The organism is Streptomyces sp. NRRL B-1347, from assembly GCF_000720325.1.
GTDB lineage: Bacteria > Actinomycetota > Actinomycetes > Streptomycetales > Streptomycetaceae > Streptomyces.
This window is the reverse complement of the sequence record NZ_JOJM01000002.1, coordinates 57672-115342: the sequence shown is the minus strand read 5'-3', so window position 1 is coordinate 115342 and position 57671 is coordinate 57672. Positions and strand designations below refer to the sequence as shown.

Annotated in this window: 43 protein-coding genes (1 of these 43 only partly in view); 22 read left to right on the top strand and 21 right to left on the bottom strand. The window is 71.5% G+C overall.

Going from position 1 to position 57671, the window contains the following annotated elements:
- Positions 1 to 1191, top strand: partial view of a S8 family serine peptidase gene (locus IG74_RS0102035; RefSeq protein ID WP_030668502.1) — the end only. It extends 2160 nt beyond the left edge of the window; 1191 of the gene's 3351 nt are visible here — the last part of the coding sequence; the start codon falls outside the window, past its left edge; its stop codon occupies positions 1189 to 1191.
- Between the two features lie 50 nt (positions 1192 to 1241).
- On the opposite strand, the gene IG74_RS0102030 is transcribed toward IG74_RS0102035, so the two are convergent.
- Entirely contained in the window at positions 1242 to 1646 is a 405-nt protein-coding gene (locus tag IG74_RS0102030; protein ID WP_030668499.1) for a YybH family protein, read from the bottom strand.
- A gap of 25 nt (positions 1647 to 1671) precedes the next feature.
- Between IG74_RS0102030 and IG74_RS0102025 the strand changes: the two genes are divergently transcribed.
- Both IG74_RS0102025 and IG74_RS0102020 read left to right on the top strand, forming a co-directional pair.
- Entirely contained in the window at positions 1672 to 2097 is a 426-nt protein-coding gene (locus IG74_RS0102025; protein WP_078868525.1) for a winged helix-turn-helix transcriptional regulator, read from the top strand.
- The gene (locus IG74_RS0102020) at positions 2094 to 2900 is read left to right on the top strand and encodes a group II truncated hemoglobin (RefSeq protein WP_030668493.1); all 807 of its coding nucleotides are present in this window, start codon (positions 2094 to 2096) and stop codon (positions 2898 to 2900) included. Before IG74_RS0102025 ends, IG74_RS0102020 begins: the two co-directional genes overlap by 4 nt.
- 117 nt (positions 2901 to 3017) lie before the next feature.
- On the opposite strand, the gene IG74_RS0102015 is transcribed toward IG74_RS0102020, so the two are convergent.
- A complete protein-coding gene (locus tag IG74_RS0102015; RefSeq protein WP_030668490.1) occupies positions 3018 to 3905 on the bottom strand; it encodes a helix-turn-helix domain-containing protein in 888 nt (295 codons plus the stop codon).
- A gap of 128 nt (positions 3906 to 4033) precedes the next feature.
- Here IG74_RS0102015 and IG74_RS0102010 point away from each other — a divergent pair, with 128 nt between their 5' ends.
- Together IG74_RS0102010 and IG74_RS0102005 are read left to right on the top strand one after the other, a co-directional pair.
- A complete protein-coding gene (locus IG74_RS0102010) occupies positions 4034 to 5119 on the top strand; it encodes an NAD(P)-dependent alcohol dehydrogenase (protein WP_051854465.1) in 1086 nt (361 codons plus the stop codon).
- 147 nt (positions 5120 to 5266) lie between these two features.
- Positions 5267 to 5656, top strand: a complete 390-nt coding sequence (locus IG74_RS0102005) for a VOC family protein (RefSeq protein WP_030668483.1) — start codon at positions 5267 to 5269, stop codon at positions 5654 to 5656.
- Positions 5657 to 5677: 21 nt separating this feature from the next.
- On the opposite strand, the gene IG74_RS0102000 is transcribed toward IG74_RS0102005, so the two are convergent.
- The 3 genes from IG74_RS0102000 to IG74_RS0101990 form a co-directional block, all read right to left on the bottom strand.
- Positions 5678 to 6472 (bottom strand): alpha/beta fold hydrolase, encoded by a 795-nt coding sequence (locus IG74_RS0102000; RefSeq protein ID WP_030668480.1) that lies wholly within the window; start codon positions 6470 to 6472, stop codon positions 5678 to 5680.
- A 2-nt stretch (positions 6473 to 6474) separates the two neighbouring features.
- Positions 6475 to 7182, bottom strand: coding sequence for a peptide-methionine (S)-S-oxide reductase MsrA (gene msrA, locus IG74_RS0101995; protein WP_030668477.1), 708 nt, complete (start codon positions 7180 to 7182; stop codon positions 6475 to 6477).
- Between the two features lie 178 nt (positions 7183 to 7360).
- On the bottom strand, positions 7361 to 8479 hold the full coding sequence (locus IG74_RS0101990; protein ID WP_030668473.1) for a hypothetical protein: 1119 nt from the start codon (positions 8477 to 8479) through the stop codon (positions 7361 to 7363).
- A gap of 120 nt (positions 8480 to 8599) precedes the next feature.
- Between IG74_RS0101990 and IG74_RS0101985 the strand changes: the two genes are divergently transcribed.
- Complete coding sequence (locus IG74_RS0101985; protein WP_030668471.1) at positions 8600 to 9754, top strand: cystathionine gamma-synthase; 1155 nt, start codon at positions 8600 to 8602, stop codon at positions 9752 to 9754.
- Between the two features lie 37 nt (positions 9755 to 9791).
- Here the strand turns inward: IG74_RS0101985 and IG74_RS53125 are convergent, their stop codons facing one another.
- The 3 genes from IG74_RS53125 to IG74_RS0101970 form a co-directional block, all read right to left on the bottom strand.
- A complete protein-coding gene (locus IG74_RS53125; protein WP_030668468.1) occupies positions 9792 to 10046 on the bottom strand; it encodes a hypothetical protein in 255 nt (84 codons plus the stop codon).
- Positions 10043 to 10531 (bottom strand): sigma factor-like helix-turn-helix DNA-binding protein, encoded by a 489-nt coding sequence (locus tag IG74_RS53120; RefSeq protein WP_030668465.1) that lies wholly within the window; start codon positions 10529 to 10531, stop codon positions 10043 to 10045. The genes IG74_RS53125 and IG74_RS53120 overlap by 4 nt, the downstream gene beginning before the upstream one ends.
- A gap of 238 nt (positions 10532 to 10769) precedes the next feature.
- Positions 10770 to 11282: a MarR family winged helix-turn-helix transcriptional regulator gene (locus tag IG74_RS0101970; RefSeq protein ID WP_030668462.1), complete on the bottom strand. Its 513-nt coding sequence runs from the start codon at positions 11280 to 11282 to the stop codon at positions 10770 to 10772.
- 145 nt (positions 11283 to 11427) lie between these two features.
- Between IG74_RS0101970 and ilvA the strand changes: the two genes are divergently transcribed.
- The 3 genes from ilvA to IG74_RS0101955 all read left to right on the top strand — a co-directional run bounded on the left by ilvA (position 11428) and on the right by IG74_RS0101955 (position 14717).
- The gene (gene ilvA, locus IG74_RS0101965; RefSeq protein ID WP_030668460.1) at positions 11428 to 12657 is read left to right on the top strand and encodes a threonine ammonia-lyase; all 1230 of its coding nucleotides are present in this window, start codon (positions 11428 to 11430) and stop codon (positions 12655 to 12657) included.
- A 183-nt stretch (positions 12658 to 12840) separates the two neighbouring features.
- On the top strand, positions 12841 to 13866 hold the full coding sequence (locus tag IG74_RS0101960) for a daunorubicin resistance protein DrrA family ABC transporter ATP-binding protein (protein WP_030668455.1): 1026 nt from the start codon (positions 12841 to 12843) through the stop codon (positions 13864 to 13866).
- Positions 13863 to 14717 (top strand): ABC transporter permease, encoded by an 855-nt coding sequence (locus tag IG74_RS0101955; protein ID WP_030668452.1) that lies wholly within the window; start codon positions 13863 to 13865, stop codon positions 14715 to 14717. The genes IG74_RS0101960 and IG74_RS0101955 overlap by 4 nt, the downstream gene beginning before the upstream one ends.
- A gap of 75 nt (positions 14718 to 14792) precedes the next feature.
- Here IG74_RS0101955 and greA read toward each other — a convergent pair whose 3' ends face one another.
- Together greA and IG74_RS0101945 are read right to left on the bottom strand one after the other, a co-directional pair.
- Positions 14793 to 15290, bottom strand: a complete 498-nt coding sequence (gene greA, locus IG74_RS0101950) for a transcription elongation factor GreA (protein WP_030668449.1) — start codon at positions 15288 to 15290, stop codon at positions 14793 to 14795.
- Positions 15291 to 15522: 232 nt separating this feature from the next.
- Entirely contained in the window at positions 15523 to 15954 is a 432-nt protein-coding gene (locus tag IG74_RS0101945) for a DUF4307 domain-containing protein (RefSeq protein ID WP_030668446.1), read from the bottom strand.
- Positions 15955 to 16076: 122 nt separating this feature from the next.
- On the opposite strand from IG74_RS0101945, the gene mca reads away from it, so the two are divergent.
- Positions 16077 to 16958, top strand: coding sequence for a mycothiol conjugate amidase Mca (gene mca, locus IG74_RS0101940; RefSeq protein WP_078868504.1), 882 nt, complete (start codon positions 16077 to 16079; stop codon positions 16956 to 16958).
- On the top strand, positions 16959 to 17210 hold the full coding sequence (locus tag IG74_RS0101935; RefSeq protein WP_030668441.1) for a hypothetical protein: 252 nt from the start codon (positions 16959 to 16961) through the stop codon (positions 17208 to 17210). It begins immediately after the preceding gene.
- A 23-nt stretch (positions 17211 to 17233) separates the two neighbouring features.
- On the opposite strand, the gene IG74_RS0101930 is transcribed toward IG74_RS0101935, so the two are convergent.
- From IG74_RS0101930 to IG74_RS0101915, 4 genes are read right to left on the bottom strand one after another with little or no spacing between them, the layout of a single operon-like run.
- Entirely contained in the window at positions 17234 to 18319 is a 1086-nt protein-coding gene (locus IG74_RS0101930; protein ID WP_078868502.1) for a hypothetical protein, read from the bottom strand.
- Positions 18316 to 19611, bottom strand: coding sequence for a CHAT domain-containing protein (locus tag IG74_RS0101925; RefSeq protein ID WP_051854443.1), 1296 nt, complete (start codon positions 19609 to 19611; stop codon positions 18316 to 18318). The genes IG74_RS0101930 and IG74_RS0101925 overlap by 4 nt, the downstream gene beginning before the upstream one ends.
- Positions 19612 to 19617: 6 nt before the next feature.
- Positions 19618 to 22080: a tetratricopeptide repeat protein gene (locus IG74_RS0101920; protein ID WP_158857376.1), complete on the bottom strand. Its 2463-nt coding sequence runs from the start codon at positions 22078 to 22080 to the stop codon at positions 19618 to 19620.
- Between the two features lie 53 nt (positions 22081 to 22133).
- Positions 22134 to 25361 (bottom strand): tetratricopeptide repeat protein, encoded by a 3228-nt coding sequence (locus tag IG74_RS0101915; protein WP_030668428.1) that lies wholly within the window; start codon positions 25359 to 25361, stop codon positions 22134 to 22136.
- Between the two features lie 227 nt (positions 25362 to 25588).
- On the opposite strand from IG74_RS0101915, the gene IG74_RS0101910 reads away from it, so the two are divergent.
- Entirely contained in the window at positions 25589 to 27613 is a 2025-nt protein-coding gene (locus IG74_RS0101910) for a thioredoxin domain-containing protein (RefSeq protein ID WP_030668425.1), read from the top strand.
- A gap of 234 nt (positions 27614 to 27847) precedes the next feature.
- Positions 27848 to 28369, top strand: a complete 522-nt coding sequence (locus IG74_RS0101905) for a hypothetical protein (protein ID WP_234334178.1) — start codon at positions 27848 to 27850, stop codon at positions 28367 to 28369.
- Positions 28370 to 28512: 143 nt separating this feature from the next.
- Here the strand turns inward: IG74_RS0101905 and trhA are convergent, their stop codons facing one another.
- The gene (trhA, locus tag IG74_RS0101900; protein WP_030668418.1) at positions 28513 to 29265 is read right to left on the bottom strand and encodes a PAQR family membrane homeostasis protein TrhA; all 753 of its coding nucleotides are present in this window, start codon (positions 29263 to 29265) and stop codon (positions 28513 to 28515) included.
- 240 nt (positions 29266 to 29505) lie between these two features.
- On the opposite strand from trhA, the gene IG74_RS0101895 reads away from it, so the two are divergent.
- The gene (locus IG74_RS0101895) at positions 29506 to 31356 is read left to right on the top strand and encodes a phosphoenolpyruvate carboxykinase (GTP) (RefSeq protein ID WP_030668416.1); all 1851 of its coding nucleotides are present in this window, start codon (positions 29506 to 29508) and stop codon (positions 31354 to 31356) included.
- Positions 31357 to 31423: 67 nt separating this feature from the next.
- On the opposite strand, the gene IG74_RS0101890 is transcribed toward IG74_RS0101895, so the two are convergent.
- Together IG74_RS0101890 and IG74_RS0101885 are read right to left on the bottom strand one after the other, a co-directional pair.
- Complete coding sequence (locus IG74_RS0101890) at positions 31424 to 31831, bottom strand: hypothetical protein (RefSeq protein WP_030668413.1); 408 nt, start codon at positions 31829 to 31831, stop codon at positions 31424 to 31426.
- Between the two features lie 110 nt (positions 31832 to 31941).
- Positions 31942 to 33153: a pyridoxal phosphate-dependent aminotransferase gene (locus tag IG74_RS0101885; RefSeq protein ID WP_030668411.1), complete on the bottom strand. Its 1212-nt coding sequence runs from the start codon at positions 33151 to 33153 to the stop codon at positions 31942 to 31944.
- A gap of 259 nt (positions 33154 to 33412) precedes the next feature.
- Here IG74_RS0101885 and IG74_RS0101875 point away from each other — a divergent pair, with 259 nt between their 5' ends.
- The gene (locus IG74_RS0101875) at positions 33413 to 34330 is read left to right on the top strand and encodes a S1 family peptidase (protein ID WP_030668408.1); all 918 of its coding nucleotides are present in this window, start codon (positions 33413 to 33415) and stop codon (positions 34328 to 34330) included.
- Positions 34331 to 34353: 23 nt separating this feature from the next.
- Here the strand turns inward: IG74_RS0101875 and IG74_RS0101870 are convergent, their stop codons facing one another.
- Positions 34354 to 35967 (bottom strand): N-acyl-D-amino-acid deacylase family protein, encoded by a 1614-nt coding sequence (locus tag IG74_RS0101870; RefSeq protein ID WP_030668405.1) that lies wholly within the window; start codon positions 35965 to 35967, stop codon positions 34354 to 34356.
- A gap of 150 nt (positions 35968 to 36117) precedes the next feature.
- Positions 36118 to 37443 (bottom strand): alanine racemase, encoded by a 1326-nt coding sequence (locus IG74_RS0101865; RefSeq protein WP_051854442.1) that lies wholly within the window; start codon positions 37441 to 37443, stop codon positions 36118 to 36120.
- A gap of 217 nt (positions 37444 to 37660) precedes the next feature.
- Between IG74_RS0101865 and IG74_RS0101860 the strand changes: the two genes are divergently transcribed.
- From IG74_RS0101860 to IG74_RS0101845, 4 genes are all read left to right on the top strand, one after another.
- Positions 37661 to 38830 carry a sugar kinase gene (locus IG74_RS0101860; RefSeq protein ID WP_078868501.1) on the top strand — a complete coding sequence of 390 codons (1170 nt, stop codon included), beginning with the start codon at positions 37661 to 37663 and terminating at the stop codon, positions 38828 to 38830.
- Positions 38827 to 39591, top strand: coding sequence for an IclR family transcriptional regulator (locus IG74_RS0101855; RefSeq protein ID WP_030668398.1), 765 nt, complete (start codon positions 38827 to 38829; stop codon positions 39589 to 39591). Before IG74_RS0101860 ends, IG74_RS0101855 begins: the two co-directional genes overlap by 4 nt.
- The gene (locus tag IG74_RS0101850; protein WP_030668394.1) at positions 39588 to 40007 is read left to right on the top strand and encodes a RidA family protein; all 420 of its coding nucleotides are present in this window, start codon (positions 39588 to 39590) and stop codon (positions 40005 to 40007) included. Before IG74_RS0101855 ends, IG74_RS0101850 begins: the two co-directional genes overlap by 4 nt.
- Before the next feature lie 209 nt (positions 40008 to 40216).
- On the top strand, positions 40217 to 41725 hold the full coding sequence (locus tag IG74_RS0101845; protein ID WP_030668391.1) for a gluconate:H+ symporter: 1509 nt from the start codon (positions 40217 to 40219) through the stop codon (positions 41723 to 41725).
- Between the two features lie 520 nt (positions 41726 to 42245).
- Here IG74_RS0101845 and IG74_RS0101840 read toward each other — a convergent pair.
- Positions 42246 to 43589, bottom strand: coding sequence for a M14 family metallopeptidase (locus IG74_RS0101840; RefSeq protein WP_030668388.1), 1344 nt, complete (start codon positions 43587 to 43589; stop codon positions 42246 to 42248).
- Positions 43590 to 43878: 289 nt separating this feature from the next.
- Between IG74_RS0101840 and IG74_RS0101835 the strand changes: the two genes are divergently transcribed.
- On the top strand, positions 43879 to 45210 hold the full coding sequence (locus tag IG74_RS0101835; protein ID WP_030668385.1) for an Nramp family divalent metal transporter: 1332 nt from the start codon (positions 43879 to 43881) through the stop codon (positions 45208 to 45210).
- A gap of 48 nt (positions 45211 to 45258) precedes the next feature.
- Here the strand turns inward: IG74_RS0101835 and IG74_RS0101830 are convergent, their stop codons facing one another.
- The gene (locus tag IG74_RS0101830) at positions 45259 to 46305 is read right to left on the bottom strand and encodes a chitinase (RefSeq protein WP_030668382.1); all 1047 of its coding nucleotides are present in this window, start codon (positions 46303 to 46305) and stop codon (positions 45259 to 45261) included.
- A gap of 1599 nt (positions 46306 to 47904) precedes the next feature.
- Here IG74_RS0101830 and IG74_RS0101825 point away from each other — a divergent pair.
- On the top strand, positions 47905 to 50610 hold the full coding sequence (locus IG74_RS0101825; RefSeq protein ID WP_234334186.1) for a LamG domain-containing protein: 2706 nt from the start codon (positions 47905 to 47907) through the stop codon (positions 50608 to 50610).
- Positions 50611 to 50725: 115 nt separating this feature from the next.
- Entirely contained in the window at positions 50726 to 57253 is a 6528-nt protein-coding gene (locus IG74_RS0101820; protein WP_234334177.1) for an RHS repeat-associated core domain-containing protein, read from the top strand.
- Positions 57254 to 57671: the final 418 nt, after the last annotated feature.

Here is a 57671-nt window from a genome sequence, read left to right as displayed (position 1 = left end):
GTGCCCGCGGCCGACGCCAAGTCCGAGCTGGCGCTGCCGCTCTACGGCATCCAGAACGACGCCGTCGACTTCGCGTCGGGCTGGTTCCTCGACTCCTACGCGGCCTTCCGCACCGCGCACCTCGGCCCGGCCGTCAGCGACGGCTCGCTGCGGCAGAGCTGGGACGCGCGCTGGTCCAAGGGCGACAAGAGCGAGTACGACGTCGTGTCGGGCGGCAAGGTCAAGGAGTTCGCCACCGGCTACACCAAGCACTACAAGGAGTCCGAGCTCGCCACCGTGAAGGTCGGCCTCGGCGCCTCGTCGAGCGGGAAGACGGCTGCGGTCGCCGCGTTCGGCTATCTGCCCGGCAGCGGCCTGAGCCTCGGCGTCAGCCTGCCGCAGAAGGCGCCGAGCACGCGCACCCTGTACGTGTCCACGGGCGACAAGGTCAAGTGGGGCCTTGAGTTCGAGCAGCGCGGGGGCGTGGGCGACGACGGCTGGCCCGTCGTCGACGCCGGGTACACGCTCGGCGCCCCGCAGACCTTCACCGCGGGCAAGACGTACGACAAGAAGTTCAACACGGCCGTCTTCGGCCCGCGGATCGGCGGCGACTACGGCGTCTTCCGCAAGGGCAACGAGATCGCGGGCTCCCTGCCGCTGTTCGCCGACGGCCAGACGCACGCGGGCGGCTCCGTGTACACGTCGGCCAAGACCACCCTGAAGCACAACGGCACGCAGATCGGTGAGAACACCGACCCGCTGACCGGCAAGGCCTTCAAGGTGCCCGCGGGCGACGCCCAGTACCAGCTGTCGACGTCCGTCAAGCGGAGCGTGGCCGTGGCCGCGGCCTCCACGCGGATCGACGCGAGCTACTCCTTCCGCTCGAAGAAGACCACGGCCGTCACGAAGCTGCCCGTCTCCGGCGTGCGCTTCAACGCGGCGGTCGGCCTCGACAGCCGGGCGCCCGCCGACAAGAAGCAGTCCGTGCCGGTGACGGTGCAGGGTGCGGCGGCCGGGGCCAACCTCAAGTCGCTCGCCGTCTGGGTCAGTTACGACTACGGCCGCAACTGGAAGCCCGTCGAGGTCAAGAACGGCAAGATCTCGGTGAAGAACCCGGCCGCGGGCAAGGGCATCTCCTTCCACGCCAAGGTCAGCGACAAGAAGGGCAACAAGTCGACGGTGTCGATCTACAACGCGTACTACGGCAAGTGAGCCGCCCGCACGGACACGTGGGCCGGTCGCTTGAGTACGTGAGCTAGTCGCTAGTCGCTTTGAGGCGCGGCGCCGAACGGACTGTCGATCACATATCGCCAGTGTCCGTCGGCGCCGCGTCGTGCTACGTCCGTGGCCGTCGAGCGCACCTCGCCGCCGATCTCCCAGTCCACGACGAGCAGCGCGATGTCGCCGTCACCAGCGACGTGCACCTGCCGGGTGCGTACGGAGATGGGCAGGCCGAGGGCCAGGAACGGGGCGTTCTGCGCGGCGATCGCGGCGTCGCCGTGCACCGGCACGCCGGACTCGGGCACGAACGCGGCGTGCGGTTCGTACAGCTCGCGGACCGCGTCCGGGTCGCCGCTGTTGAAGCGCGCGGCGAACGCGGCGGGGACGTCCTCGGCGCGCGTCGGCAGGGCGGCCGGGGGCAGGATGGGGGTGCTCGACTCAGTCATGTACGGAACGGTAGGAGGCGTCCTCGTGGCTCACCGAACGGTAAGTCAGGCAGGTCAGGGCGTCCGCGCGGGACGGCCCGGGCTTCCCGACGACCCGCGCGCCCGGGTCGCGGCGCCCAGCCCCTGCTGCCCCGTGGAGGTCACGCTCGCGGCGCTGCGGGGCCGCTGGACCACGCTCGTGGTGCGCGAGTTGCTCGCGGGTGACGTGTACGCGTACAGCGAACTGGCCGCCGCGCTCCCGGAGTTGTCCGACAAAGTACTTGCGGAGCGGCTGGCACAGCTCACCGCCGCCGGGGTGGTCCGGCGCACGCGGACGCCCGGCTGGCCGCCCACTGTCACCTATCGACTCACCCCGCACGGCAGGGAGCTGGGTCCGGTGCTCCAGGCCCTCTGGGACTGGGGCGCGGCCGCCGCCCTTGACGTCCCGGAAGAGGAAGCCGACACGCCATGAGCGCGAGCCCCGCCCACACCGTCGAGTACGTCCGCTACCGCGTGCCCGCCGAGCGCGCCGCCGAGTTCCTGTCCGCGTACACCCACGCGGCCGTGCCGCTGGCCGCCGCGCCGCAGTGCGTGGACTACGAACTCGCCCGCTGTGAGGAGACCACCGAGGAGTTCTGGCACTTCGTCCTGCGCATCACCTGGACCTCCACGAAGGACCACCTGGAGGGCTTCCGGTCGTCGCAGCACTTCCGGGACTTCTTCGCGCACGTCCGCCCGTATGTCGAGAACATCGAGGAGATGCGGCACTACACGCCGACCTCGGTGCGCGGCTCCGGCGCCTCGACGCCGACGCTGTACGCGTGGGCGGGCGGCGCGGAGCGCTTCGAGCGGCTCACGGAGGTCTTCTACGAGAAGGTCCTCGCGGACGATCTGCTCGCCCCGGTCTTCGCGGGGCTCGCGCCCGAGCACGCGGCGCACGTCGCGCAGTGGCTCGGCGAGGTCTTCGGCGGCCCGACGGCCTACTCCCGCGCCCACGGCGGGCCCGACGGCTCGGGCGCGCACGCCCACATGGTCTCCAAACACCTCGGCAAGGGCATCACCGAGCCGCAGCGGCGCCGCTGGGTGAACCTCATGCAGGACGCGGCGGACGAGGCGGGCCTGCCGACCGACGCGGAGTTCCGCTCGGCCTTCGTGGCGTACGTGGAGTGGGGCACGCGCCTCGCCGTCTACTTCTCGGGCCCCGAAGCCACCCGCCCCGCCGACCAGCCCGTCCCGGTCTGGAACTGGGGCGCGGCCCCGCCGTACCAGCCGTGACGACGGCGCGCGGGCCACGGGGTTTCAGCCCGTCCGGCGTTTGAGGACGAGCGCGTCAGCGCGATGGATCGAGCCGGTCCGGCGCCTGAGGACGAGGCGCGCAGCGCCGGGAAGCCGCTAGCGAACCCCCGTCGGGGACTCCGCGTTCCAGCTGGCCAGGAGGCGGAGTGCCTCGGCGGACGGGGAGCCGGGCTCGGCGTGGTACGTGACCAGGTACTGCTCCGCGTCGTCGTCGAGCCGCATCGTCTCGAACGAGAGGGTGAGCTCGCCGACCAGCGGGTGCCGCAGCTGCTTGACGCCGTGCCCCTTCTCCCGCACGTCGTGCGCGGCCCACAGCTTCCGGAACGTCTCGCTCTTCACGGAGAGCTCCCCGACGAGCGCCGAGAGCTGCGGGTCGTTCGGATAGCGGCCCGCGTCCATCCGCAGGAAGCTGACCATGTCCGAGGCCTTGCGGTCCCAGGTGTCCGCGAACAGCTCGCGGATCCGCGGGTCGAGGAAGACGAGCCGGGCCCAGTTCCGCCGCTCGCGCGGCAGGGCGCCCCAGTCGCCGAACACGGCGGTCGCCATGCGGTTCCAGCCGAGGATGTCGGAGCGGCGCCCGCCGACGTACGCGGGGACGGTGTCCATCGCGTCGAGGAGGTGCTGGAGCGCGGGCCGCAGCGGCTGCGTCGGCGCGACCCGCTTCTTCTTGTGGGCCGTGGGCTTCGCGAGGTGCGTGAGGTGCGCGTGCTCCGCGCTGTTCAGCCGCAGGGCCCGCGCGATGGAGTCGAGGACCTCCGCCGAGACGTTGCGTCCGTTGCCCTGCTCCAGGCGCGTGTAGTACGCCACCGAGACGCCCGCGAGCTGCGCCAGCTCCTCGCGGCGGAGGCCGGGTACCCGCCGCTGCCTGCCGTAACCCGTGAGCCCGACGTCCTGCGGCTGGAGCCGGGCCCTGCGGGTGCGCAGGAACTCGCTCAGCTCGGCCCGGCGGTCGAGGCCCTCGGGGGCGGCGGCGTTCGCGTCCATGCCTTCCAGTATTCCGGCGTTCCGCCGTGCGTACGCTCCCGAGCCTGATACCGCCAGTGGTACGCACACCGTGCGTAGGCACAACGGAGGCCTGGGTGACCGCCCGCGCCGCTGCCAGGCTCGATGGCATGACCGCACAGACGACCTCCCAGACCACCACCCCGGGCGCCCCGGCCGGACACGTCCCGGCCTACGCCGCGCCCGCGGCCAACGCACCGCTGGAGCGCACCACCGTGCCGCGCCGCCCCGTCGGCGAGCACGACGTACTGATCGACATCAAGTACGCCGGAATCTGTCACTCCGACATCCACCAGGCCCGTGACGGCTGGGGCGAGGGCATCTTCCCGATGGTCCCGGGACACGAGATCGCGGGCGTCGTCGCCGAGGTCGGCCCCGGCGTCACCAAGTTCCGGGTCGGCGACCGCGTCGGCGTGGGCTGCATGGTCGACTCCTGCCGCGAGTGCGACGCCTGCCGCGCGGGCCTCGAGCAGTACTGCGTCCAGGGCAACATCCAGACGTACAACGCGCTCGACAAGCGCGGCGAGCCCACCTACGGCGGCTACTCCCGGCAGATCGTCGTCGACGAGGCCTTCACCCTGCGCATCCCCGACGGCCTCTCCCTGGACGTGGCCGCGCCGCTGCTGTGCGCGGGCATCACCACGTACTCCCCGCTCGCGCACTGGAACGCGGGCCCCGGCAAGAAGGTCGCGGTCGTCGGGCTCGGCGGCCTCGGCCACATGGCCGTCAAGATCGCGCACGCGATGGGCGCGGAGGTCACCGTCCTGTCGCAGACCCTGCGCAAGAAGGACGACGGGCTCCGGCTCGGCGCCGAGCACTACTACGCGACCGGCGACGACGCCACGTTCGAGCAGCTCGCGGGCGCCTTCGACCTGATCGTCTCCACGGTGTCGGCGCCGCTGCCCTTCGACAAGTACCTGGGCCTGCTGAAGACGGACGGCGCCCTGGTGAACGTGGGCGCCCCCGAGGAGCCCGTGTCCCTCAACGTCTTCTCGCTGATGCTCCAGCGCAAGACCCTCGCGGGCTCCGCCATCGGCGGCATCCCCGAGACCCAGGAGATGCTGGACTTCTGCGCCGAGCACAGCCTGGGCGCGGAGATCGAGCTGATCGGCGCCGACCGGATCAACGAGGCCTACGAGCGGGTCCTCGCGAGCGACGTCCGCTACCGCTTCGTCATCGACGCGACGACGATCTGACGGGGCCGCGGCCGGAAAGTGCCTGGTCCCGGGGGCCTAGGGCGCATGGCGCAGCGACGGTGGGGCCGGTGACGGATGCCGGGGGCGGCGGCCCGGCCGTAGCGTTCCGGGTGTCAGCACGACACGGCACCGGAGGAGGTCCGCACGATGAGCATCCAGCTGAACCACACCATCGTCCAAGCCGAGGACAAGGCGGAGTCCGCGCGGTTCCTCGCGGACATCCTGGGGCTCGAAGTCGGCCCCCAGTACGGCCCGTTCGTCCCCGTGGAGATCCCCAACGGCGTCACGCTCGACTACTACGAGGGCGACGGCGACCCGCTCGTGTCGCAGCACTACGCGTTCATGGTCTCCGACGGGGAGTTCGACGCGATCTTCGGCCGGATCAAGGAGCGGGGCCTCACCTACTGGGCGGACCCGTACCACACGCGGAAGAACGAGATCAACACGAACGACGGCGGCCGCGGGCTCTACTGGGACGACCCCAACGGCCACAAGCTGGAGATCATCACCAAGCCGTACGGGGCCGGGGACGCGTGACCCGGGGTGCCCGCGCGCGGGTCACTCCCCGCGCAGGAACCCCAGGACCAGGGGCGTGGCCACGTCCGCGAACTCCTCGAAGTACGCGTGCCGGGCGCCCCGCACCCAGCGCAGCCGGGCGTCCGCGATGCGCTCCGCGAGCAGCGGGGCGTTGGCCGCGGGGTTGAAGGCGTCGTCGCTCCCGTGCACCACGAGGGTCGGCGCCTTGATCCGGAGCAGCGCGTCCCACGCGTCGTGCCGGGCGCTGGCCCGCAGATGACGCCGCCGGGCGTGCGCGGGCATCGACGGGTCCCCCAGGGTGGGGAACCGCGTCCGCCCCGCCGCCCGCTGGGCGGCCAGCCACGCGGGCGTGTACATCAGCTCCCGCAGCACGCGCGCCGCCGCCTGCTGGTCCGGCTGCGCCAGCGCGCGCCGGACCTCGGGCCCGCGCTCCACGCCGTGCGGCGCCCCCGGTGACGTGCAGCCCAGGACGAGCCGGTCCACGCGATCCGGCCGGTCGGCGGCGAGCCACTGCGCGACCCGCCCGCCCATCGACGTCCCGTACACGTGCGCCCGCTCGATGCCGGCGTCCGCGAGGACGGCCGCGACGTCGTCGGCGAACCCGCGCGTGCTGTACGAGTCCGTGTCCGGCCGGTCGCTCTCGCCGGTGCCGCGCCAGTCGAGGGTCACCACGGTGAACGCGGCGGCGAAGTCCGCCACCACGGGGTCCCACCACCGCCGGCTGTTGGACTGACCGCTCAACAGGACCAGCGGCTCACCGGACCCCCGCAGCTCGTACGCCAGCTGGGTGCCGTCGTCGGCGTACGCGAAGGGCATGCCTACTGGGCGGCTTCCGGTGCGGGGGCGATGCCGGTGGGGCAGGCCCGGCCCCAGTTCGTCTCGGAGGGGCTGCTCAGCTCGACGCCGGTGCCGCCGATGCCGCAGTACCCGTCGGGGTTCTTGTCCAGGTACTGCTGGTGGTAGCCCTCGGCGGGCCAGAAGGCGCGGTCTTCGGCGGGCAGCACCGTCGTGGTGATCGTGCCGAGGCCCGCGGCCGTGAGGACCTGCTGGTAGGCGTCGCGGGACGCGGCGGCCGTCTCCTCCTGGACGGGGGAGTGGGTGTAGATCGCGGAGCGGTACTGCGTGCCCACGTCATTGCCCTGGCGGAAGCCCTGCGTCGGGTTGTGCGACTCCCAGAAGACCTTCAGGAGCTCGGCGTACGTGACCTTGGAGGGGTCGAAGACGACGCGGACCACTTCGGTGTGGCCGGTCAGGCCGGAGCACACCTCTTCGTAGGACGGGTTCTTCGTGTATCCGCCCTGGTAGCCGACCAGGGTCGTCCAGACGCCGTCCGTCTGCCAGAACTTGCGCTCCGCGCCCCAGAAGCAGCCGAGCGCGAAGTCCGCCACCTCCAGGCCCTCGGGGTACGGGCCCTGGAGCGCGGTGCCGAGGACGGTGTGACGGGAGGGGACCTCGAACTCGGGGGTCTCGCGGCCCTTCAGGGCCTCCTCGGGAGTCGGGAGCACGGGGGTGCGGCCGAAGATCATCGGGGTCCTCCTGGAGCAGGTGTCGGCATGGAGGTCAACGTCTGGTGGCGCCGGGGAATTCCTGGACCGGTACGGCAGCGCCCCCGAAGGGGCGCGGGGAACTGCGCGACCAGCCACGACGGGCTAGCAGACGATCGACGGCTCTCCACGGCTCTCCACGGCACTCCCAGCGAAGCGATCAGCGCGGCAGCGTCGCGGGGCTGCCGCCGTTTGCCTCATAGCCCGCGACAGCGAGGGCCCGGTAGACCGCGTAGTCCGCCGCGGGGTCCCCCGAGAGCGTCCAGGGCAGCGCCCCCACGTGGCCGTCGACGCGCACCAGCTGGTCCATCGCCTCGCCCCAGCGCTCGCCGCGGACCAGGAAGAAGACCAGGAGATGGCGGACGTGGGCCAGCATCGGGTCGTCCGGACGGGCCGAGTGCACCGCGAACTGGGCGCCCTCGACGGCCTTGGTCACGACCTCGCTCTGGTAGAAACCCCGCACCATGTTGACCTCGGGGAGGTGCTCGTACACCGCGAAGAGGGGGAGCGCGGAGAGCAGCGAGCCGCGGGGGGCGCGGGCCGCCGCGGCCTCGGCGAAGGAGAAGGCCTCCTCGCGCGTGCCGTGCCACTTCTCGCACCAGTAGTGCAGCGCCGCCAGATGCGCGCCCATGTGCGCGGGCGCGCGGTCCAGGATCTTCAGCCACAGCTGCTCGAACTCCGCGCGCTCGTAGCCGAGTCCGCGGGCGATGGACAGCTCGATGACGTACGGAACCGGGTCGCCGGGGGAGAGCAGCGCCGCCTGGCCGCAGGCCGCCCTGGCCTCCTCCAGGATGATCCGGAACTCGTCCGTCCCCGGCGTCGACGTGCGCCAGGCCTGCTGCACCAGGAACTCCGCCTGCACCGCAGCGCCGCCCGCGTCCTTCTCGGCCTCCGCGCGCCACACCCGCAGCCACTGGCCGCCCGGGGTGTCGCTGACCCCGCCGGGCCGCTGCCGCAGCTCCAGGGACGCGGCGCCCGCGAAGGCCTGCACGCGCTGCCAGCGCTGCTCCCCGTGCACGTCCGTCCCGGCGAGCAGCTGGGACGCGCCGCGCCAGTCCTGGGTGCGCTGCACCAGGTCGAGCACCTCGACCAGGTCGGCGTCCGGGCCCGGCATGCGGATGTCCAGGTCCTCCTGGCGCGCGAAGCCGTAGTTCGCCGGGTCGGCCGCGTCCGGGGCGCCCGGGTGCACCTGGCGGATCCCGGCGCGCCTGCGCAGCAGGATCGGCCCGAGGACCGCCCCGATCATGACCACTGCCATCAGGACCCAGAGAATCTCCATGACTCAAGCGAACCAGACGCCTGTGACAATTGGCCAACCTGACCGTCCGCGCAGGCCAAACCGCTCGTGGTGACCTCCCCGCACGGCCCCCGCCGCCGTCCCGCACTACGCTCAGGCCGCATGAGTGACTCGCACAGCAGCCAGAGCTTCGAAACCGTAGCCATCCACGCGGGCAACACCGCCGACCCGCTGACCGGCGCGGTCGTCCCGCCCATCTACCAGGTGTCCACGTACAAGCAGGACGGAGTCGGCGGACTGCGCGGCGGCTACGAGTACAGCCGCAGCGCCAACCCCACCCGCACCGCGCTCGAGGAGAACCTCGCGGCCCTGGAGAACGGCCGCCGCGGCCTCGCCTTCGCCTCCGGCCTCGCCGCCGAGGACTGCCTGCTGCGTACGCTGCTCGCCCCCGGTGACCACGTGGTCATCCCCAACGACGCGTACGGCGGTACGTTCCGCCTCTTCGCGAAGGTCGTCGCCCGGTGGGGCGTGGAGTGGTCCGTCGCGGACACCTCGGACCCCGCGTCCGTACGAGCGGCCCTCACGCCCAAGACGAAGGCCGTCTGGGTCGAGACCCCGTCCAACCCGCTGCTCGGCATCACGGACATCGCCGCGGTCGCGCAGATCGCCCACGAGGCGGGCGCCCGCCTGGTCGTGGACAACACCTTCGCCAGCCCCTACCTCCAGCAGCCGCTCGCCCTCGGCGCCGACGTCGTCGTCCACTCGATGACCAAGTACATGGGCGGCCACTCGGACGTCGTGGGCGGCGCCCTGATCGTCAACGACGACGCCTTGGGCGAGGAGCTCGCCTACCACCAGAACGCGATGGGCGCGGTCGCCGGGCCCTTCGACTCCTGGCTGGTGCTGCGCGGCGTCAAGACGCTCGCCGTCCGCATGGACCGGCACAGCGAGAACGCGACCCGCGTCGCGGAGATGCTGACCAGCCACGCGCGCGTGACCAACGTCTTCTACCCGGGCCTGGACTCGCACCCCGGCCACGAGATCGCCGCCAAGCAGATGAAGGCCTTCGGCGGCATGGTGTCGTTCCAGGTCGAGGGCGGCGAGGAAGCGGCCGTGGAGGTCTGCAACCGGGCCCGTCTGTTCACGCTCGGCGAGTCCCTGGGCGGCGTGGAGTCCCTCATCGAGCACCCCGGCCGCATGACGCACGCCTCCGTGGCGGGCTCGGCCCTGGAGGTCCCCGCCGACCTGGTGCGCCTGTCGGTGGGCATCGAGGCGGTCGACGACCTCCTGGCGGACCTCAAGCAGGCCCTGGGCTAGTCCGGTCGGCCGGACACGCCGTGCCGCCGCTCGCGGGCTACCAGCGCGTGAGCGGCGGCGTCGTCCGCGACGGCGGCTCCACCCACGGCTGCGCCGTCGCGGCCCACACAGAGAACGCCACGGCGGCCGCGAGCAGCAGCAGCCACAGCAGGCGCCGCCCGGCCGTGCGGCGCCTGAGCGCGCGCGAGCCGCGCCGCACCGCGTCCGCGTGCAGGTCCGGCGGCACGGAAGCGGGCGCCCCCGCGTCCAGGAGCTGGCGTACGGCCGCTTCGCGGCGCTCCTGCTGGCTCATGACCAGGTCGCCTCCCCCAGGGCGGGCGGTACCGCGGGAGCGGGCCCCCGCGGCGGGTGCAGGACCGTCGCCACGGCGCGGGCGCACACGGCGCGCACGCGCTCCGGCGGCAGCCCGAGGAGCGCCGCGGTCTGCTCCTCGGCGACGCCTTCGTAGAGGCGCAGTACGACAACGAGCCGCTCCAGGGGCGACAGCCGGGTGAGCAGCCCTCCCTGGCCGCGGTAGCGCCACCAGGCACCGCGCGCGTAGTGCACGGCCACGTGCGTACGGGTGCGGTCGTAGGGATCCTCGCCGCGCATGCGGTCCCAGGAGGCGTACGTCGCGGCGAGAGCGCGGGTGAGCAGCGTCCGCGCGCGGGGGTTGGCGTCCGGCGGTTCGCCGGTGAGCAGCGTGGCGGCATGCAGGAGACGCCCTGCCGCGCCCGCGACGAAAGCCTTGAACTCCCGGGCGCGACGAGCCTGTTGGGCGGCCTGCCGCTCTCGCACCGTACCTCCCGCCGATGGGCATAGAGGGACCGGTTTCATCTGAGGCCAGGCACGGCGCCCAGGTCAAGAGCCCGGCACGAGCGGAACCGCGCGCCCGGGCAGCTGGAGGTGGAACGTGTCGTCATGAGCCACGCCCTCGTACGGGCGGTGCCGGGCGAGCGCTGTCCCGCGCGCGCTCGTCCGCGCACTCCCGTACGAGGGCCGGGGCCGCGGCAGTCGGCGAACCGCGGCCCCGGGCTCAGGAGTCGGCCGGCGTCACCGCGTCGGGCACCGCCTGGGAGCTCTGCCGCGCGGAGAGCGCGGTGTTGAAGCGGGTGAGCAGCGCGGTGAAGCCTGAGCGCTCCTCGGGCGTCCAGTCCTGCGTGAGCTCGGCCATGAGCTCACGGCGCGAGGACCGCACCTCGTCCAGGCGCGACTGGCCGCGCGGCGACAGCTGCAGCACGACCGCCCGCCCGTCCTCGGGGTGCGAGGTGCGCTTGACCAGGCCGGTGTCGACGAGCGGCGCGACCTGGCGGGTCACCGTCGAGGAGTCGATGCCCATGCTCGCCGCGAGCGCCTTGACGCCCATCGGGCCTTCCTTGTCGAGACGGTTGAGCAGGAGGTACGCGGCTCGGTCCATGGAGTTGCGGACCTGTCCGACGCCGCCCAGACGGGTCTGCTCGGCACGCCGCGCGAACACCGCTACCTGGTGCTGGAGCGTGTCGAGGAGGCCGGGATCGCTGGCGGTCGTCATGTCCGGAGTTGTGGGCATGGCCGTGGGCTCACTTCATGGGAAGGGTGGTGGGTTGGGGGACAGGGTACGGGGTCCGGGCGCTACCCGTACCGGCGCTGCGCAAACCCGTCTCGCGGCGTGGGCAGGCCGGGAGGAGACTGGCGTGAACTGCGAGACTGCAGTCATGAGCTACCGCACGAGACGCTCCTTGCCCGCCGTGACCTTGGACGACGTGCGCGGCGCCCAGAAAATGCTGGGCGGCGTCGCACGGGTCACGCCCATGGAAGGCAGCAGGTACCTGTCCGGGCTCGTCGGCGCCCCCGTCCACCTGAAGTGCGAGAACCTCCAGCGGACCGGCTCCTTCAAGCTGCGCGGCGCCTATGTGCGCATCGCCGGACTGCTGCCCGAGGAGCGCGCGGCGGGCGTCGTCGCGGCCAGCGCGGGCAACCACGCCCAGGGCGTGGCGCTCGCCTCCTCGCTGCTCGGGGTGCGCTCGACGGTGTTCATGCCGGTCGGCGCCCCGCTGCCGAAGGTCGCGGCGACCCGCGACTACGGCGCGGAGGTGCGCATGGAGGGCCAGGTCGTCGACGAGACGCTGGCCGCCGCGCAGGAGTACGCGGACGCCACCGGTGCCGTCTTCATCCACCCCTTCGACCACCCGGACATCGTCGCCGGACAGGGCACCGTCGGCCTGGAGGTCCTGGAGCAGTGCCCCGAACTGCGCACGCTGCTCATCGGCGTGGGCGGCGGCGGGCTCGCCGCGGGCATCGCCGTGGCCGTCAAGGCGCTGCGCCCCGACGTACGGCTCGTCGGCGTGCAGGCGGCGGGGGCCGCCGCGTACCCGCCCTCGCTCGCCGCGGGCCGGCCGGTGTCCATCCGCAACCCGATCACGATGGCGGACGGCATCAAGGTGGGCCGCCCCGGCGACGTGCCGTTCCAGCTCGTCGAGGAGCTCGTCGACGACATCGTCACCGTCTCCGAGGACGCCCTCTCCAGCGCCCTGCTGCTGTGCCTGGAGCGGGCCAAGATGGTCGTCGAACCGGCGGGCGCCAGCACGGTCGCGGCGCTCCTGAGCGACCCGCACGCCTTCCAGGGGCCCGTCGTCGCCCTGCTGTCCGGCGGCAACGTGGACCCGCTCCTGATGCAGCGCATCCTGCGCCACGGCATGGCGGCCGCGGGCCGCTACCTGTCGCTGCGGCTGCGCCTGCCGGACCGCCCCGGGGCGCTGGCCTCGCTGCTCGGCGCGCTGTCCGTGGTGGACGCCAACGTCCTCGACGTGAGCCACGTCCGCACCGATCCCCGGCTCGGCCTCACCGAGGTCGAGGTGGAGCTGCACCTGGAGACGAAGGGGCCGGAACACTGCGCAGAGGTGGGCGCGGTGCTGCGGGACGCGGGCTACACGGTCCTGGACTGAGGACCGCGAACTGATCGCCGCCCCGGCCGGGTGCCGGGGTTTTCCACAGGCTTGCCCAGAACCGGTTGAGGAGACGCGATGTATCGCGTTAGGGTGTGACCCACTCCACTGGCCGCCGGGCGAGCGAGGTCCGGCGAATCTAGGCTTTTCGCTAGGTACCGACCCAAACTATGGGAGACCCCTATGCCAGGCGCCATCTATGCCGAAGGCCTGGTCAAGACCTTCGGCGACGTAAAGGCTCTGGACGGCGTCGATCTGGATGTCCCGGAAGGCACCGTGCTCGGCCTCCTCGGGCCGAACGGCGCGGGAAAGACGACAGCGGTCCGCTGTCTCACCACCCTGCTGACCCCCGACAGCGGCAGAGCGGTCGTCGCCGGAATCGACGTACTGAAGCATCCGAACGAGGTGCGGCGCTCGATCGGACTCTCCGGTCAATTCGCCGCCGTCGACGAGTACTTGACGGGCCGTGAGAATCTCCAGATGGTCGGCCAGCTCTATCAGATGCCGACCAAGCAGGCCAAGGCCCGGGCGGGCGAACTGCTCGAGCGCTTCAATCTGAGCGACGCCGCCGACCGCCCCTCCAAGACGTACTCGGGCGGCATGCGCCGCCGCCTCGACCTCGCCGCGGCGCTCGTCGTCTCGCCGCCGGTGATGTTCATGGACGAGCCGACGACCGGCCTCGACCCGCGCAACCGCCAGGCCCTGTGGGAAGTCATCCAGGAGCTCGTCGCGGGCGGCACGACCCTGCTCCTGACCACGCAGTATCTGGAAGAGGCCGACCACCTCGCGCACGACATCTGCGTCATCGACCACGGCCGGGTCATCGCCCGCGGCACCGCCGACCAGCTCAAGGCCCAGACCGGCGGTGAGCGCGTCGAGGTCGTCGTGCACGAGCGCGAGCACATCGCCGTCGCCAGCGACGTCCTCACCGGCTTCGGCAAGGGCGAGACCACCGTCGACCAGCACACCCGCAAGCTGACCGTGCCCGTCACCGGCGGCGCCAAGCTGCTCGCCGAGGTCATCCGCGACCTCGACGCCCGCGGCATCGAGATCGACGACATCGGCCTGCGCCGCCCCACCCTCGACGACGTCTTCATCTCCCTGACCGGCCACATCGCCGAGGCCGAAGCGGAGAACGGCACGGACGCCGCCCCCGGGAAGTCCAGGGCCGGCGCCAAGGACAAGCGCAAGAAGGAGGCCGACAAGTGAGCGCCCTCAGCGACACCGCACCCGCCGCCAGGCCCGCGGGCGGCGTGAGCGCCTCCGTCCGCGACTCCCTCGTCGTCGCCAAGCGGAACCTGATCCGCATGAGCCGGATCCCCGAGATCATTCTGTTCGGCCTGATCCAGCCGGTGATGTTCGTCGTCCTGTTCAGCTACGTCTTCGGCGGATCGATCAACGTCCCGGGCGCGGGCCTGAGCCCCGCCGGGTACCGCGAGTTCCTGATGGCGGGCATCTTCGCCCAGACCGTCACCTTCGCCACCGCCGGAGCGGGCGCGGGCATCGCCGAGGACATGCACAAGGGGCTGATCGACCGGTTCCGCTCGCTGCCCATGGCGCGCGGTGCCGTGCTCACCGGCCGCACCATCGCGGACCTGGTGCAGACCGCCCTGACCCTGCTCGTCCTCGCCGTGGTCGCCGTCCTCGTCGGCTGGCGGATCCACGAGGGCTTCCCCAAGGCGCTCGCCGCCTTCGGCCTGCTGCTTCTGACGGGGTACGCCTTCACCTGGATCGGCGCCCTGATCGGCCTGTCGGTCCGCACCCCGGAGGCGGCCACGTCCGGCGGCCTGATCTGGCTGTTCCCTCTGACGTTCATCTCGAACGCGTTCGTTCCGGCAGAGAACATGCCGACGTTCTTGCGGCACATTGCCGAGTGGAACCCGTTCAGCGCGACTGTCCAGGCCTGCCGCGAACTCTTCGGGAACCTCCCGGCGGGCTATCCCGTGCCGGAGGCCTGGCCCATGCAGCACCCGGTGCTGGCATCGGTGCTGTGGTCCGTGCTGATCATCCTGATCTTCCGTACGCTCGCGGTCCGCAAGTACCGCACGGCGACGTCCTGACGCCCCGGTCCGCACACAGCGCGAAGCCCCCGGCGCGAGGCGCGTGCCGGGGGCTTCCAGGGCGTCGGGGCGGGCTCAGCCCTGGTAGGGCTTGGCCTCCAGGATCTTGACCGAGGCGAGCTTGCCGTTCGGCAGCTCGTACTGGGCGTCCTCGCCGATCTTCTTGCCGCTCACGCCGGAGCCGAGCGGGGACTGCGGCGAGTACGTCTCGATGTCGTCGCTCGCGTACTCCCGCGAGGCGAGGAGGAAGGTCACGGTGTCGTCCTCGTCGCCGTCGAAGGCGATCGTGACCACCATGCCGGGGGCGACGACGCCGGACTCGGCGGGCGCCTCGCCGACCTTGGCGTGCTCCAGGAGCTGCGTCAGCTGGCGGACGCGGAGCTCCTGCTTGCCCTGCTCCTCCTTGGCCGCGTGGTACCCGCCGTTCTCGCGCAGGTCGCCCTCCTCGCGCGCCGCCGCGATCTTGGCTGCGATCTCGGTGCGCGCGGGACCAGACAGGTGCTCAAGCTCTTCCTTGAGCTTGTCGTACGCCTCCTGGGTCAGCCAGGTGACGTTCTCGCTGGTCTGGGTCACAGGTGCTCCTCGTAGGTGCTGGAATACAAAGCAACGCCCTACCCAGAAGGATGTTCCCTTATGGGTGGGCGAAACCACGAGCCTAACAATTTCGGTGCCGTAGGGGGAGGACATACGCCATCAGAACTGCGTTAGCCCAGGCCACCGCGTTCTTTTCGCACCCGCCCGTCCGTGCTGCCTTGGCGGCCCGGCCCAGCGGCATCGTGAGCGGCGGGAAGAGCGAGCGCCCGGGTCAGTCCGTGTGGCAGGAGACCACGGACGGGGCCGTGGCGCGTTCCGTGGTGCGGAGGGTGACCGTCTTGTCGATGCGGCCGCTGTCCTGGTCGAAGCGGAAGTCCCCGCGGCCCACCTCGCCGCCGTCCTCGGCCTGCGCGCGCAGCGTGCAGTAGCCGTTGGCGTCCGCGTCCTTGCGCACTTCCAGGTGGACTTCGACGGCCTTGTCCGAGACGGCGTCCCACTTGATGATCTCGGCGTTGATCTTCGAGCCCGCGACGGAGTCGTAGCCGAACCAGCCGACGACGGCGAGCGTCAGGACGCCGAGGACGGCGCCCACGACCTTGAGCTTGCGGTCGGCGCGCTGGTCGGCGGTGAGGGCGGAGCCGTAGCGGCCCTCCGGGGGCCGGGGGGCGGTGCCGCTGGTGTCACGGCCGCTGACCGCGGTCATGCTCGTCCTCCACTGGACACTGGACAGGGGTGCCGGAATTTTCCACCCCCCGATTCCGTCACTATAGAAGCCGCCCATTGCAGTGGATGACCGAGGGCGCCCAATTCACCGAGGATCGAGTCTTGACTGAGCAGCTGCGACTGATGGCCGTTCACGCCCACCCCGACGACGAGTCGAGCAAGGGCGCGGCCACCATGGCGAAGTACGTGTCCGAAGGGGTGGACGTGCTCGTGGTGACGTGCACGGGCGGGGAGCGCGGCGACATCCTCAACCCCAAGCTCCAGGGCGACACGTACATCCAGGAGCACATCCACGAGGTCCGCAAGAAGGAGATGGACGAGGCCCGCGAGATCCTCGGCGTCAAGCAGGAGTGGCTGGGCTTCGTGGACTCGGGCCTGCCCGAGGGCGACCCGCTGCCACCGCTGCCGGAGGGCTGCTTCGCCCTGGAGGACGTGGACAAGGCGGCGGGCGAGCTGGTGAAGCAGATCCGCTCGTTCCGGCCGCAGGTCATCACCACGTACGACGAGAACGGCGGGTATCCGCACCCGGACCACATCATGACCCACAAGATCTCGATGGTGGCCTTCGAGGGCGCGGCGGACGCCGAGAAATACCCGGAGGGCGAGTTCGGCCCGGCCTTCCAGCCGCAGAAGCTCTACTACAACCAGGGCTTCAACCGCCCCCGCACCGAGGCCCTGCACCAGGCGATGCTGGACCGCGGCCTGGAGTCCCCGTACGGCGAGTGGCTCAAGCGCTGGGACGAGTTCGAGCGGGTCGAGCGCACGCTCACCACGCACGTGCCGTGCGCGGAGTTCTATGAGATCCGCGACAAGGCGCTGATCGCGCACGCCACGCAGATCGACCCCGACGGCGGCTGGTTCCGGGTTCCGATGGACGTCCAGAAGGAGGTCTGGCCCACCGAGGAGTACGAGCTGGCGAAGTCCCTCGTCGATACCTCCCTCCCCGAGGACGACCTCTTCGCGGGCATCCGCGACAATGCCTAAATGAGCGCAAGCCTGGCAATGACGCATCTCGTCCCCCTCGCCAAGGAGGTGGACGAGAACAAGGTGACCCCCGGTGTCCTCGGTTTCATCGTCTTCGCGGTGATGGCCCTTGCCGTGTGGCGGCTGATGAAGTCGATGAACCGGCACATGAGCAAGGTCGACTTCAAGGAGTCCCCGGACTCGGCCGCCGACGCGGGTGCCGGTTCCGGCGAGCCGGTCGACGCCGGCGAGGCCAAGGCCAAGCGGGGCTGACCCCGCCCGGCCGGCCGGCGGGCTCAGCGCGAGTGGTCCGCCAGTGACAGCAGCAGGTGCGCGGACTCCGGCCGCAGATGGTCGGAGTGCGCGCCCGCCGGGCCGCGCCCGCGCACGAACACGTGGCTCGCGTCGACGCTGACGAACCGGTGGTCGAGGGCGGCGTGCGGATAGGCCTCGCCCGTGCCCCGCATCCGGATGCCGGAGACGGGCGCGGGCGCCGTGCCGATGCCCGCGTGCCCGATGCCCGTCCGCTTCTCGGCCCGCAGGTGCCAGAAGCCGGTGGCCCGGTCGCCCTGCGCGTACGTCGCCACGACCGGGCCGCGCAGCGGCGCCCCGGCGAGTTCCGTGAACGTCGTGGCGAAGGCGTCGCGCGGCGCGGCCATCTGGAACAGCAGCATCGAGTCCACGGTGAACGGCCGCCCCGGCGGCGCGGGCGTGCTCCAGCCGAGCGTGCCGCCCGGTGGCGCGGCCGCCCACTGCACCGCCTCGCACAGCAGGCGGCAGCCGAAGGAGTGCCCGACGAGGTGCAGGTACTGGCCGCCCCGGCCGGCCAGGACCGGCGCGTGGCGCGGGTCCCCGCGCCGGGCGTCCAGATAGCCGAGCAGCTGCCCGATGACGTGGGCCGCGTGCCCTTCCGCGCTCATGGCGTGCGCGCGGTCCCGGATGCGGCGGTAGCCGCCGAGCGAGGGCAGCGAGCGGGAGGGCCAGCGGATCAGCACCGGCCAGGGCGCGAAGCCCCGGCCCGCCGCCCCGCCGGGCCGGGCGTCGGCCGCCGCGCCGGGCCGCGCGTCCGCCGCCCCGCCTAGGCGTGGGTAAAGGCCCGGCCGCCGCGCCAGCTGTCGCTCCACCAGGCACAGGAGCTCGGCCACGGCCTGCCGGGACGACGTGGGCGACGTCTGCCACCCGTGCACGTACACGACGACGTCCGTCGCCCACGGCGGCGGGGTGAGCCGGGCCGCGAAGTGGTCGAGGAGGCCGGCCGGCGGCACGGGCCGCGGCCCGTCGCGCGTGGCCCGCAGCGGCCAGCCGCGCTCGTCGAGGTCGACGACGGCGGCCGCCTCGCCCGGGCCGTCACCGTCCACGTCCCCGTCCCCTGCCGCCGTCACGCGGTCCGCTCCAGCCTGCTGTCCATGCCGCTGTGCAGCGCGTACGCGAGTCCCAGCGGGTTGTGCCAGGTGTCGGCGAAGTACCGGGTCAGGGCATGGGCGATCGCGCCCGCGGTCTCCTCGCCGGTCAGATAGCGGGTGACGAACGCGAGCGCGTACTCGGCGGCGAACCGCTGCGGCATCTCGATCTGCGGCCCGAGCACCCCGCACGCGCCCGCGTCGAACAGGGCCCGGCCGAGGTAGGCGAGGTCGGCGTTGCCCGGCAGGCCCGCGTAGCAGGCGTTGAGCAGTACGAAGGGGCGGAAGGGCACGCAGGCGTGCGGGGGCGGGCGGTGGGCGCGCAGCGTGTAGCCGTCGATGGCGAGCTGGTCGGTCAGCTTCAGGACGAGGTACGGGGCCTCGTCGCCGGGCGCGGTGAAGTGGCCGTGGCACCAGAAGTACATCAGCTGCTCGTCCAGGAGCCGGTCGCCCAGGGCGCGCTCCAGCTCGCCCCGGGTGGTGCGCTCCACCAGGTCGCCGCCCGCGGCCAGGGCGGCCGCGACGTCGGCGGCCCTGGTCAGGCCCGCCGCGTCCACGGCGGTGTCGTGGTTGAGGCTCACGGCGGGGGCCGCGCGGGGCGGCGGGTCGCGGTCGTCGGCCACGCGTGCGTAGGCGTCGCCGCCGGTCTGCTCGATCTGGTGCCGGTAGCCGAGGAACCGGCCGAACACGCCCGCCAGGGAGGGGCTCTCCGGCTCCCCGGAGGCGGTGGCGGGCAGGCACAGCATGGGCCACGGCAGGAACAGGTCGGAGTGGAAGCGGACGCGCAGCGGCTCCTCGTGGCCCAGCGCGTCCGCGAGGAAGCCGCGGAACAGCTTCAGGGCCTCGTCCTCGCCGCCGAGGAGCACGTCGAACAGCAGCTGCGCCCCGTACCGAGCGAGCCGGTCCACGGCGGCGCGCAGCTCGGCCCCGTCCTCGCCGGTGAGGTCGACGCGGCTGGCGTACGGGAAGGGCGCGCCGCGCGGCAGCCCGTCCGCGTCCACCGGCCGCAGGGCCACGAACTCGTCCTTCCACACCTGCCGGAGGCGCGCCGCCACGGCCCGTACCTCGCCGGGCCGCGCCCGCAGCGTCACCGTGTGCTCGGAGCCGCTGAGCGACGGCACGGCGGGTCCGTACATCCAGGCGCGCATGGGTTCGTCCGCGCGCCGTCCGTCGAAGCCGACGACGAGGTCGGGGCGGCGGATGACGTTCCGGGGCAGCCGGGTGTAGCCGCGGCTGGGGTCCTGGACGACGCGGGCGGGGAGGTCGTGGGCCATGGGGACTCAGGACCTCCGCAGGGCTTCGGGCGCGTGGCCGGAGCGGGGGCCTTCGCCGTCGCCCTCGACGACGTCGATGTACGTCTCGACCTCCTGGAGCACGGTCGCCGTCGCCAGGTGCTCGACGGTGAACAGCAGCCGGTGCCGGCCCGCGCGGCGGGGCGTGAACAGGAACTCGGCGGCGTCCGCCTCGCGGGGCGAGGGCCGCAGCGTCACCGCGTGCGCGGGCTCGACGTCGGCGCCGGTGAGCGGCGTGACGCGGACGGTGAGCCAGGGGAGCGCGGCGGCCCGGTCCGACCACGGGTGCTCGGGGCCCGGCTGGATCCGCAGCGCGATCCGGGACGCCGTGCCCGCGGTGGAGCGGTCGTCGAGGAGACGGAGGCGGACGCACGCGTGTGTGGCGGGGGACAGGGCGGCGTGGTCGAACTCCGTGCCGGGGTCGGGGATGGTGAGGCGGGCGGTGAGGGGGACGGAGCCCACGGCGCGGCCCGGCGCCCAGCCGCCGCTCCAGCGCACCCCGGAGGGGTCGTCGATGGTCTCGAAGATCCGCAGTGCCTGGTCGAGGGGCCCGTAGGCGACGTGTCCTTCGTGCCGCCAGGGGGCGGCCTGTTCCAGGAGCGTCCACGCCACCCCGTGGGGGCACTCGACCTGGCGGAACCTCCTGAGCGCCGCGTCCAGTTCCGCCTCCGCGGCCGCCCGGTCCTCGCTGACGTAGGCGGGCAGGGTCCCGAGACAGTGGTCGGCCCACGCCCGCCCCAGCACGTCGCCTGCGTCGGAGAAGCCGCGGCGTGCCTGATCGAGCGTCGGCACGGCTTCCTCGAGGCGGCCCGAGACCGCGTGCGCCACGCCCAGGTACAGAGCCGTCCAGGACTCGCCCCGCACGTCCCCGTTCGTGACGTGCTGCCCCCTGGCCTCTGTGAGGATCTCGACGGCCTCCTCGGCGTCCCCCCGTAAGAGGGCCGCCCTGCCCAGCTCGGTCCCGGTCCAGGCCTCGCCCTGGAGGTCGCCGAGGCCGGTGAACCTGTTCCGGGCGTCCTCCAGGACCTTGCGGGCCTCCTCCACGTCACCGCGCAGGAGCCGCAGTCGGCCGTAGTGGTGCACGGCCCAGGCCTCGCCGCGCACGTCCCCGTGCACCTGGTGGGCCTCCACGGCCCGGCGCAGGAGCCGCTCCGTGCCCTTGAGGCGGCCCTGGTCGCACTGGATGGCGGCCCGCGTGTGCAGGACCCAGCCGTCCGGAGCGGTGCGGGGGCCCGGACTCGACGCCTCAAGGGCGTCGAGTGCCCCCACGGCGAAGGGCAGCTCGCCCAAGTAGCGCAGGGTGACGGCGATTTCCCGGCCGGCGCGCGGTCCGCCGAGCCGCTCCAGGGCCTCCATGGCCTGCCGGGGCCGCCCCGTCTCCCGGACGGCGACGGCAGCCGTGACGCGCAGGGGCTTCCAGCCACCGGTCGCGCGCCACAGGGTCTGCTTGGCCCTGTGGAACTGGAACAGCCCCTGTTGGGTGATCAGTCGGGGCTCCAGGCGTTCGAGGAGTGCCGCGCCCTCAGGTGCGCCCCGGCGCAGCAGCCGTACCAACAGGTCGGTGTACGCGTCGGCTCCCGGGAGCGGGTCCACCGTGTCCGCGAGCACGGCCTGGGCCAGGGGCCGGTCCAGGCCCGACGTGCCGGGCGCGGTCCGGGAGCCGGTTCGCCGGTACCAGCCGGGCCGCGTCTGCTGGATCCATCCGTGGGAGGTCAGCTCCCGAAGCTCCTCGTGGCGTCGCCGGTCCGAGAGCGGCGGTACGAGCGCGCCGGTCACCGACGCGTCGAACTCTTCGCCTTCCCAGCGCCTGAGGGCGGACAACAGGACGCTCGTGGAGCGGCCGACCGGCCTGTCCGGCGCTTCGGGCTCGGCGGCCGCCACCTCACAGCGGGCCCAGGACTCCCCGAGCCCGGCGTGCGGTTGGTGCGAGACGGCGACGACGTGTGATTCGGTGTCCTGGACGAGTCGTTCGGCGAGCCGCAGCAGGTCGGCGCCCGGCTCCCCGTCGGGCACGCCGTCGAGCACCACCGTCAGCCTCTTCCGCGCGAGGCGCGCGCGGAAGAGACCGGGCAGCTCGTCGGTCAGCCGCTCGGGCTCGGCCGTCCGCAGGCGGGAAAGCACCAGCGGAACGTCGTACAGCGAACCGCTGACGGGCGGCTCCTCCTTCAACGTCTGTTCCAGCAGCCGCAGCAGCAGCCGGTCCGGCGCCGCCGCGTCCGTCGGGCCCACCGCCAGCCACACGGGGTCGGACCGCCACCGTGACGCCGCGTCCCGGGAGAACCGGGCGAGCCGGGCCGCGAACGCCGACGTGCGCAGCGGCTGAGGGCCGTACAGCTCGAGGAGCGCGGACCCCGGGCGCCGCCGCAGGAAGGCGCGCACCTGTCCGGGCAGGCCCTCCTCGCGCCGCGGCCCGCGGAACGGGCCGAGCGCGTCCGGTACCCAGCCGCCCATCACGCCCACCCCCTCAGACGGCCCCGGCCGCTCAACGCCCCACTATCGCGCGCTCACTGAGGGGGCGTCACGGAAACCCCCATGATCTCTCTGGCGTGCCGGTCGGGCGTCATGCCGAGCCGCCACCCCTGCCAGCCGGTCTCCAGCTCCGCCTTCCGCTCCAGGAACAGCTGGTACGCCTCCGTGTAGCCGTCGAGCTTGGCGTCCCGCAGCGGATGCGCGGTGCGGGTGAGCTGGGCGAGCTCCTCCTGGGCGACAGCGACGCCGATGTCCCAGCCGCCGGGGGACGCGTACGGCAGCAGCGTGGCGCGCAGGAAGTGGGCCCAGTCCTCGCCGCGCCGGTCGCCGTACGAGGCGAACAGCGAGATGGCGTCGTCGCACAGGGCGAGGGCCGCCTGCGTCCGGGCGTTGCCCGCGTCGATGACGGCGAGTTCGAGGCAGGTCCAGCCCTCGCCGTGGGCGACGCCGATGCGCTGGAAGTCGGCCCGCGCGTCGACCAGGAGCTGCCGGGCGAAGCCGGAGTTGCGCAGCGAGCCGGTCTGGGCGGCGCGCTGGTCGCGGGTGACGCGGGCCGAGTGGTGGCGGGCGCAGGCCAGGCCGTAGACGTCGCGCATGCGGGAGAACATGGTGCGGGCCCGCTCCAGGTCCCGTACCGCCTGGTCGAGGACGCCGGTCTCCTCCAGGGCCTGGCCCAGGTAGTAGAGGGACCAGGCCTCGCCGCGCGCGTCCTCGTTGTCGCGGTGCCGGGAGACCGCCTGGCGCAGGCCGTCGACCGCGGGGGAGGGGTCGCCCGCGACGAGCCGGGCGCGGGCCAGCTGGGTGAGCGCCCAGGCCTCGCCGCGCGCGTCCCGCGTGCGCCGGTACAGATCGAGCGCCCGGCGCAGTTCGGTCTCCGCGCGCGGTACGTCGCCCATGCGCAGGCACACCTGGCCCAGCTGGAAGTGCGCCCAGGCCTCGCCGTGCACGGACTCGCTGCCGCGGTGCAGTTCGAGGGCCGTGAGCAGCATCTCCTGCGCCTCGGAGAGCCGGGAGCGGTCGCGTTCCACGGCGGCGAGCGCGTGCAGGGTCCAGCCGCGGTCGCCCGCCAGTTCGTCCGCGACCTGGAGGTCCAGGGCCTCGCGGAGCCGGGCCGCGGCCTCGGAGAGGTTGCCCTGGTGGTGCAGGGTGATGCCGAGCGAGCCGAGGGCGCGGGCGGCCCCCGCGTCCTGGTGGGCCTCGAAGTAGAGGTCCACGACCGAGGCGAGGGTGGACCGGGCCTGGTCGAGCTCGCCCAGGTGGCGGGCCGCGATGCCGGTGCGCCACTTCACGTTCCGGCCGAGCAGGCCCTGGTCGACCGCCTGCGCGAGCTCGCTGATCTCGCCCAGGCGGTAGAGGTCGCCGCGCAGCAGGCAGTAGTCGCACAGCGCGCCGAGCAGCCCGAGCACGGCCCGGGGCTCGACGCCCTCGGCGTGCCGCAGGGCGGCCGTGATGAAGCTCGACTCGTCGTCGAGCCAGCGAAGGGCCGCGTCCAGGGAGGTGAAGCCGTGCTGCCCGAAGTGGTCCGCGCGCGTGGACGTCTTGCCGTCGACGAGGCGGATCACGGAGTCGGCGAGCTCGCCGTAGCTGACGATGAGACGTTCCTGCGCGGCGCTGCGCTCGGCCGGCTCCTCCTCGTCGGCGAGCCGGGCCTGGGCGAAGGAGCGGACGATGTCGTGCAGCCGGTAGCGGCTGGCGCGCACGTGGTCGACGAGGCCCGCGCGGGACAGCGCGGTGAGCTGCCGGGCCGCCTCCTGTTCGTCGGCGCCGAGCAGCGCGGCCGCCGCGGCGGTGCCGAGCGAGGCCCGCCCGGCGAGGGCGAGGCGCCGAAGCAGGCGGCGCGCGGCCTCGGGCTGGTCGCTGTAGCGCAGCCACAGGGTGCGCTCGACCGGTTCGACGGGTCCGTACGCGGCGAGGTCGGCGATGAGCGCCTCGGGGGTGCGCGGCCCGAGCGCGGAGCCCGCGACGCGCAGCGCGAGCGGAAGCCCGGCGCACAGCTCCCGCAGCCGGTCCAGGGACTGGGCGTCGTACGGCTCCGGCAGGTCCTGCGCCACCTGCCGGATGAGCTGCTCGGCCCCGGCGTCGTCCAGCGCGTCCACCGCCAGCTGGTGCACCCACGCGGGCAGGTCGGCGGGCAGGTCGAGGGGCTTGCGGGCGGTGACGAGGACGAGGCTGTCGGAGCGCTCGGGCACCAGGGTGCGCACCTGCTCGGGGTCGCTCGCGTCGTCCAGGACGATGACGACCTCCAGGCCGGTGAGGTGCTGGTGGTAGAGCTCGCTGAGCCGCTTGACCTGCTGCTCCTGCGTCGAGCGCTCCCGGAAGAGGAGCTGTTCGCGCGGGGCGCCCAGGCGGTTCAGGAGGTGCAGGAGGGCGTCGCGCGTGGACAGCGGCGGCGTGTCGGGGCTCTCGCCGCGCAGGTCCACCACGCAGGCCCCGCGGAACTGGTCCTTCAGGTCGTGCGCGGACCGCACCGCGAGCGAGGACCGGCCCGCGCCCGGCGCGCCGTGCAGGACCACCACCGTCGGCTTGGTCTGGGTGCTGGCCCGGGCCGCGTGCACCCACTGGGCGATCCGCCCGAGCTCGGCCCGTCGGCCCGCGAACTCGCCGTCCGGCTGCGGGAGTTGCGCGAAGGACTGCTCCAGGACGGTGCGCCGCTTGGCGGCCGCGCTCTTGTCGGCGCCGCGCAGCTGCGGCGCCCGCTTCTGCTGCGCGGCGCGCGTGCCGCCGACGCCGCCCGCCGTCGCCGCCGTAAGCACCCGCTGCTGGTCGAGGAACGGCCTGATGCCCCGCACCTCCAGGGCCGTCAGCCACTGGAGCCGGAGCTGCTCGGGGCCGCCGGGCTGGTGGACCGTGCCCGCGTGCCGCTGGGCGGCCGGGACGTGGGCCGCCGTCACCTTCACCACGGTCGCGGCGAACCCGGCGACCGCGACGGCGCCGCCCGCGCCGAGCGCGGTGCCGCCGCCGGTGCCGAGCACGAGGTCGGCCACGCACGCGGCGACGGCGGCGACGGCCACGACGAGCAGCGGCGTCCCGGCCGCCTCTTTCGCATACCGCTGACCGAACGTCAGCTGCCCGGCCGCCGACTCATCCAGGGCCCGGGTGTACGCCTCGTACTCCTCGGCCGCCGTCTGCTCCATGGCGTCCAGGGAGGCCCGCGCCCGGGAGAGCAGCACGTTGCCGTCGGTGCGGCCGCCGGTGCGCCGGACCTCTTCCTCGACCGCCCGTGCCAACAGGCGCTCGGCTTCGGCCCGGTGGCTGTCCCGCATCTGGTCCCCCTCGAAGAGGAGCACGTGACACCGCCGTCGCGCGTGCCCGTGCCCGTGTGCCTTCGCGGGGCACGTGTCCACGCGCCCCGCCCTGCACGGGTGCACGTACCCCGTCACCTCTACATGTACGTGTCAGTGTGCTGCGAACGCGCGGTGTACGCGAGGCCGGGCCCCGGGGCGCGCCGGGGAACCCCGCCGTCAGGCGCGACGTGCGCGAGGATGGACCCATGCCGAACCGACTGGCCCACGAGACGTCCCCCTACCTCCTCCAGCACGCCGAGAACCCCGTCGACTGGTGGCCGTGGTCGGCCGACGCGTTCGCCGCCGCCCGCGAACGCGGCGTCCCCGTCCTGCTGTCCGTCGGGTACGCGAGCTGTCACTGGTGCCACGTCATGGCGCACGAGTCCTTCGAGGACGAGGCGACGGCCGCGCTGATGAACGAGAACTTCGTCAACGTCAAGGTGGACCGCGAGGAGCGCCCCGACGTCGACGCCGTCTACATGGAGGCCGTGCAGGCCGCCACCGGGCAGGGCGGCTGGCCCATGACCGTCTTCCTCACCCCCGACGCCGAGCCCTTCTACTTCGGCACGTACTTCCCGCCGGGACCGCGCCACGGCATGCCGTCCTTCCCACAGGTCCTGGACGGCGTGCGGCGGGCGTGGGCGGACCGGCGCGCCGAGGTCACCGAGGTCGCCGCGAAGGTCGTCAAGGACCTGGCGGAGCGTCAACTGGCCCTCGGCGACGACCGGCGGCCCGGCGAGGAGGACCTGGCCAAGGCGCTGCTCGGCCTGACCCGCGACTACGACGAGCGGTACGGCGGCTTCGGCGGCGCGCCCAAGTTCCCGCCGTCCATGGTCATCGAGTTCCTGCTGCGCCACTACGCCCGCACCGGCGCGGAAGGCGCCCTCCAGATGGCCGCCGACACCTGCGAGCGCATGGCGCGCGGCGGCATCTACGACCAGCTCGGCGGCGGCTTCGCCCGCTACTCGGTGGACCGCGAGTGGGTCGTGCCGCACTTCGAGAAGATGCTGTACGACAACGCCCTGCTGTGCCGCGCCTACGCCCACCTGTGGCGGGCCACCGGCTCCGAACTGGCCCGCAGGGTCGCCCTGGAGACGGCCGACTTCATGGTCCGGGAGCTGCGCACGAACGAGGGCGGCTTCGCCTCCGCGCTCGACGCCGACAGCGCCGACGCCACCGGCCGCTCCGTGGAGGGCGCGTACTACGTCTGGACCCCCGAGCAGCTGCGCGAGGTCCTCGGCGACGCGGACGCCGAGCTCGCGGCCGCGTACTTCGGCGTCACCGAAGAGGGCACCTTCGAGGAGGGCGCGTCCGTCCTCCAACTGCCCCAGCGCGACGGCGTGGTCGCCGACGCCGACCGGGTGGCCTCCGTGCGCGAGCGCCTCCTCGCGGCCCGCGCCCTGCGCCCCGCCCCGGGCAGGGACGACAAGGTCGTCGCCGCCTGGAACGGCCTGGCCGTCGCCGCGCTCGCCGAGACCGGCGCCTACTTCGACCGGCCCGACCTGGTGGCGGCCGCGGTCGGCGCGGGCGATCTGCTCGTCCGCCTCCACATGGACGACCGCGCCCGGCTCGCCCGCACCTCCAAGGACGGCCGCGCCGGCGCCAACGCCGGTGTCCTGGAGGACTACGCCGACGTCGCCGAGGGCTTCCTCGCGCTCGCCGCGGTGACCGGCGAAGGCGTGTGGCTGGACTTCGCGGGCCTGCTCCTCGACCACGTCCTGGTGCAGTTCACCGACGACGAGACGGGCGCCCTGTACGACACGGCGGCCGACGCCGAACGCCTCATTCGGCGGCCGCAGGACCCCACCGACAACGCGGCGCCCTCCGGCTGGACCGCCGCCGCCGGGGCGCTGCTCACCTACGCCGCGCACACCGGCGCCGCACCGCACCGGCGCGCCGCCGAACGGGCCCTCGGCGTGGTCAGGGCGCTCGCGCCGCGCGCGCCGCGGTTCATCGGGCACGGGCTCGCCGTCGCCGAGGCCGCGCTCGACGGGCCGCGCGAGGTCGCTGTGGTGGGCGCGGTGGACGGCCCGATGCACCGGGTGGCGCTGCTCGGCACGGCGCCCGGCGCCGCGGTGGCCGTCGGCCCCGCGGACGGCGAACTGCCGCTGCTCGCGGACCGGTCCCCGGTGACGGACCGGGAGACGGCGTACGTGTGCCGGGACTTCGTGTGCGACCGGCCGACGACGGACCCGGCCGAGCTCGCGGCGGCCCTCGGCGCGCTGCGCTGAGCGGCCGGGCGACCCCGGACGGTGAATCAGCTCCCGGGGCTGCCCGCCGATTGTCCTGCTTCTGTCACGGCAGGGGCGGGGCGGCCACCTTGTGCTCCTTGTGTGACCATCGGCGTGATACCAATACGGGCGTCGCAGTGGCGTAAGGAGCCGCTGTGAATGTTTGGCATCGTTCTGTCAGTTGGCCCCAGCACATGGGGCACCGGGGGAGAGGTACTCACCGCAGTGAACCGCATGACGCGTACGACCGCCGCAGCCCTGGGCACGGCCGGGCTCATCACCGCCGCCCAGCTCGGCCTCGCCGGCACCGCCTCCGCGGCGGGTGACGCCACCCAGCGCACCGCGTCCGCCGACAAGCCGAGCAGCGCCGCGCCGTTCGCCAAGGCGACCAGCTCCGGCTGCCCGATCGACATCGTCTACACGTCCCGCTTCTACATCGGCCAGGGCGGCTGGGTGACGGGCAACGGCCTGTACTTCGGCATCAAGAACAAGAGCAACAAGAAGTTCTCGAACGTCAAGTTCACCGTCACCAACGTCAAGAACATCCGCTTCGGCCGGGCGACCGCCAAGGGCGGCAAGATCACCCACAAGACGTCGCGGTCCATCACCGTCTACGACAAGTCCTTCAGCGGCAAGGCCAAGCTGGGCGTCCAGGTCCGCACCCGCCTGCTGAACAAGAACAGCTACAAGGTGAAGTTCCAGGTCCGGGGCAACGGCTGGAACTGCGCCGTGAACCAGGGCACCTGGGGCAACTAGCCCGTAAGCGACACCGGGGTTCGAAAGGCGGCGGCCTTTCGAACCCCGGTTTTCGCGTTTCAGGGGAGGCGCAGAAAAGAGGGCCGCGACATCAGTCGCGGCCCTGTGGCGTCGAGGAGTGAGCCCGCCCCCCCCGGGGGGCGTCAGGCGTGCTGGTAGGCGACCAAGGAGATGCCCACGTAGTGCACGGCGAACGCGGCGAGGGTGAAGGAGTGGAAGACCTCGTGGAAGCCGAACCAGCGCGGTGAGGGGTTGGGGCGCTTGAAGCCGTAGACCACGCCGCCCGCGCTGTAGAGCAGGCCGCCGACGATGACCAGGACGAGGACCGCGATCCCGCCCGCGCGCATGAAGTCGGGCAGGAAGAAGACGGCGGCCCAGCCCATCGCCAGATAGCAGGGCGTGTACAGCCAGCGCGGGGCGCCCACCCAGAAGACGCGGAACACGATGCCCGCGGCGGCCGCGGCCCAGATGCCCCACAGCAGCCACTGGCCCTTGGCGTCGGGCAGCAGGAGCATGGTCAGCGGGGTGTACGTGCCCGCGATGATCAGGAAGATGTTGGCGTGGTCGAGGCGGCGCAGGACGCGGTCCATGCGCGGCGACCAGTCGCCCCGGTGGTAGAGCGCGCTGACGCCGAACAGCAGGCAGGCCGTCAGGACGTAGATCCCGCAGGCGACGCGGCCGCGGGTGGAGTCGGCGAGCGCGGTCAGGAAGAGGCCGGACACCAGCACTGCGGGGAACATCCCGGCGTGCAGCCAGCCGCGCAGCTTGGGCTTCACCGGGCGCACGGCCGCGGCGACGGGTTCGAGGGCTGCGGCGGCGATCTCGCCGGCGGGGACGGCGGGGCCGGAGCCACCTGCGGCCGAACTCGTGATCGCGTCGGGGACGGGAGCGGTCATGCGCCGCATCGTACCTACGGAACCGTAAGTTACGTATCAAAGCGGTGAAATCCCATCCTACAAGTGGCCATGCTCACTCCGCTCACGTGTGAAGCCCTCTGGACAGATGCGCAACAGGGACGGATGATCAAATGAGTGCGGTCGGCACCGGATGAGCGCCAGAAGATCGAAATGCAGTGAAGCGTCCGGGTCGCAGCCCCCACGGGGCCCCAACCTAAAACCCCTCGTATAGGAGCAATCGTGGCGCGCGATATCGCGGCTCCCTCTTCCTTGCAGTCCTCGCAGTCCGCGGGCACCGTCCCCACCAACCACCAGGGGCTCATCTCCTGGGTGAACGAGATCGCCGAACTGACCCAGCCGGACAGCGTGGTCTGGTGCGACGGTTCCGAGGCCGAGTACGAGCGCCTGGCCGAGGAGCTCGTGGCCAAGGGAACCTTCAAGAAGCTGGACCCGATCAAGCGGCCGAACTCCTACTACGCGGCCTCCGACCCCACGGACGTCGCCCGCGTCGAGGACCGCACCTACATCTGCTCCGAGAAGGAGGCGGACGCGGGGCCGACGAACCACTGGAAGGACCCGGCGGAGATGCGGGACGTCTTCGCGGGGGAGAAGGGGGTCTTCCGCGGCTCCATGCGCGGCCGGACCATGTACGTCGTGCCCTTCTGCATGGGCCCGCTCGGCTCGCCGCTGTCCGCGATCGGCGTCGAGATCACCGACTCGGCGTACGTCGCCGTGTCCATGCGCACGATGACCCGCATGGGCCAGCCGGTCCTGGAGGAGCTGGGCTCCGACGGCTTCTTCGTGAAGGCCGTGCACACCCTGGGCGCCCCGCTGGAGCCCGGCCAGGCGGACGTCCCCTGGCCGTGCAACTCCACGAAGTACATCTCGCACTTCCCGGAGTCGCGCGAGATCTGGTCGTACGGATCCGGCTACGGCGGCAACGCCCTGCTCGGCAAGAAGTGCTACGCCCTGCGCATCGCCTCGGTCATGGCCCGCGACGAGGGCTGGCTCGCCGAGCACATGCTGATCCTGAAGCTCACGCCGCCGCAGGGCGAATCGAAGTACGTGGCCGCGGCCTTCCCGTCTGCCTGCGGCAAGACCAACCTCGCCATGCTGGAGCCCACGATCTCCGGCTGGACCGTCGAGACCATCGGCGACGACATCGCCTGGATGCGGTTCGGCGAGGACGGCCAGCTGTACGCGATCAACCCCGAGGCGGGCTTCTTCGGCGTCGCGCCCGGCACCGGCGAGCACACCAACGCCAACGCCATGAAGACGCTGTGGGGCAACAGCGTCTTCACCAACGTCGCCCTGACCGACGACGGCGACGTGTGGTGGGAGGGGATGACCGAGGAGACCCCGGCGCACCTGACGGACTGGAAGGGCAACTCCTGGACGCCGGAGTCCGGCACCCCGGCGGCGCACCCGAACGCCCGCTTCACCACGCCCGCCGCACAGTGCCCGATCATCGCGCCCGAGTGGGAGGACCCCAAGGGCGTGCCGATCTCGGCGATCCTCTTCGGCGGGCGCCGCGCCTCCGCGGTCCCGCTGGTCACCGAGTCCTTCACCTGGAACCACGGCGTCTTCCTCGGCGCGAACGTGGCCTCCGAGAAGACCGCCGCGGCCGAGGGCAAGGTCGGCGAGCTGCGCCGCGACCCGTTCGCCATGCTGCCGTTCTGCGGGTACAACATGGGCGACTACATGGCCCACTGGGTCGACGTGGCCAAGGGCAAGGACCAGTCCAAGCTGCCGAAGATCTACTACGTGAACTGGTTCCGCAAGAACGAGGCGGGCAAGTTCGTGTGGCCCGGCTTCGGCGAGAACAGCCGCGTCCTGAAGTGGATCGTGGGCCGTCTGGAGGGCACCGCCGAGGGGGTCGAGACGCCCATCGGCGTCCTGCCGACGCCCGGGTCCCTGGACACGGACGGGCTCGAACTGCCCGCGGCCGACCTGGAGTTCCTCCTCACCGTGGACAAGGAGGTCTGGCGCGAGGAGGCGGCCCTTGTGCCCGAGCACCTCAACACCTTCGGTGACCGTACGCCGAAGGAGCTGTGGGACGAGTACCGGTCGCTGGTCGCGCGCCTGGGCTAATGCCCTCTTTCCCACCCGCCCACCCGTGCTGCCCCTGAGGGGAGCGGGTGGGCGGGGCTGGGGAAGGTCAGGCTCCGACCAGTTCTGTGGCCTGGGCGTGGGCTTCCATGCGGTGGGCGGCCAGGATCGCCGCCCCCGTGTCGGCGCGGGACGCGGCGACCACCAGGGCCCGGCCCGCCAGGGCGTGGGCGCGCTGGTGCAGGGCGGACAGATGCGGCTCGTGGATGGCGGCGGCGACCGCCGAGCGGACCGGCGGCAGGCCCCCGCGCAGGCGGGCGACCTGGGCCGCGAGGCGCTCGGCCGCGGCGTCGAGGGCGGGGTCGGGGGCGAGGGCGCGGAGCTCGTCGGTGACGGCGAGCAGTGCGGCGAGGTGCCCGGCGAGCTGGATGTCCAGCTCCTCCTCGCGGCTGCGGTGCGGGAAGTCGCCCGGGTCGGCCATCGTGTGGACCGACTTGGCGCGGATCGGCTCGTACATGGGATGGGTCTCCAAGCTGTCGAGTACCCATCGTAGCTCTTGATTTAGATTATGTCTAAAGTTGAGTCCGATCTTGGGCGGGGTCCGTACCGGGCCCCGCCCGTGCCGCGCTACGGCTGGCTGTAGCCGTCCAGGAACGTCCCGATCCGGGTCACCGCCTCCGCCAGGTCCGTCGCCGTCGGCAGCGTGACGATGCGGAAGTGGTCGGGCTCGGGCCAGTTGAAGCCGGTGCCGTGGACGACCATGATCTTCTCGGCCCGCAGCAGGTCGAGGACCAGCTGCCGGTCGTCCTTGACCTTGAAGACCTTCGGGTCGAGGCGCGGGAAGAGGTAGAGGGACCCCTTCGGCTTCACGCAGGTCACACCGGGGATCTGGGTGAGCAGGTCGTACGCCGTGTCCCGCTGTTCGAGCAGGCGGCCGCCCGGCAGGACGAGGTCGTTGATGGTCTGCCGCCCGCTGAGGGCGGCGACCACGCCGTGCTGCCCCGGCATGTTCGCGCACAGGCGCATGTTCGCGAGGATCGTCAGGCCCTCGATGTACGAGGTGGCGTGCGCCTTCGGGCCCGATACGGACATCCAGCCGACGCGGTACCCGGCCACGCGGTACGCCTTCGACATGCCGTTGAAGGTGAGCGTCAGCAGGTCGGGGGCGAGGGCGGCGGTCGGGGTGTGCCGTGCGCCGTCGTAGAGGATCTTGTCGTAGATCTCGTCCGAGCAGACGAGCAGGTTGTGGCGGCGGGCGATGTCGGTCAGGCCGCGCAGGACCGCCTCGTCGTAGACCGCGCCCGTCGGGTTGTTCGGGTTGATGATCACGAGCGCCTTGGTGCGGTCGGTGACCTTGCGCTCGACGTCGGCGAGGTCGGGCATCCAGTCCGACTGCTCGTCGCAGCGGTAGTGCACGGCGGTGCCGCCGGACAGCGAGACCGCGGCCGTCCACAGCGGGTAGTCGGGCGCCGGGACCAGGACCTCGTCGCCGTCGTCGAGCAGGCCCTGCATGGCCATGACGATCAGTTCGGAGACGCCGTTGCCGATGAAGACGTGCTCGACGTCGGTCTCGATGCCGAGGGTCTGGTTGTGCATCACCACGGCGCGGCGCGCGGCGAGCAGGCCCTTCGCGTCGCCGTACCCGTGCGCGTCGCCGACGTTGCGGAGGATGTCCTCCAGGATCTCCGGCGGGCACTCGAAGCCGAAGGCGGCGGGGTTGCCGGTGTTGAGCTTGAGGATGCGGTGACCTGCTGCTTCGAGCCGCATCGCCTCCTCGAGCACGGGGCCCCGGATCTCGTAACAGACGTTGGCGAGCTTGGTCGACTGGATCACCTGCATGCCCCCGAGCCTATCTCTGGCGGGGGCGCCTTGGACGGTGGGAGCTCGGGTGGGGCAGGTGTTCTCTTGGGTGCGGGCCGTCTCGGGCTGGTCGCGCAGTTCCCCGCGCCCCTTCGGGCGCTTCCGCGTGGGGGCGCTTTCCGGAGTCGGCCTTACATGGTCTTGTTCCCGGGGGCTGGGTGGCTCAAGAATGCGCATGACAAAACTGGGGGGTCGGCTGGTCCCCCGGTCGTGCAGTCATTCCAGAGGGGACCCCCACATGAACAAGCCTCTCGTCGGTGCCGTCTTCACCGCGCTGCTCCTCGGCGCGACGGCGTTGCCCGCGGCCGCCGTTACCAACGAGGCGCCCACGGCCGACAAGCAGGTGGCACGGACGCAGCCCGTCGCCGACACGAAGGCCGAGGTCAAGGCCAAGGTCAAAGCCAAGGCCGTGACCTTCGCCGGCACCGTGGCGCTCAGCAACTGCTCCGGCTCCGTCGTGCGCGTGCCCAGCTCGCAGCCCACCGACCGCGCGCTCGTGATGTCCAACGGCCACTGTCTGGAGACCGGCTTCCCGGGCCCGGGCCAGGTCATCGTCAACCGCGCGTCCACCCGCAGCTTCACGCTCTTGAACGCCGGCGGCGGCAACGCGGGCACCGTGCGCGCCAGCAAGATCGCGTACGGCACGATGACCGACAACGACGTCTCGCTGTACGAACTGACCAGCACCTACCGCGACATAGAGAGCCGCTACGGCATCAAGGCCCTTGAGATCGACTCCGCGCGGCCCACGGCGGGCCGGGCCATCACCGTCGCGTCCGGCTACTGGAAGCGGATGTACAAGTGCAACATCGACGGCTTCGCGTACCGCCTGAAGGAGGGCCAGTGGACCTGGAAGGACTCGGTCCGCTACACCTCCGCGTGCCAGACGATCGGCGGCACCTCCGGCTCGCCGGTGATCGACGACCAGACCGGCAAGGTCGTGGCCCTGAACAACACCGGTAACGAGGACGGTCAGCGCTGCACCGACAACAACCCCTGCGAGGTCGACGAGAACGGCAAGGTCACCGTCCGCCAGGGCATCAACTACGGCCAGCAGACGTACACCATCGTCCCCTGCATCGGTGCCGGCAACAAGGTCGACCTGAACCGGCCGGGCTGCACCCTGCCCAAGCCGGCGGCGGCCGCGCGCCGCTGACTCGGGCTTGAGCACCGCGTGAACTAGGCGGTGCGGCGCACGGCGCGTCCCGCGATGACGTCCGTGCGCCGCCCGTCCTCGATCACGAACTTCCCGTCGATGAGGACGTGCGGAATGCCCACGGGCGCCGTGCGCGGCGCGTCGAACGTCGACCCCGCCGCGACCGTCTCCGGGTCGAAGAGGACCAGGTCGGCGCGGTAGCCCTCGCGCACGTACCCGCGGTCGGGCAGCCGGAGCCGGGTGGCGGCCCGCGAGGTGAGGTGCGCGACGCACTCCTCCAGTGACAGCACCCCCAACTCCCGTACGTACTTGCCGAGGTACTGCGGGAACGTCCCGTACGCGCGCGGGTGCGGCTTGTAGCCCTGCAGGATGCCGTCGCTGCCGCCGGTGTGGACGGGGTGCCGCATGATCGCGCGGACGTTCTCCTCGTGGCCCACGTGCTGGAGGATCGTCGAGCCGAGGCGGTCGTTGAGCAGCAGCCGCCGCGCGGTGACCCACGGCTCCTCGCCGCGCATGTCGGCGGAGCGCTGGATGGTCTTGCCGACGCAGGACGCGAGCCCCGGGTCGGACACCCCCGAGATCTCGATGGTGTCCCACTCGATGGGCACGCCGTGGCAGCCGTCGGAGCCGATGACCTCCATGTGGTGCCGGATGCGCTCGGCGGTCTCGTTGTCCCGGAGCCGGGACAGGATCGCCTCGGGGCCGCCCTCGCTCGCCCAGCTCGGCAGCATCGCGACGAGCGTCGTACAGCCCGGTGTGTAGGGGTAGGTGTCGAGCGTGATGTCGGCGCCGCCGTCGAGCGCCTCGTCGAGGAGCGCGAGCAGGTCCGGGGCCTTGCCCTTGTTCACGCCGAAGTTCATCGTGGCGTGCGCGAGGTGCAGCGGGCACCCGGCGGTCCGGGTCAGCTCCACCATCTCGCGGTACGCCTCCAGGGCGCCCGCCCCGTAACTGCGGTGGTGGGGGCAGTAGTAGCCGCCGTACGAGGCCACGACGCGGCACAGCTCGGTGAGTTCGGCGTCCTTGGCGTACATGCCGGGGGTGTAGGTCAGGCCCGAGGACATGCCGACGGCGCCCTGCTCCATGCCCTGGGCGACCAGCTCCTTCATCCGCGCGAGGTCGGCCGGGGTCGCGTCCCGGTCCTCCCAGCCCATCGCGTACATCCGGACCGTGCCCTGCGGGATGAGGTACGCGGCGTTGACGGGGATGCCGCGGCCGCCGTGCGCGCGGTCCAGGCGGTCCAGGTACTCGCCGACCGAGCGCCAGTCGAAGTCGATGTCGCTGCCGTCGCCGTTCCAGCCGGTGATCGCCTGGCGGACCTCGGCGAGGGTGCGGTCGTCCACGGGCGCGTACGACAGGCCGTCCTGGCCGATGACCTCCAGGGTGACGCCCTGGGCCGCCTTCGCGCTGTGGTCCGGGTCGCGGAGCAGGGCGAGGTCGCTGTGCGCGTGCATGTCGATGAAGCCGGGCGCGAGGGCGAGGCCCCGGGCGTCCAGGACGCGGGTCCCCGTGGGGCGGGGGCCCGCCTCCCCCTCGCGGTGGATCTCTGTGATCCGTCCGTCCTCCATCGCCACGTCGGCCGCGTACGCGGCGTCGCCGGAGCCGTCGATGACGCGCGCTCCGCGGATGACCAGGTCCATGGGGTGCCTCTCTGGTGGGTGCGGGTGGGTGGTCCCTCGCGGGGCGCCCCAGACCCGCCCCTTCCCGAACCGGGGCTCCGCCCCGGACCTCGCTCCTCACACGCCGGAGGGGCTGGATCAAGGGGTGGGTCAGGGGCGTCCCGCCGCGGGCTAGAAGTACGTGCGGATGTAGTCCGTGACCGTTCCGTCCGCCTCGACCAGGGGGATCAGCTGCCACTTGTCGAAGGACGTACAGGGGTGGGAGAGCCCGAGGCCGAGCCAGTCGCCGACCTCCAGGTCGGCCTCGGGGGAGGTCCGCACCCATCCGTGCTGGTCGGAGAGGGCGTGCACCTCCACCCCTGTCGCGGCCCGCTCCACCCCGCCCCGGCGCACCGCCTGCGCCTCGGGCAGATCGAGGTCGTACGCCGCGTCCCGCTTGCCCGTGTTGATGAAGGCCTGCTCCGCCGACGGCCGCGACACGACCTGGGCCCACAGCCGGAAGGCGGGGTGCAGCGCCCCCTCGTCGGGCACGCGGTTGAAGGGCGTGAGGTGCCGGTAGTGCCCGTCGTCGTGGGAGACGTAGGCGCCGGAGCGCAACAGCTTCAGGACGGGCAGGGTGAGCTGCGGGACGTCGGCGAAGACGTCGGCGACCGCGTCGAACCAGGCGGAGCCCCCCGCGCTGATCACGACCTCGTCGAGCCCGCCCGCCTTGAACCGCCCCGCCGCGTCGAAGTCGGCGGCGAGCGAGACGAGCCGCCGCAGATAGGCCCGCACCCGCTCGGGCGTGGGGTCCGGCACCTCGCCCTCGTACCCGGCGACCCCGACGAGCCGCAGCGTGCCGGTGGCCGCGACGGCGTCGGCGACGGCCGCGCAGTCGGCCTCGGTACGGGCGCCGGTGCGCGCGCCCTCGCCCGCGGCGAGCTCGACGACCACGTCGACGGGGCGCCCCGCCCCGGCGTCGCGCAGCGCGGCGTCCATCAGCTCGACGCCGCGCACGGAGTCCACGTAACAGAGGAAGCGGAAGTCCGCGTCGTGCGCCAGCTCCTGGGCGAGCCAGCGCAGCGCGGGGGCGTCGACCAGCTCGTTGGCCAGGAAGATCCGCTGGATGCCGAACTCCCGTGCCACCCGCACCTGGTGGGGCACGGCGAGCGTGATGCCCCAGGCGCCGTGCTCGATCTGACGCTGGAACAGGCGCGGCGCCATGGAGGTCTTGCCGTGCGGCGCGAAGGCGAGGCCGTGGCGGGTCGCGTACTGCTCCATGAGCGCGAGGTTGTGTTCGAGGCGCTCGGCGGAGAGGGCGAGGACGGGGGTGGTGAAGCCGTCCGTGAAGAGGTTGCGGCGCTGGGCCGCGAGCTCGCCGACGGTGAGGCCCGCGGCGTCGGGCGGCAGTCCCTTGAAGCGGTGGTCGACCCGTTCCTCGGCCAGCCCTGCGAGCGCGGTCGCGGCGCGTTCCGCGGGCGTGCCGGAGGGTGCGGCGGCGGGCGTGTCGGCGGCCATGGGCGCCTCCTCAGAGATGCGTTGCATATACTGCAACGTTCATTGCGTATGTCGCTTACTGCTGTCTAACATCCGAGCCAACGCCGGGTCAACGGATCCGGGCCCGGTCCCCTGACCGGGGCTCACCCCGGCTCCCGGGCCTTCGGGGCCCGCCGATCCGGGCTCCCACCCGGCCGTCGAGCGTGCGGCGAACGACGAACGAAGGGCTGACACGAGCGTGACCGGAGCAGACCGAGACGCGACCGAGGCCGCGACCGGCGAGGTGCCCGAGGGCGGGACTGCCCCTGGAGCCCCGGCCGGTGCTTCCCGCGGCGCGGACGGCGGTGCCGCGGACGGCGGCTTCGACGTCGTCACGCTCGGGGAGTCCATGGTCACCTTCCTGCCCACGCGGCCGGGACGGCTCGCCGACGTGCCCGCCTTCGAGCGGGGCATCGGCGGCGCCGAGTCCAACGTGGCCTGCGCGCTCGCCGCCGCCGGGCACCGCGCCCGCTGGGTCAGCCGCGTCGGGGCCGACGGCTTCGGCGACCACCTCGTCGACGCCATCGGGGCGTACGGAGTCGACACCTCCGCCGTCGGGCGCGACCCGCGCAGGCCCACCGGCATCTACTTCCGCACCGCCGACGACCGCGACGCCGTCGCCCACGAGGTCGTCTACTACCGGGCGGGCTCCGCGGCCTCGGCGATGTCGCCGCGGACGCTGACCGCCGACGCGCTGTGGTGCGGACGCGTCCTGCACCTGTCGGGCATCACCGCCGCCCTCTCCGCCGACTGCCTCGCGCTCGTGCGGGACCTGTGCGAACGGCCGGCCGGACGGCACCGCCGCTCGCTCGTCTCCTTCGACGTCAACCACCGCCCCGGACTGTGGCCCGAGGGCGGCCGCAGCCCCGCCGTCCTGCTCGACCTGGCGCGCGGCGCCGACCTCGTCTTCGTCGGCGTCGACGAGGCCGCGGCCGCCTGGCAGCTCACCGGAGGGCCCGCGGCCATCCGCGCCGCCCTCCCCGAACCCGCCCAACTCGTCGTCAAGCAAGGGGCCGAGGGCGCCACCGCCTTCGTCACCGACCCCGAGACCGGGCGCGACACCGTCACCTTCGTCCCCGCCCTGCGCGTCGACGTCGTCGCCCCGGTCGGCGCCGGTGACGCCTTCGCCGCCGGATACCTGTCCGGCACCCTGCGCGGCCTGGCGCCCGAGCGACGGCTGCGGCACGGCCACCTGATGGCCGCCGCCGCCCTCACCGTGCCGGGCGACCTCGCCACGCCCCCCGCGCGCGAGCACGCCGACGCGCTCGCCGCCCTGGACCCCGCCGCCTGGGAGACACTGCGCCTTGGCCCCGGCTGGACGGCAGAGCCGCGCCGTCCCGGGGCCGCCGAGGAGGTACGTACGCCATGAGCCAGACCGTCGACCGAGCCCTGACGATCCTGCCCCTGCTCGCCGAGGGACCCGCCGACCTGGGGCAGGTCGCCGACCGCCTCGGAGTGCACAAGTCCACGGCCCTGCGCCTGCTGCGCACGCTGCACGAACACGGCCTGGTCTTCCGCCAGTCCGACCAGCGCTACCGCCTGGGAGCGCGGCTCTTCGCGCTCGCCCAGGAGGCCGTCGAGCACCTCGACGTCCGCGAGATCGCCCACCCCCACCTCCTCGCGCTCAACGAGAAGTGCGGCCACACGGTCCACCTCGCGGTGTACGAGGAGGGCGAGGTCGTCTACATCGACAAGGTCGAGAGCCGCTATCCGGTACGGATGTACTCGCGCATCGGCAAGTCCGTCGCCATCACCGTCGCCGCGGTCGCCAAGCTCCTGCTCGCCGACTTCCCCGAGAGCGAGCGCCGGGTGATCGCCGAGAAGCTCGACTACCCCACGTACACGTCCCGTTCGACGCCCAACGCCGCCGCCTTCCTCAGGGAGCTGGCGCTGGTGCGCGAACAGGGCTGGGCCACCGACCTCGGTGGCCACGAGGAGTCCATCAACTGCGTCGGCGCGCCCATCAGGGGCGCGGACGGCCGCGTCGTCGCCGCCATGTCGGTGTCCGCGCCGAACGTCGTCGTCACCGCGGAGGAACTCCTCACCCTGCTCCCGCTGGTGCGCCGCACGGCGGAGGCGATCAGCCGGGAGTACTCCGGCAAGGCCCCTATCAAGGAAGCAAGTTCATGAGCGAGAACACCCAGAAGACCGCGATCACGCCCTCCACGCACACCACCCCGCCCGCGAAGTTCTCGCACGGCGTGAAGAAGGGCAACATCCTCCAGGTCGCCGGGCAGGTCGGCTTCCTCCCCGCCGAGGAGGGCAAGGCCCCGACCCCGGCCGGCCCCACCCTGCGCGAGCAGACCCTGCAGACCTTCGCCAACGTCAAGGCCGTCCTCGAAGAGGGCGGCGCCACCTGGGACGACGTGATGATGATGCGCGTCTACCTCACGGACGTCGACCACTTCGCGGAGATGAACGAGATCTACAACCAGTACTTCGAGGAGCAGGGCCTCAAGGCCCCCGCCTCCGCCCGCACCACGGTCTACGTGGGCCTGCCCAAGGGCCTCCTCATCGAGATCGACGCGCTGGCCGTCCTCGGCTGAGCCCGCTCGGCACCGGCCGAGCCCGTCAGCGCCGCCGAGCCCGCGCTGAACCTCCGACGCCGCGGCCGCGGGCCCATCCCCGCCCGCGCCCGCCGCGCCGGACACCCCCCACCGCACGTCTGTCGTCACGGAGCGGCGCCCGCCACCCACGGGGCGCCCCACCGCGATCCCCCCTGCCCAGAAAGCCCCATGCACTTACGAGGTCAACGATGTCCCCGTTCGCCCCCTCGGGCTCCGCCGGAGCCCTCACCGCGCTCGCCGCCTCCGACCCGCCGCAGCCTCCGCACACCGGTGGCCTGATGGCCCTGATCGACGGCACGGCGGGACTGCTGACCGTCGCGGCCCTCGGCATCCTGCTCCTGCTCTTCCTGATCATCAAGGTCAGGCTCCAGCCGTTCGTGGCGCTGCTCGCGGTCTCGATAGCCGTCGGACTCGCCGCGGGCCTCTCGGTCACCGAACTCTTCGGCACCGTCCAGAAGTCGGACGCGGTCTCGCTCATCGAGAGCGGCATGGGCGGCATCCTCGGCCATGTGGCGATCATCATCGGCCTCGGCACGATGCTCGGCGCGATCCTCGAAGTCTCCGGCGGGGCCGAGGTGTTGTCCCGGCGCCTGCTCGACCTCTTCGGCGAGAAGCGCGCCCCCGTGGCCATGGGCCTGACCGGCCTCATCTTCGGCATCCCGGTCTTCTTCGACGTCGGCATCTTCGTCCTCGCGCCGATCGTGTACGCCGCCGCCAAGCGCAGCGGCAAGTCGATCCTCCTGTACTGCCTGCCGCTGCTGGCGGGCCTGTCCATGACGCACGCCTTCCTGCCCCCGCACCCCGGGCCCGTGGCGGCGGCGGGGCTGCTGAAGGTGGACCTCGGCTGGGTCATCCTCATGGGCGTCGTCTGCGGCGTCCCGGCCGTGCTCGCGGCCTGGGTGTTCGCCGCCTGGATCGGCAAGCGGATCTTCGTCCCCGTACCGCAGGACATGCTGGAGGCCTCCGAGGAGGCGAAGGCGGCCGTCGCCGAGGAACAGCGCGCGCAGGGCCTGACCCCGACGGAGGAGCCGGTCGCGCTGAGCACCGTCTTCCTGATCATCGGCACCCCGCTGCTTCTCATCCTGCTCGCGACGTTCTCCTCGATCGCCTTCGACCCGTCCACGCTCCGCAGCGTCATCGAGTTCTTCGGCCACCCCTTCGTCGCCCTGACGATCGCGCTCCTGATGGCGTACTACCTGCTCGGCATCCGCCGCGGCTGGTCCCGCAAGTCCCTGGAGACGGTGTCGACGGCGTCCCTCAAGCCCGTCGGCAACATCCTCCTGGTGGTCGGCGCGGGCGGGGTCTTCGGCGCCGTGCTCAAGGGCAGCGGGGTCGCGGGCGCCCTCGCCGACACCTTCAACGACGTGGGCCTGCCGGTCATCGTCCTCGCCTACCTCATCTCCCTGGTCCTTCGCGTGGCCCAGGGCTCGGCGACGGTCGCGATCGTCACCACGGCGGGCATCGTCGCCCCCCTGCTCGCCGAGGGCGACTACTCCAACGCCTTCACCGCCCTGGTCATCATGGCCATCTCCGCGGGCTCGATCTTCGCCTCGCACGTCAACGACGGCGGCTTCTGGATCGTGGCGAAGTACTTCGGCATCTCCGAGCGCGACACCCTGAAGACCTGGACGGTCCTGGAGTCGGTCCTCTCGGTGGCGGGCTTCGCGGTCGCGGCGCTGGTGAGCCTCTTCGTATAGCCCACCGCGCACGGGCCCTTCGTGCGGCCCGCCGCGTGGCCGACGCGGAGCGGGGGCACCCGGCGGATCGCCGAGTGCCCCCGCTCCGGCGCCGTTTCACGGCTGGCGCGGTACCGCGCCTTCCTGGCCCGGCCGCCGAACCGGCCGTGCCTGATCGTTACGCCGCCGGCTCAGCACCCGCAGCGGGCGGCGCATCCCGCAGCAGCGGCCCGCCCGGGAACCGGTGGTCGCCGCCGCCCTGGCGACGTCCGCCGCCAGGGCGAGCACCACTCCTGTCACCGCGCCGACAGCGGCCAGCGCGGCTCGCCGCCGCGAGGGTCCTGGGGACGCCGAGAGCATCGAAAGCATGGAGGACACAGCGCGCACAGAGCACTTCCTCTCCGTAGTCCGGTCAGCGGGTGATCCGCTTTTGTGATCACCCGCCGAGAGGCTGCGCCTGAACTGCCCCGATATGCATGTGGCGCCGGGAATCAACCCCTGTGAGTGATCAATAAGGACCCCAGGGGCTACGCGTGCCAGGTCACTGGCCGGAGCAGTACTGCTGTTCCTTCCCGATCGAGCGGTACATACAGTCCGAGTTCTCCAGGAGTTGCAGCACCGCGTCCCGGTTGCGCGAGGTCTCGCGCTCGATGACCTCGTCGGGCGGGTAGAAGCCGCCGCCGCCGGACCTCGGGTACATCTCGAAGGTGTAGCCGAAGATCTTCTGGCTGCCCCAGAGGTAGTCGTCGATGGTGCCGTCCGTGATGTACAGGTCGCTGGACTGCTCGGGCGTGTAGCCGTTGCTCGCGGCCATCTTGCGGCCGACGGTGGCGAAGGCGTCGTGGTCGTCCTGGGTAAGGCCGGGCGCCGTGTCGTTGTACGTGTAGCCGTACGGCCACAGGACCAGCTCGCTGTACGTGTGGAAGTCGATGCCCGCCTTGATCTGCTGCTTGCCGCCGACGACCCGGCTGCGCACGAAGTCCGCGACGACCTTGACCTCGGGTGCGGACTCGGGGGCGCGGCCGCGGTAGGTCTCGGAGCCGGGGGTGCCCGAAGAGCCGCCGCAGCAGCCCCACTTGAAGTTCCAGTTGCGGTTCATGTCGGTGCCGGTGGCGCCGCCCGGGTTGGGCTGCCGGTTCAGGCGCCAGCTGCGGTAGGAGCCGGTGGCGATGTCGTACTCGCCGCCGTCCGGGTTGAGGTCCGGCACGATCCAGATCTCGCGCTCGTTGAGCATCTTGGTGACGCGCGCGTCGCTGCCGTAGCCCGCGCCGAACTCGCGCAGCAGATAGAGGGCCATCTCCACCGTCAGGTGCTCACGGGCGTGCTGGTGGTGGGTGAAGAGGACCTCGGGCTCGTTCTCGTCCGTGCCGACGTTGTCGCTGATCTTGATGGCGACGATGTCGCGGCCCTGGTACGACTTGCCGATCACGCGCTTGCTCATGATGTTCGGGTACTGCTGGAGCCGCTGGTCGATCTCCGCGTTCATCTCCGCGTAGTTGTGGTAGCGGGAGTCGGCGGGCGGGAAGTCCCGCACCCGCACCGGCCCGTCGCCCGTGCGCTCGGGCGGCCCAGCCAGCGCCTTGAGCGTGTACCCGAGCGCGCGCAGCTTCCTGGCCTGGGCCGCGTTCGCGGAGACGACGACCCCGTGGTCGTCGGCCTCGTCGATGGACACGCCCGTCGCGGCGAGCGTCGTGCGGGCCGCGCGCGTGGCGGGGCCGGGCACGGAGTACTGGCGGATCTCGTCCTCGGCCGCGGCGGCGGCCGCGGCCTTCCTGGCCGAGGGGGACGAGCTGTCGGACGCGTTGGCGCTGAGGGGCGCCGCGACCGCGAGGGCGAGCACGGCCGCGAGAGCGGCTGATCTCTTTCCGCGTATGCGAAGTCGCATGAATGCTCCTGTGGGGGTGGGGGTGGTGCATTGCGACGCATGTGGTGCGGGTGGCACGAGCGCGCGGGGTGCCGGGTGGGCACGGCCCGTGCTGGCCCATGGTCCTGGGATGGCATGTTCTGGTCAACATGTCTTTGAGCCGACTGTGCGGTGGCCGTGCGGTGCCTGTGTGCGGGCCGTCCGGCGGCCGCGTGCCGCCCGCGCGGCCGGAGCACGCGCCTCCCGCGTCCCACGGTCCGCTGCCGTACGACCCCTTGTGCACCGGGCGTCCGTGCGCTTTCTTGATCGCATGGCCGAAACCAAAGGTGGACCCATCACTGGCGGGGACGTCGCGTCCGCGCCCCGCAAGTCCAGTTGGAAGTACATCGGTCCGGGCATCGTCGTCGCCGCCACCGGGGTCGGCGCGGGCGACCTGGTGGCCACGCTGATCGCGGGCAGCAACTTCGGCTACACGCTGCTGTGGGCCGCCGTCATCGGCTGCGTTGTGAAGATCTCCCTCGCGGAGGCGGCGGGCCGCTGGCACCTGTCGACGGGCCGCACGCTCTTCGAGGGCTGGGCCGGCCTCGGCCGCTGGACGACGTGGTTCTTCGTCGTCTACGTCGTGGTGTGGGGCTTCGCGTACGGCGCGGCCGCGATGTCCTCGTCGGGCCTGCCGCTCCAGGCCCTGTTCCCCGACGTGATGGACCTGAAGTGGTGGGCGGTGCTCACCGGTGTGGTGGGCCTGGTCTTCGTCTGGTTCAACAAGTACGACGTGTTCGAGAAGGTCATGACGGTCCTGGTCGGCGTGATGTTCGTGGTCACGGTGTACCTGGCCGTCCGCGTGACCCCGAACCTGGGTGACGCCGTCGCGGGCCTCCTCCCCGTCCTGCCCGACGAGAAGGACTCGGTCCTCAACACCCTCGGCCTCATCGGCGGTGTCGGCGGCACCATCACGCTGGCCGCGTACGGCTACTGGGTGAACGCCAAGGGCTGGACGAACACGGGCTGGATGAAGGTGATGCGCCTGGACAACCGCGTCGCGTACATCACCACCGGGATCTTCGTCGTGGCGATGCTCTTCGTCGGCGCGGAGCTGCTGCACTCGGCGAACGTCGCCCTCGCGAGCGGCGACAAGGGCCTGGTCCAGCTGAGCGACATCCTGGAGAAGGAGTACGGCACCGCCACCGCCAAGCTCTTCCTCATCGGCTTCTTCGCCACGTCCTTCACCTCGCTCATCGGCGTCTGGCACGGCGTGAGCCTGATGTTCGCGGACTTCGTGGAGCACTACCGCAAGTCCCGCACGGGCGCGGACGGCGCTGCCGGGTCCGGCGCCGAGGTCGCCTCCGGCGCCCGCGAGCGTTCGCTGCCCTTCCGCGCGTACCTGCTCTGGCTGACCTTCCCCCCGATCGTCCTGCTCTTCCAGGGGCAGCCGTTCCGCCTGATCATCATCTACGGAGTCCTGGGTGCGGCCTTCATGCCCTTCCTCGCCCTGACCCTGATCTGGCTGCTCAACTCGTCCCGCACGCCCGCGGAGTGGCGCAACGGCTGGATCAGCAACGGCATGCTGGCGATCGCGGGCCTGCTGTTCCTGGTGCTGTGCGTCAAGCAGATCACGGACCAGGACTGGAGCAGCTTCTTCTGATCCGCGGGGGTACCGCGGCGCCGCGGCACCCCCGGAGGTGGGTCCGGGTTACGGCAGGCCGTGGACGTGCGGGCCCACGGCGTTGGACCACGCGTTGCCGTTCAGGGCGTCCCAGTTGGTCGACCAGGTCATGGCGCCGCGGATGCCCGGGTAGGTCTTGGACGGCTTGAACGAGCCGCAGCCGGTGCCGCGGGCCAGGCAGTCGAGGGCGTTCTTCACGACGGTCGGCGAGACGTGGCCGGAGCCCGCCCCGCGCGGTGACGCGGGCGTCCCGATGCCCACCTGGGACGGCGCGAGCCCGCCCTCCAGCTGGATGCAGGCGAGCGCGGTCAGGAAGTCCACGGACCCCTGGCCGTAGACCTTCCCGTCGCAGCCCAGCATCGCCCCGCTGTTGTAGTACTGCATGTTGACGACCGTGAGGATGTCCTTCACGTTCAGGGCCGTCTTGAAGTACGCGTTGGACGTCGACTGCATGTCGATGGTCTGCGGCGCCATGGTGAGCACGAGCCCTGGCCCGGCCTTCTGGGCGAGGGACTTGAGGGCCTGCGTCATGTAGGTGGCGTTGAGCCCGTTCTCCAGGTCGATGTCGACGCCGTCGAAGCCGTACTCCCGCATGAGCGCGTACACGGAGTTGGCGAAGTTGCCCGCGGCGGCCGAGCTGTTCACGGACACGCTTCCGCGCTCGCCCCCGACCGAGACGATCACGGACTTCCCGGCCGCCTGCTTGGCCTTGATGTCGGCCTTGAACTGGGCGACCGTGTACCCGCCGAGCCCGGCGGAGTCGAGGTTGAAGGTCACCTGCCCCGGCTGCCCGGTGGCGTCCGCGAAGGCGACGGCGATGATGTCGTACTGGTCCTGCACCTGGCTGAGCCGCTGCACGGTGGCGCCGTTGTTGAAGTTCTGCCAGTACCCGGTGACGGCGTGCTTGGGCACGGCCCGTGTCTGCGCCCCGGCGTCCCGCGCTCCGGCGTCCCGGGCGTCGGCGCTCCCGGCGCCACCGGTCGATAGCCCGGCGACCGCGAGCCCGAGCGCGGCCAGCATCCCGGCGAGAACACTGCTCTTCCTTCTGCGTGCGCGTATGCCTGCGCGGTCCACTTCTGCCTCCGGTGGGGGGAGGGCCCGTACGGGCCGGAAGGGGGCGGTGGCCACCGCTGTTGCCTGGTCGTACAAGCTGGTCCAGACCAATCTGGTTGTCAAGGGGGTGCGCAGCGTGAGCCCCGGCGGCCTCGCGTGGCTGATTCCGTATGGCCGTGTCGGCTCTCGGATCGGGTTGTGACGTCGCTCTGGCAAAGAATGCACGCCTCAAACCGTGGATCGCGGCTGTTTCGGAAATGGCGTGTTCGTGACGTTGCCTTGCGGTGCCGTTTGCGCAGCGTGGTGAGCGCGTGACGCCAGACGGGGAGAGTGCACGTCAGCGGACGCTCAAGTTCCGCTCACTTTCGCCCTGTTGGGGTTGCACAGCTTTCTGAATTTGTGGCGCGGTTCACATTGACGCCGGGAACTCGTCGGGCGTTAACTCTCTCCACCTGCAAACTGTGAAGTTTTCGTAACTCTGGGGTGGGGACTGTGGAGTTGAGGTGGGGGCAGAGCCATGCCCGAAAACGAAGAGGGTCACGACGCGTCATCGGGGGAGTGTCGGCGACGGCGCTCCTCCTGTCGCTGCTGCCTGCGGTCGCGCTCGCCCTTCCCGGAGGCGAGGCGCACGCCTCGGCGCCGACCGGGCCGCTGACGGAGCGGACCGCGTCACAGCGCGCGGCGGCGACGGGCGAGCCGGTCGAAGTCACGTCGGAGCGCACCGAGTACACGACGACGATGGCGAATCCTGACGGCTCGTTCGTCATGACCCAGTCGACGGAGCCGCAGCGGGCCCGCGGCGAGAGCGGCGCGTGGCGCGACATCGACGTCACGCTGGAGAAGCGTGCCGACGGCACCGTCGGGCCGAAGTCCGCCGTGGTGGACCTCGCCTTCTCCGGCGGCGGCAGCGGATCCGGACTCCTTGCCCTGGGCACGAAGGGCCAGCGGCTCAAGCTGGGCTGGCCGGCCGCCCTGCCCGAGCCGACCCTCGACGGTGCGACCGCCACGTACGCGGACGTGCCGGTCAAGGGCGTGGACCTCCAGCTGACGGCGACGGCCGAGGGCTACCGCGAGGTCCTCGTCGTCAAGTCGGCCGAGGCCGCGGCGAGCCCCGAGCTGGAGAAGGTCAGGCTCACCGCGCGCGGCGAGGGCCTGAGCGTGACTCCCGGCGAGGGCGGCGGGCTGCGGGCGGTCGACGCCGACGGCAACGCCGTGTTCCGCGGGCCGTCCGGGCAGATGTGGGACTCCGCGGGCGACACCGCGACCACACCCGCGCCCGCGACCCGCAAGGGCCTGCGCGCGATCGCCCCGGAGGACCGTCCCGCGGCGAAGAGCGCCACCGACGACCCGGCGCAGCCCGGCCAGGGCGACGCGACCGCGGATCTGCCCGTGACCGTCGGGGACGGCGCGGTCTCCGTGACCCCCGACCTGGACCTGCTGCGCGGCAAGAAGACCGTGTACCCGGTCTTCATCGACCCCTCGGTGGGCCTGGGCCTGTCCGAGTGGACGAAGCTGTCGTCGGACGGCGACAAGTTCTGGAAGTTCAGCGAGCCCAAGGGCGTCGGCCGCTGCGGCATCGCGGACGGGTACTACTGCGACCTGGGCGGCTACACGGACCGGATGTACTTCGAGTTCGGCGCCTCCAAGCTCGCCGGCAAGCACGTCCTGGACGCCACGTTCCGCGCGTACGAGACGTGGTCGTTCAACTGCCAGCCGCACTGGATCGACCTGGAGCGCACGGACAACATCTCCGAGGGCACGCGCTGGCCGGGCCCGAAGCAGCTCGACCAGATGGGCGACCGGTACGTGTCGGCGGGGCGCGGCAATCTCTGCAGCCCGGAACAGCCCAACTCCTGGATCGAGTTCAACGACAACCCGGACGAGAAGGACGAGAACCTCACCTCCACGGTGCGCTCCCTCGCCAACGGCAAGATCTCGCGCCTCACGCTGATGCTGCGGGCCAAGGACGAGGGCGAGCCGCGGGCCTGGAAGCGGTTCGACAACAACGCGGAGCTCAAAGTCTGGTACATGCACAAGCCGGGAGTGCCGACGTCGGTCGGCGCCATCCCCGGCACGGGCAACGGCAAGGCGCAGTGCCGCCCGGCGAAGGACCCGGTGACCGTCACGGTGGACAAGCCGACGCTCCGGGCCCGGGTGCAGACCAAGGTCGAACAGCACCAGGGAGAGGAAGAGGGCTCCCTCCAGGCCGAGTTCGTGATGCAGCGCTCCAGCACGGACACGACGTCGGGTTCGTGGGACGAGGTCTGGAAGGACTACAAGCCGGACTCGGGCTGGGACCCGGACGGCACGACGGAGGAGATCACCACCACCAACCGGGCGGACGGCGGCCTGTACCGCTTCAAGGCGCGCACCCAGTCGCACTGGGTCTACGGCGGCAAGAAGGGCGACCTCTTCTCCCCGTACTCGAAGTGGTGCTACCTGCGGATCGACTCGACGGCGCCCAAGGAACCGATCATCGAGTCGTTCGCTCCGTACCGCGAGTGCACCACCAACAAATGTGACGCTCACGGCGGCCCGGGGAAGAGCGGCATCTTCTTCTTCAAGCCGAACAAGGCGGACAAGGACGTGAAGCAGTACCGCTGGCGGTTCCTGACGTCGGAGGCCGATGCCACCAGGACGGTGTCGGCGCCGAACAGCGAGATGACGACGGTCCCGGTCAGACCCGGCCTCGCGGGCACCCAGACCCTGTCCGTGGAGGCCAGTGACCTGAAGAAGGACAAGGAGGGCCGGGTGCGCTGGGGCCCGCCCGCCGAGTTCGTCTTCAAGGTCGGCGCGGCCGACGGCACGACCGGACGGTGGCGCTTCGACGACGCCGGTCCGGGGTCCGGCAAGACCGTCGCGAACGACACCGGGAAGGTCGGCAGCCGCCACGACATCGTGAGGCGCGACGAGGCCGCCACCGACTGGTCGACGTTGGGCCGCCGGGGCGCCGGAGACTATTCGCTGCGCCTGAACGACAACCAGAGCGACCCCGACAAGCAGGTCGGCTACGCCTCCACGGACGGCGTCCCGGTCAACACACAGGGCTCCTTCACGGTGTCTGCATGGGCCTACCTGACCGACGACAAGTCCAACCGCGTAGTGCTGTCGGCACCGGGCGAGCACGGCTCGGCCTTCACGCTCTACTACTCGTCCGCCCTCAAGAAGTGGGTGTTCAACCGAACCGACCAGGACAAGGACGGACCCGTATACATCCGTTCCACGGCCGACGCGGAGAACCCGCCGCTGAAGGTCTGGACGCATCTCGTCGGCGTCTTCGACACGCAGGACAACGCTGACAAGAAGGACGACACCCTCCAGCTCTTCATCAACGGTCGTGCCCAGGGCAAGCCGGTGGTGCTCGCGGACGAGGCGTCCACGTACACCCCCTGGACCGCCGACCGGAACATGATGGTCGGGCGCTCCAAGGTGGGCGGTTCGTACGCCGAGTACTTCCTGGGCCGGATCGACGAGGTCGCGACGTGGCAGCGGCCGCTGGAGCCGGACGAGATCCGCGAGGAGAACCGTCTGGAGCGCGCCGGCCTGCCCACCAACGAACTCGTCGGGCACTGGGACGCCACCATCTCCTCCGGAGGCCAGGTCGTCGAGAGCCCGGAGGACCCGGGCGACCCGTCCAGCGCCGCCTTCCCCTACCGCCGGGGTCCACTGGACCTGTCCGACTCCGGCGCCCGCCTGACCGGTGAGGACGCCACCTCCCTCGTCCTGGACGGCAAGAGCGGCTACGCCAAGGCCGGGGGCCCCGTCGTCGACGAGACCGGGTCGTTCACCGTCTCGGCGCGGGTGCGGCTGACCAAGTCCGAGTTCGCGGGCAAGGACGTCGGCTACCGGGCGCTCGTCGCCGGGCAGGCCACGCCGGCCGGCAAGGAGTCGTCGTGGGCGCTGTGGGTGGAGAAGGTTTCCGCCGACGCCTACCAGTGGAAGTTCGGACGCACCGCGGTGAATGCCGACGGCAAGGTCGTCGCGACGGCGGTCGCACCGGCCGAGGACACGATCGGTGAGAAGGAGTGGGACACCTGGGTCGACGTGACCGGGGTCTTCGACGCCGGTCTCGACTTCACGGACGACGAGGGCGATCAGCGCTTCGGCGTGGCCCGTCTCTACGTCGGCCGGTTCGCCCAGCAGGGCGAGGACGACGCCGGGCTCGCCAGGGCCCAGCAGGGTGACGGCGCGCTGACGGTGGGACGTGGATCCGCTCAGGGCAAGACCGGCCACTACCTGCCGGGCGACCTCGCGAAGCTGCGCGTGTGGGCCGGCGCGATGAACCGGGAGCAGGTCACCGACCAGATCGCGGAGCCCTCGACGTAGGCCGTCAGGGCCTCGTAGGCCGACAGGGCCTCCCTTGCGGCCCTCTCTTCTCCCTCACTGGTTTCGAAGGCGTGCGGCCGCCCGACGCGGCGGCCGCACGCGAGGAGACACACACATGAAACAGCTTGGCTTCGGGCTGCCCGGAACCGGCAGATCAGCGAGACGCCGATGGAGCTCGCGGATCGCCGTCGTCACGGGCTTCGCCCTACTGCCGGGGCTCCTGTCCCCGGTGATGTTCACGAACACGGCATCCGCGGCCACCGACCCGCTCGGCAGACCGAAGCTGGACGCGCCCCGTTCGGCCGAGGTCTCCCCGTTCACCGCGAAGGCGAACGACAAGAACGCGGCCGCGGTCCGCAAGTCCGCGGCGGCCGACCTCAAGGCGGCCGAGCGGGCCCGCGGTGACCAGCGGCGCACCGTAACCTGGCCCAAGGGCGGCACGGCGACCTTGAAGCTGCCCGACTCGGGCGCGGCGAAGGCCAGCCCCGGATCGCTGCCGGTCACGCTCTCCACGCCGAAGGCGGCGAAGGGCGCTCCCCGACGGGCCGCCGACCGCCTCAAGGTCGAGGTCCTCGGCCAGCGGGAGGCGAAGAGGCTCGGAGTCAAGGGCGTCGTCCTCACGGTGACGGGCCCCAAGGACGGCGGCACGGCACGTCTGGGCATCGACTACTCGGCCTTCGCCTCCGCGTACGGCGGCGACTGGGCGGGTCGCCTCCAGGCCCTGCGCCTTCCGGACTGCGCCCTCGACAACCCCGGCAAGGCGGACTGCCGCACCCGCGAGCCGGTCGAGTTCACCAACGCCCGCAAGGACGAGCGGCTGAAGGCGGCCCTGTCCTTCCCCGCGGCCGCATCCGGTGCGAAGGCGGGCCGGACGATGGTCCTCGCCCTGGCCGCAGGCACCAAGTCGGGTGCGGGCGACTACAAGGCGACCCCGCTCGCGGCCTCCTCCACCTGGGAGGCAGGCGGCTCGTCGGGCTCCTTCACCTGGTCGTACCCGCTGCGCACGCCCCCGGCTGCGGCGGGCCCCGCGCCGGATCTGACGATCTCCTACGACTCCGGAAGCGTGGACGGGCGCACCGCCTCCACCAACAACCAGGGCACGGTCATCGGTGAGGGCTTCGACCTCACCTCCTCGTACATCGAGCGCAAGTACGGCTCGTGCGAGGACGACGGGCACGACAAGAAGTACGACCTGTGCTGGAAGTACGACAACGCCTCGCTGGTCCTCAACGGCAAGGCCACCGAGCTGGTCAAGGACGACACCAGCGGCGAGTGGCGGCTGAAGAACGACGACGCGTCCACCGTCAAGCGCCACAGCGGCGCGAGCAACGGCGACGACAACGGCGAATACTGGACGGTCACCACCGGCGACGGTACGACCTACACGTTCGGCCTCAACAAGCTGGACGGCGCGGGGGCGGACGACCGCACCGACTCGGTCTGGACCGTGCCGGTCTTCGGCGACGACGAAGGCGAGCCCGGCCACTCCGACGGCACCGGCTTCTCCGACCGGGACAAGAAGCAGGCCTGGCGCTGGAACCTCGACCTCGTCGAGGACACCCGCGGCAATGCCATGACGTACTGGTACGAGGCCGAGCACAACAACTACGACAAGCTCGGCGACGACAACACCGGCACCGACTACACGCGCGGCGGCTACCTCAAGGAGATCCGCTACGGCCAGCGCGCCGACGCCCTCTTCTCCGCCAAGCCCGCCGCCTCCCACAAGGTCGCCTTCACCTACGCCGAGCGCTGCCTGGCATCCGGCACCGGCTGCGACGAGCTGACCGAGGACAAGCGGGACAACTGGCCGGACGTACCCTTCGACAGCGTCTGCAAGGACGACAAGAAGTGCACCGGCAACGTCGGCCCGTCGTTCTTCACCCGCAAGCGCATGACGGCCGTCACCACGTACGCGTGGAACGCCGCACTGGACGCGCCCGCCTACTGGCAGGTCGACAGCTGGAAGCTGAAGCACCTCTACCTCGACCCGGGCGACACCGGTGACAGCACCGATCAGTCCCTGTGGCTCGACGAGATCCAGCACACCGGCAAGCGCGGCGACGACATCTCGCTGGACCCGGTGAAGTTCACGCACGCCTTCCTGCCCAACCGGGTCGACGGCGCGTCGGACGACATCCTCTCCCTGGACAAGCCGCGCCTGCGCAGCGTCACGTCCGAGACCGGCGCGCAGACGATCGTCTCGTACCAGCCCGCCGACTGCGTGGCGGGCCAGACGATGCCGAAGCCGGACGACAACACCCGGCGCTGCTACCCCGTGTACTGGTCGCCGAACGGCGAGAAGACCCCGAAGCTCGACTGGTTCCAGAAGTACCCCGTCACCTCCGTCTCCACGACGGACCCGCGCGGTGGCGCGGAAGCCGTGCAGCACGCGTACGAGTACTCCGGCGGCGGCGCCTGGCACTACAACGACGACCCGATGACGCCCGCCAAGGAGCGCACCTGGTCGGTCTGGCGCGGCTACGAGAAGGTCACGCACTACACCGGCGACAAGGGCACCGACCGCCTCAAGACGGTCAGCATCTACATGCGCGGCATGAACGGCGACCGCGTCGCCGGCTCCGACGGCAAGACCCCCGACCCGGACAAGCGCAGGACCGCGAAGGCCGGGGGCGTCAAGGCGGAGGAGATCACCGACTCCGACCAGTACGCGGGCTTCGCGCGCGAGACGGTCACCTACAACGGCGACACCGAGGTCTCCGCGACGATCACCGACCCGTGGTCGAAGCGGACCGCGACGCAGCACAAGTCGTACGCCGACACCGAGGCGTACTTCGTCCGCGCGGCCGCCACTCACGAGCGCACCCGTGTCACCAGCGGCGACACCCCGCGCGACCGTGTCCGCACCGTCAAGACCGCCTACGACGACTACGGCATGCCCGAGTCCGTCGAGGACAAGGGCGACGACGCCGTCACGGGCGACGAGACCTGCACCCGCACCTGGTACGCCCGCAACGACGACAAGGGAATCAACTCCCTTGCCTCACGCACTCGTACGGTCGCCAAGCCTTGCTCGACGACGGTCGCGGATCTCGATCTGCCCGCCGACTCCGACAAGCCGGGCGACGTCGTGACCGACACGGCCACTGTCTACGACGACCCTGACGCCACGAAGTGGACGTCCGCCCAGAAGCCGACCAAGGGCCAGCCGACCTGGACCGGCCGGGCGAAGTCGTACGGCACGGACAACGTCGCGTCCTGGCAGAAGACATCCACGACGGCGTACGACACGCTCGGGCGCCCTGTCGAGGTCAAGGACACCAACGGGCTCGTCACGGCGAAGTCGAGCTACACCCCTGCCGCCTCCGGGCCCCTGAGGTCGAGCAGCGTCTCCAACGTCAAGGGCCACAAGACCACCACGGACGTCGAATTCGCCACCGGCGCACCGTTGAAGATCACCGACCCCAACGACAAGATCACGGAGACGACGTACGACAGCCTCGGCCGCACCACGCAGGTCTGGCTGCCCAACCGGCTCCGCGTGCTCGACAAGACCCCCAACTACGTCTACGACTACAAGGTCACCAGCAAGGCCATGTCCTGGGTGTCCACCGGCACCCTCAAGGGCGACGGCTCCGGCTACAACACCTCCTACGCGTTCTACGACTCCCTCCTGCGCCCCCGTCAGACCCAGACGCCCACGCCGGTGGGCGGCCGTCTGATCGGCATCACGCTGTACGACACACGGGGACTCGCCGTCAGTGCCCAGGGCGACACCTGGGACGAGACCTCCGCGCCGAGCGGCACTCCCGTGCAGACCGAGGGCAGCCAGGCGCCGCTCCAGACCGACACCACGTACGACGCGGCGGGTCGTGCCACGAAGGCCGTCACGAAGAACTTCGGCGTGACGCGCTGGACGACCACGACGACCTACTCCGGTGACGCGGTGGCCACCAGCGCCCCCGACGGCGGGCAGGCCACGGCCGAGGTCAGCGACGCCCGCGGCCAGGTCGTGCTGCGCCGCGAGTACGGCGGCCCGAAGCCGACCGGAACCGACTTCACGAGCACCCGCTACACCTACACGCCCGGCGGCCAGCAGGAGACGATCACCGGCCCCGACAAGGCCAAGTGGTCCTACTCCTACGACCTGTTCGGCCGCCAGGTGAGTGCGGACGACCCGGACAAGGGCGTCACGACCACGACGTACGACAGCCTCGACCGGCCTCTCACGACCAAGGACGTCGAGAACCGGAAGCTGCTGTACGGCTACGACGACCTCGGTCGCAAGACGGGCATGTGGCACACCGAGAAGACGGACGCCAACAAACTCGCCGCCTGGACCTTCGACGACCTCGCCAAGGGGCAGCAGGACACCGCCACCCGCTACGACGGCGGCCTGACGGGCAAGGCGTACACCCAGAAGGTCACCACCTACACCCCGCTCTACGAGGTCAAGGAGAGCGAACTCAGCCTGCCCGATGACGACCCGATCGTGAAGGCGGGCGTTCCCCAGAAGCTGGCCTTCAGCACGGGCTACCGCTTCGACGGCACCATCAGCCAGGCCTCGCAGCCCGCCGTCGCGGGCCTCAAGGGCGAGACGATCGGCTACGAGTACAACGCCACGGGCCAGCAGACCGGCCTGGACGGCACCACGGGCTACCTGCACGGCGCCGCCTTCTCCCCGCAGGGCGACCTGCGCCAGCTCACGCTCGGCATGAGCGGCGCCAGCACGGAGAAGAAGGCCTACCTCAACTACGACTACGAGGCGGGAACCCGCCGTCTCACCCGCTCCTACGTCACCGACGACGTGCACGGCTACATGCCGCAGGAGCTGAAGTTCAAGCGGGACGACGTGGGCAACGTCACGTCGATCTTCGACGCGACCACCCAGGGCGGCACGTCGAAGGCCGACTACCAGTGCTTCGACTACGACGGCTACAGCCGCCTGACCGAGGCCTGGACCCCGAAGACGGCGGACTGCGCCGCGGCGAAGCGCACCAAGGCCAACATCGACGGGGCCGCCCCGTACTGGACGTCGTACACGTACAACGACGCGGGCCAGCGCAAGTCCGAGACCCAGCACGCGTCGTCGGGTGACGAGACCACGTCGTACGACTACGGCACGCCGCAGGGCCAGCCCCACCCGCTCACCAAGACGACGGGTTCGCGCCCGGCCGCGTACGAGTACGACAAGTCCGGCAACACCACGAAGCGCCCCGGGCCGAAGGCCCAGCAGACCCTCACGTGGAACACAGAGGGCAAGCTGGCCAAGACCCTCGAAGGAACGGCTGAGACCGCCTACCTCTATGACGCGGACGGCGAACTCCTCATCCGCCGTGCCAAGGGCGACGGCGACACGGTCCTCTACCTCGGTGCCACGGAAGTCCGTCTGACGACGAAGGGCACGAAGAAGACCCTCACGGGCACGCGCTACTACACCGCCAACGGCCAGACCATCGCGGTCCGCACCGGCACGAGCGGCGCCGCGGACACGGAACTCAGCTTCCTGGCCGCCGATCACCACGGCACGTCGAGCATCGCCCTGGACGCGACGACGTACGCGGTGACGAAGCGCTACACGTCCCCCTTCGGCTCCCCGCGCGGCGAGAAGACCCCTGCCTGGCCGGACGACAAGGGATTCTTGGGCAAGCCGGTGGACAAGGGGACTGGGCTGACGCACGTCGGGGCGCGCGAGTACGACCCGGCGACCGGCCAGTTCATCAGCGTGGACCCGCTGCTTGAGCATCAGAAGCCAGGCAGCCTCAATGGCTACAGCTACTCTGAGAACAGCCCTATCACGCTGGCAGATGCATCAGGAATGGGCAGCACATTCACGTGTAACCGCAGTTCCTGTGGTGACGAGGCTTCCTTCCAGGAAGAGCATGCCTCTCCGGACTTCGGCACAGATGCTACTTGGGGATCGACCTACCCGGACTACCCGGACAGTGGGCCTCAAGGTGGGATGCCCCGAGGGCGGCCTTCCTGTGGTGTCGTCCCCTTGGCGCCATGCTTCGACGTTGCCGCTGGGCCGCTGGCTGGGCCGCAGCCGACTGACCTCCCCTATATTCCGGCTGCAATAGCAAGCCCTCAGTACATGCTGGCGCGTTCGTGTGGAATGGCTCCGATGGAGATCAAGTGCAACCCTCAGGATGCAATTCTTGGCGGCGGTAGTGACGACCTTCGACTTGTCGGCATGAAATGGGCGGCAGGTGTTCTGCCTGGCGACAAGGTGTATGGGGAGGACAGTCGAGTCGCGCAACAGGTCGCGATGAGTGACCTCACGGCCGCGCGGCGCAAGGAGATCATGAAGCAATGGGCCAAGGGTAAGAAATCTGGCCGCCTGAAGTCGGAGTCAATCGGTGACAAGGGGAACAAGGCTGGCAGGTTCCTTTCGGATGCCTGGGGGATGCTGACGGGAAGCTCCAACATGTCAACGGCAGTGCTGGGTTCGCACACCGCTACATACAAGATCCTGCGCGCGAGCCCGAGAGGTGTCCAGGCACGAATTACGGTGGAGAACTCCATGTCCCTGTCTTCGTTCGCGCACTATGCGACGGGTTACGGGACGAGCCGCGACAAGTTTGTGCAGCGCGGGGATCATGATGGCATCGTGGCATTGGGAGGGGCCGGGAAGTCTCACTATTTGGAGATATCGTTCCGTGTAGTCATCAGTAATCACTAGCGAACGACTGTGGTTGCGCCTGGCCTCTCCCTGCTCTGTCGTTGGGTGGTGGGAGGCCAGGTGTTCCGGCTTCGTTGCGATGTAGGATATTTTTCTGGGTAGAGGGTGGGCGTCAGAGTGACAGGGGTCTTGGGTACATGTTTGGCGCGTTGATGCTGCTGCTCCTTCTTGTGTTGCTGGGAGGTGCGGTTTTGGGGATTGTGGTCGGTATTCACGCGCTGCTTCTGGGGCGTATGCCGGGGGACTGGCTCCAGCGAACTGTCAGGAATCCGCGTATATGGGGATGTGGTGCATTGCTGGTCGTGGGGGGCGGAGTGGCCCATTCCGTCGTTGTCGCGGGTGCCGGTGTCTGCCTCATTGCTCTGGGGTACTTCGCCGATCCCAGGTCGTGATCTCTTCGGGTGGCTGCAATGAGGCC

What these genes read in the sequence shown, in the direction of transcription:
- IG74_RS0102030 (WP_030668499.1), bottom strand. Translation starts at nt 1,646, where the DNA reads ATGACTGAGTCGAGCACCCCCATCCTGCCCCCGGCCGCCCTGCCGACG.
- IG74_RS0102020 (WP_030668493.1), top strand. Translation starts at nt 2,094, where the DNA reads ATGAGCGCGAGCCCCGCCCACACCGTCGAGTACGTCCGCTACCGCGTG.
- IG74_RS0102015 (WP_030668490.1), bottom strand. Translation starts at nt 3,905, where the DNA reads ATGGACGCGAACGCCGCCGCCCCCGAGGGCCTCGACCGCCGGGCCGAG.
- IG74_RS0102010 (WP_051854465.1), top strand. Translation starts at nt 4,034, where the DNA reads ATGACCGCACAGACGACCTCCCAGACCACCACCCCGGGCGCCCCGGCC.
- IG74_RS0102005 (WP_030668483.1), top strand. Translation starts at nt 5,267, where the DNA reads ATGAGCATCCAGCTGAACCACACCATCGTCCAAGCCGAGGACAAGGCG.
- IG74_RS0102000 (WP_030668480.1), bottom strand. Translation starts at nt 6,472, where the DNA reads ATGCCCTTCGCGTACGCCGACGACGGCACCCAGCTGGCGTACGAGCTG.
- msrA (WP_030668477.1), bottom strand. Translation starts at nt 7,182, where the DNA reads ATGATCTTCGGCCGCACCCCCGTGCTCCCGACTCCCGAGGAGGCCCTG.
- IG74_RS0101990 (WP_030668473.1), bottom strand. Translation starts at nt 8,479, where the DNA reads ATGGAGATTCTCTGGGTCCTGATGGCAGTGGTCATGATCGGGGCGGTC.
- IG74_RS0101985 (WP_030668471.1), top strand. Translation starts at nt 8,600, where the DNA reads ATGAGTGACTCGCACAGCAGCCAGAGCTTCGAAACCGTAGCCATCCAC.
- IG74_RS53125 (WP_030668468.1), bottom strand. Translation starts at nt 10,046, where the DNA reads ATGAGCCAGCAGGAGCGCCGCGAAGCGGCCGTACGCCAGCTCCTGGAC.
- IG74_RS0101970 (WP_030668462.1), bottom strand. Translation starts at nt 11,282, where the DNA reads ATGCCCACAACTCCGGACATGACGACCGCCAGCGATCCCGGCCTCCTC.
- ilvA (WP_030668460.1), top strand. Translation starts at nt 11,428, where the DNA reads ATGAGCTACCGCACGAGACGCTCCTTGCCCGCCGTGACCTTGGACGAC.
- IG74_RS0101960 (WP_030668455.1), top strand. Translation starts at nt 12,841, where the DNA reads ATGCCAGGCGCCATCTATGCCGAAGGCCTGGTCAAGACCTTCGGCGAC.
- IG74_RS0101945 (WP_030668446.1), bottom strand. Translation starts at nt 15,954, where the DNA reads ATGACCGCGGTCAGCGGCCGTGACACCAGCGGCACCGCCCCCCGGCCC.
- IG74_RS0101935 (WP_030668441.1), top strand. Translation starts at nt 16,959, where the DNA reads ATGAGCGCAAGCCTGGCAATGACGCATCTCGTCCCCCTCGCCAAGGAG.
- IG74_RS0101925 (WP_051854443.1), bottom strand. Translation starts at nt 19,611, where the DNA reads ATGGCCCACGACCTCCCCGCCCGCGTCGTCCAGGACCCCAGCCGCGGC.
- IG74_RS0101920 (WP_158857376.1), bottom strand. Translation starts at nt 22,080, where the DNA reads ATGGGCGGCTGGGTACCGGACGCGCTCGGCCCGTTCCGCGGGCCGCGG.
- IG74_RS0101915 (WP_030668428.1), bottom strand. Translation starts at nt 25,361, where the DNA reads ATGCGGGACAGCCACCGGGCCGAAGCCGAGCGCCTGTTGGCACGGGCG.
- IG74_RS0101910 (WP_030668425.1), top strand. Translation starts at nt 25,589, where the DNA reads ATGCCGAACCGACTGGCCCACGAGACGTCCCCCTACCTCCTCCAGCAC.
- IG74_RS0101905 (WP_234334178.1), top strand. Translation starts at nt 27,848, where the DNA reads ATGACGCGTACGACCGCCGCAGCCCTGGGCACGGCCGGGCTCATCACC.
- trhA (WP_030668418.1), bottom strand. Translation starts at nt 29,265, where the DNA reads ATGACCGCTCCCGTCCCCGACGCGATCACGAGTTCGGCCGCAGGTGGC.
- IG74_RS0101890 (WP_030668413.1), bottom strand. Translation starts at nt 31,831, where the DNA reads ATGTACGAGCCGATCCGCGCCAAGTCGGTCCACACGATGGCCGACCCG.
- IG74_RS0101885 (WP_030668411.1), bottom strand. Translation starts at nt 33,153, where the DNA reads ATGCAGGTGATCCAGTCGACCAAGCTCGCCAACGTCTGTTACGAGATC.
- IG74_RS0101875 (WP_030668408.1), top strand. Translation starts at nt 33,413, where the DNA reads ATGAACAAGCCTCTCGTCGGTGCCGTCTTCACCGCGCTGCTCCTCGGC.
- IG74_RS0101870 (WP_030668405.1), bottom strand. Translation starts at nt 35,967, where the DNA reads ATGGACCTGGTCATCCGCGGAGCGCGCGTCATCGACGGCTCCGGCGAC.
- IG74_RS0101865 (WP_051854442.1), bottom strand. Translation starts at nt 37,443, where the DNA reads ATGGCCGCCGACACGCCCGCCGCCGCACCCTCCGGCACGCCCGCGGAA.
- IG74_RS0101855 (WP_030668398.1), top strand. Translation starts at nt 38,827, where the DNA reads ATGAGCCAGACCGTCGACCGAGCCCTGACGATCCTGCCCCTGCTCGCC.
- IG74_RS0101850 (WP_030668394.1), top strand. Translation starts at nt 39,588, where the DNA reads ATGAGCGAGAACACCCAGAAGACCGCGATCACGCCCTCCACGCACACC.
- IG74_RS0101845 (WP_030668391.1), top strand. Translation starts at nt 40,217, where the DNA reads ATGTCCCCGTTCGCCCCCTCGGGCTCCGCCGGAGCCCTCACCGCGCTC.
- IG74_RS0101840 (WP_030668388.1), bottom strand. Translation starts at nt 43,589, where the DNA reads ATGCGACTTCGCATACGCGGAAAGAGATCAGCCGCTCTCGCGGCCGTG.
- IG74_RS0101835 (WP_030668385.1), top strand. Translation starts at nt 43,879, where the DNA reads ATGGCCGAAACCAAAGGTGGACCCATCACTGGCGGGGACGTCGCGTCC.
- IG74_RS0101825 (WP_234334186.1), top strand. Translation starts at nt 47,905, where the DNA reads ATGTACTTCGAGTTCGGCGCCTCCAAGCTCGCCGGCAAGCACGTCCTG.
- IG74_RS0101820 (WP_234334177.1), top strand. Translation starts at nt 50,726, where the DNA reads ATGAAACAGCTTGGCTTCGGGCTGCCCGGAACCGGCAGATCAGCGAGA.